47 protein-coding genes and 1 other RNA gene (1 of these 48 cut by a window edge) are annotated in these 57,671 nt (G+C 62.9%); 18 read left to right on the top strand and 30 right to left on the bottom strand.

Going from position 1 to position 57,671, the window contains the following annotated elements; genetic code table 11:
• From AB5Y72_RS15860 to AB5Y72_RS15850, 3 genes are all read right to left on the bottom strand, one after another.
• Window positions 1–621: the beginning of an EAL domain-containing protein gene (locus AB5Y72_RS15860; RefSeq protein ID WP_368199210.1), read on the bottom strand. 954 nt of this gene lie to the left of the window's left edge; 621 of the gene's 1,575 nt are visible here — the first part of the coding sequence; its start codon is at window positions 619–621; the stop codon falls past the left edge of the window.
• A gap of 227 nt (window positions 622–848) precedes the next feature.
• The gene (gene acnB / locus AB5Y72_RS15855) at window positions 849–3,446 is read right to left on the bottom strand and encodes a bifunctional aconitate hydratase 2/2-methylisocitrate dehydratase (RefSeq protein ID WP_325783483.1); all 2,598 of its coding nucleotides are present in this window, start codon (window positions 3,444–3,446) and stop codon (window positions 849–851) included.
• Window positions 3,447–3,675: 229 nt separating this feature from the next.
• The gene (locus AB5Y72_RS15850) at window positions 3,676–5,979 is read right to left on the bottom strand and encodes a patatin-like phospholipase family protein (RefSeq protein ID WP_325783482.1); all 2,304 of its coding nucleotides are present in this window, start codon (window positions 5,977–5,979) and stop codon (window positions 3,676–3,678) included.
• Between the two features lie 271 nt (window positions 5,980–6,250).
• Between AB5Y72_RS15850 and AB5Y72_RS15845 the strand changes: the two genes are divergently transcribed.
• The 3 genes from AB5Y72_RS15845 to AB5Y72_RS15835 all read left to right on the top strand — a co-directional run bounded on the left by AB5Y72_RS15845 (window position 6,251) and on the right by AB5Y72_RS15835 (window position 9,007).
• Window positions 6,251–8,161, top strand: coding sequence for a methyl-accepting chemotaxis protein (locus tag AB5Y72_RS15845; protein ID WP_325783481.1), 1,911 nt, complete (start codon window positions 6,251–6,253; stop codon window positions 8,159–8,161).
• Window positions 8,162–8,302: 141 nt separating this feature from the next.
• Window positions 8,303–8,485 carry a hypothetical protein gene (locus AB5Y72_RS15840; protein ID WP_042077642.1) on the top strand — a complete coding sequence of 61 codons (183 nt, stop codon included), beginning with the start codon at window positions 8,303–8,305 and terminating at the stop codon, window positions 8,483–8,485.
• A 261-nt stretch (window positions 8,486–8,746) separates the two neighbouring features.
• Window positions 8,747–9,007, top strand: coding sequence for a hypothetical protein (locus AB5Y72_RS15835; RefSeq protein ID WP_084202841.1), 261 nt, complete (start codon window positions 8,747–8,749; stop codon window positions 9,005–9,007).
• On the opposite strand, the gene AB5Y72_RS15830 is transcribed toward AB5Y72_RS15835, so the two are convergent.
• From AB5Y72_RS15830 to ampD, 6 genes are all read right to left on the bottom strand, one after another.
• Complete coding sequence (locus AB5Y72_RS15830; RefSeq protein WP_042077698.1) at window positions 9,004–9,960, bottom strand: diguanylate cyclase; 957 nt, start codon at window positions 9,958–9,960, stop codon at window positions 9,004–9,006. The two genes, AB5Y72_RS15835 and AB5Y72_RS15830, sit on opposite strands and share 4 nt — an antisense overlap.
• 126 nt (window positions 9,961–10,086) lie before the next feature.
• Entirely contained in the window at window positions 10,087–11,514 is a 1,428-nt protein-coding gene (lpdA, locus tag AB5Y72_RS15825) for a dihydrolipoyl dehydrogenase (protein ID WP_042077639.1), read from the bottom strand.
• 148 nt (window positions 11,515–11,662) lie between these two features.
• A complete protein-coding gene (gene aceF, locus AB5Y72_RS15820) occupies window positions 11,663–13,558 on the bottom strand; it encodes a pyruvate dehydrogenase complex dihydrolipoyllysine-residue acetyltransferase (RefSeq protein ID WP_368199209.1) in 1,896 nt (631 codons plus the stop codon).
• A gap of 120 nt (window positions 13,559–13,678) precedes the next feature.
• Window positions 13,679–16,339 carry a pyruvate dehydrogenase (acetyl-transferring), homodimeric type gene (aceE, locus tag AB5Y72_RS15815; RefSeq protein ID WP_336582592.1) on the bottom strand — a complete coding sequence of 887 codons (2,661 nt, stop codon included), beginning with the start codon at window positions 16,337–16,339 and terminating at the stop codon, window positions 13,679–13,681.
• Between the two features lie 83 nt (window positions 16,340–16,422).
• Entirely contained in the window at window positions 16,423–17,187 is a 765-nt protein-coding gene (pdhR, locus tag AB5Y72_RS15810; protein WP_010675815.1) for a pyruvate dehydrogenase complex transcriptional repressor PdhR, read from the bottom strand.
• 278 nt (window positions 17,188–17,465) lie between these two features.
• Window positions 17,466–18,035 carry a 1,6-anhydro-N-acetylmuramyl-L-alanine amidase AmpD gene (ampD, locus tag AB5Y72_RS15805; protein ID WP_219143434.1) on the bottom strand — a complete coding sequence of 190 codons (570 nt, stop codon included), beginning with the start codon at window positions 18,033–18,035 and terminating at the stop codon, window positions 17,466–17,468.
• A 112-nt stretch (window positions 18,036–18,147) separates the two neighbouring features.
• On the opposite strand from ampD, the gene AB5Y72_RS15800 reads away from it, so the two are divergent.
• From AB5Y72_RS15800 to yacG, 9 genes are all read left to right on the top strand, one after another.
• On the top strand, window positions 18,148–18,618 hold the full coding sequence (locus AB5Y72_RS15800; RefSeq protein ID WP_042077632.1) for a TIGR02281 family clan AA aspartic protease: 471 nt from the start codon (window positions 18,148–18,150) through the stop codon (window positions 18,616–18,618).
• Between the two features lie 3 nt (window positions 18,619–18,621).
• Window positions 18,622–19,497 (top strand): carboxylating nicotinate-nucleotide diphosphorylase, encoded by an 876-nt coding sequence (gene nadC / locus AB5Y72_RS15795; RefSeq protein WP_368199207.1) that lies wholly within the window; start codon window positions 18,622–18,624, stop codon window positions 19,495–19,497.
• Between the two features lie 309 nt (window positions 19,498–19,806).
• A complete protein-coding gene (locus tag AB5Y72_RS15790) occupies window positions 19,807–20,262 on the top strand; it encodes a prepilin-type N-terminal cleavage/methylation domain-containing protein (protein WP_368199206.1) in 456 nt (151 codons plus the stop codon).
• 3 nt (window positions 20,263–20,265) lie between these two features.
• Window positions 20,266–21,972 (top strand): PilB family type IVa pilus assembly ATPase TapB, encoded by a 1,707-nt coding sequence (gene tapB, locus AB5Y72_RS15785; RefSeq protein ID WP_368199204.1) that lies wholly within the window; start codon window positions 20,266–20,268, stop codon window positions 21,970–21,972.
• Between the two features lie 127 nt (window positions 21,973–22,099).
• Window positions 22,100–23,341: a type II secretion system F family protein gene (locus tag AB5Y72_RS15780; protein ID WP_209794187.1), complete on the top strand. Its 1,242-nt coding sequence runs from the start codon at window positions 22,100–22,102 to the stop codon at window positions 23,339–23,341.
• 67 nt (window positions 23,342–23,408) lie between these two features.
• Window positions 23,409–24,284 carry an A24 family peptidase gene (locus AB5Y72_RS15775; protein WP_368199202.1) on the top strand — a complete coding sequence of 292 codons (876 nt, stop codon included), beginning with the start codon at window positions 23,409–23,411 and terminating at the stop codon, window positions 24,282–24,284.
• Window positions 24,285–24,302: 18 nt separating this feature from the next.
• Window positions 24,303–24,917, top strand: a complete 615-nt coding sequence (gene coaE, locus AB5Y72_RS15770) for a dephospho-CoA kinase (RefSeq protein ID WP_368199201.1) — start codon at window positions 24,303–24,305, stop codon at window positions 24,915–24,917.
• A 37-nt stretch (window positions 24,918–24,954) separates the two neighbouring features.
• Window positions 24,955–25,677: a cell division protein ZapD gene (gene zapD / locus AB5Y72_RS15765; protein ID WP_042077622.1), complete on the top strand. Its 723-nt coding sequence runs from the start codon at window positions 24,955–24,957 to the stop codon at window positions 25,675–25,677.
• Between the two features lie 12 nt (window positions 25,678–25,689).
• Window positions 25,690–25,884 carry a DNA gyrase inhibitor YacG gene (yacG, locus tag AB5Y72_RS15760; protein WP_042077620.1) on the top strand — a complete coding sequence of 65 codons (195 nt, stop codon included), beginning with the start codon at window positions 25,690–25,692 and terminating at the stop codon, window positions 25,882–25,884.
• Between the two features lie 58 nt (window positions 25,885–25,942).
• On the opposite strand, the gene mutT is transcribed toward yacG, so the two are convergent.
• The 21 genes from mutT to rsmI form a co-directional block, all read right to left on the bottom strand.
• Window positions 25,943–26,347 (bottom strand): 8-oxo-dGTP diphosphatase MutT, encoded by a 405-nt coding sequence (mutT, locus tag AB5Y72_RS15755; protein WP_174213873.1) that lies wholly within the window; start codon window positions 26,345–26,347, stop codon window positions 25,943–25,945.
• Between the two features lie 8 nt (window positions 26,348–26,355).
• Window positions 26,356–27,540 carry a tetratricopeptide repeat protein gene (locus AB5Y72_RS15750; protein WP_368199199.1) on the bottom strand — a complete coding sequence of 395 codons (1,185 nt, stop codon included), beginning with the start codon at window positions 27,538–27,540 and terminating at the stop codon, window positions 26,356–26,358.
• A gap of 68 nt (window positions 27,541–27,608) precedes the next feature.
• A complete protein-coding gene (gene secA, locus AB5Y72_RS15745; protein WP_209794192.1) occupies window positions 27,609–30,329 on the bottom strand; it encodes a preprotein translocase subunit SecA in 2,721 nt (906 codons plus the stop codon).
• A gap of 57 nt (window positions 30,330–30,386) precedes the next feature.
• Window positions 30,387–31,292 carry a M23 family metallopeptidase gene (locus tag AB5Y72_RS15740; RefSeq protein WP_209794193.1) on the bottom strand — a complete coding sequence of 302 codons (906 nt, stop codon included), beginning with the start codon at window positions 31,290–31,292 and terminating at the stop codon, window positions 30,387–30,389.
• A gap of 140 nt (window positions 31,293–31,432) precedes the next feature.
• Entirely contained in the window at window positions 31,433–32,356 is a 924-nt protein-coding gene (gene lpxC / locus AB5Y72_RS15735) for a UDP-3-O-acyl-N-acetylglucosamine deacetylase (protein WP_316274202.1), read from the bottom strand.
• A 102-nt stretch (window positions 32,357–32,458) separates the two neighbouring features.
• Complete coding sequence (gene ftsZ / locus AB5Y72_RS15730; protein ID WP_005305686.1) at window positions 32,459–33,610, bottom strand: cell division protein FtsZ; 1,152 nt, start codon at window positions 33,608–33,610, stop codon at window positions 32,459–32,461.
• 39 nt (window positions 33,611–33,649) lie between these two features.
• Window positions 33,650–34,909 (bottom strand): cell division protein FtsA, encoded by a 1,260-nt coding sequence (ftsA, locus tag AB5Y72_RS15725; RefSeq protein ID WP_025328454.1) that lies wholly within the window; start codon window positions 34,907–34,909, stop codon window positions 33,650–33,652.
• On the bottom strand, window positions 34,890–35,642 hold the full coding sequence (locus tag AB5Y72_RS15720) for a cell division protein FtsQ/DivIB (RefSeq protein ID WP_029314839.1): 753 nt from the start codon (window positions 35,640–35,642) through the stop codon (window positions 34,890–34,892). The genes ftsA and AB5Y72_RS15720 overlap by 20 nt, the downstream gene beginning before the upstream one ends.
• A 97-nt stretch (window positions 35,643–35,739) precedes the next feature.
• Complete coding sequence (gene murC / locus AB5Y72_RS15715; RefSeq protein ID WP_325783471.1) at window positions 35,740–37,194, bottom strand: UDP-N-acetylmuramate--L-alanine ligase; 1,455 nt, start codon at window positions 37,192–37,194, stop codon at window positions 35,740–35,742.
• A 111-nt stretch (window positions 37,195–37,305) separates the two neighbouring features.
• Window positions 37,306–38,373 (bottom strand): undecaprenyldiphospho-muramoylpentapeptide beta-N-acetylglucosaminyltransferase, encoded by a 1,068-nt coding sequence (gene murG / locus AB5Y72_RS15710; RefSeq protein WP_161653066.1) that lies wholly within the window; start codon window positions 38,371–38,373, stop codon window positions 37,306–37,308.
• Window positions 38,370–39,554, bottom strand: a complete 1,185-nt coding sequence (gene ftsW, locus AB5Y72_RS15705) for a cell division protein FtsW (protein ID WP_161653065.1) — start codon at window positions 39,552–39,554, stop codon at window positions 38,370–38,372. Before ftsW ends, murG begins: the two co-directional genes overlap by 4 nt.
• Window positions 39,551–40,834, bottom strand: coding sequence for a UDP-N-acetylmuramoyl-L-alanine--D-glutamate ligase (gene murD, locus AB5Y72_RS15700; RefSeq protein WP_042077606.1), 1,284 nt, complete (start codon window positions 40,832–40,834; stop codon window positions 39,551–39,553). Before murD ends, ftsW begins: the two co-directional genes overlap by 4 nt.
• 3 nt (window positions 40,835–40,837) lie before the next feature.
• Window positions 40,838–41,920: a phospho-N-acetylmuramoyl-pentapeptide-transferase gene (gene mraY, locus AB5Y72_RS15695; RefSeq protein ID WP_042077605.1), complete on the bottom strand. Its 1,083-nt coding sequence runs from the start codon at window positions 41,918–41,920 to the stop codon at window positions 40,838–40,840.
• Window positions 41,914–43,269 carry a UDP-N-acetylmuramoyl-tripeptide--D-alanyl-D-alanine ligase gene (gene murF, locus AB5Y72_RS15690; protein WP_324031150.1) on the bottom strand — a complete coding sequence of 452 codons (1,356 nt, stop codon included), beginning with the start codon at window positions 43,267–43,269 and terminating at the stop codon, window positions 41,914–41,916. Before murF ends, mraY begins: the two co-directional genes overlap by 7 nt.
• Window positions 43,266–44,750, bottom strand: coding sequence for a UDP-N-acetylmuramoyl-L-alanyl-D-glutamate--2,6-diaminopimelate ligase (gene murE, locus AB5Y72_RS15685; protein WP_324031149.1), 1,485 nt, complete (start codon window positions 44,748–44,750; stop codon window positions 43,266–43,268). The genes murF and murE overlap by 4 nt, the downstream gene beginning before the upstream one ends.
• Before the next feature lie 95 nt (window positions 44,751–44,845).
• Window positions 44,846–46,612 (bottom strand): penicillin-binding transpeptidase domain-containing protein, encoded by a 1,767-nt coding sequence (locus AB5Y72_RS15680; protein WP_209794196.1) that lies wholly within the window; start codon window positions 46,610–46,612, stop codon window positions 44,846–44,848.
• Window positions 46,609–46,923 (bottom strand): cell division protein FtsL, encoded by a 315-nt coding sequence (ftsL, locus tag AB5Y72_RS15675; protein ID WP_042077599.1) that lies wholly within the window; start codon window positions 46,921–46,923, stop codon window positions 46,609–46,611. Before ftsL ends, AB5Y72_RS15680 begins: the two co-directional genes overlap by 4 nt.
• A gap of 3 nt (window positions 46,924–46,926) precedes the next feature.
• Window positions 46,927–47,865, bottom strand: a complete 939-nt coding sequence (rsmH, locus tag AB5Y72_RS15670) for a 16S rRNA (cytosine(1402)-N(4))-methyltransferase RsmH (protein WP_042077597.1) — start codon at window positions 47,863–47,865, stop codon at window positions 46,927–46,929.
• Entirely contained in the window at window positions 47,866–48,324 is a 459-nt protein-coding gene (gene mraZ / locus AB5Y72_RS15665; protein WP_042077595.1) for a division/cell wall cluster transcriptional repressor MraZ, read from the bottom strand.
• A 450-nt stretch (window positions 48,325–48,774) separates the two neighbouring features.
• Window positions 48,775–49,161: RNase P RNA component class A (gene rnpB / locus AB5Y72_RS15660), an RNA gene on the bottom strand.
• A 62-nt stretch (window positions 49,162–49,223) separates the two neighbouring features.
• On the bottom strand, window positions 49,224–50,057 hold the full coding sequence (rsmI, locus tag AB5Y72_RS15655; protein ID WP_325783466.1) for a 16S rRNA (cytidine(1402)-2'-O)-methyltransferase: 834 nt from the start codon (window positions 50,055–50,057) through the stop codon (window positions 49,224–49,226).
• Window positions 50,058–50,256: 199 nt separating this feature from the next.
• Between rsmI and AB5Y72_RS15650 the strand changes: the two genes are divergently transcribed.
• The 6 genes from AB5Y72_RS15650 to AB5Y72_RS15625 all read left to right on the top strand — a co-directional run bounded on the left by AB5Y72_RS15650 (window position 50,257) and on the right by AB5Y72_RS15625 (window position 57,166).
• Entirely contained in the window at window positions 50,257–52,047 is a 1,791-nt protein-coding gene (locus AB5Y72_RS15650) for a penicillin-binding protein activator (protein ID WP_325783465.1), read from the top strand.
• Entirely contained in the window at window positions 51,965–52,360 is a 396-nt protein-coding gene (locus AB5Y72_RS15645; protein ID WP_325783464.1) for a YraN family protein, read from the top strand. The genes AB5Y72_RS15650 and AB5Y72_RS15645 overlap by 83 nt, the downstream gene beginning before the upstream one ends.
• A gap of 9 nt (window positions 52,361–52,369) precedes the next feature.
• The gene (locus AB5Y72_RS15640; protein ID WP_010675848.1) at window positions 52,370–52,960 is read left to right on the top strand and encodes an SIS domain-containing protein; all 591 of its coding nucleotides are present in this window, start codon (window positions 52,370–52,372) and stop codon (window positions 52,958–52,960) included.
• Between the two features lie 4 nt (window positions 52,961–52,964).
• Window positions 52,965–53,543, top strand: coding sequence for a division/outer membrane stress-associated lipid-binding lipoprotein (gene dolP, locus AB5Y72_RS15635; protein ID WP_216991130.1), 579 nt, complete (start codon window positions 52,965–52,967; stop codon window positions 53,541–53,543).
• 615 nt (window positions 53,544–54,158) lie between these two features.
• Window positions 54,159–55,058 (top strand): LysR family transcriptional regulator ArgP, encoded by a 900-nt coding sequence (locus tag AB5Y72_RS15630; RefSeq protein WP_368199196.1) that lies wholly within the window; start codon window positions 54,159–54,161, stop codon window positions 55,056–55,058.
• A gap of 86 nt (window positions 55,059–55,144) precedes the next feature.
• On the top strand, window positions 55,145–57,166 hold the full coding sequence (locus AB5Y72_RS15625) for an exoribonuclease II (protein WP_325783462.1): 2,022 nt from the start codon (window positions 55,145–55,147) through the stop codon (window positions 57,164–57,166).
• Window positions 57,167–57,671: the final 505 nt, after the last annotated feature.

The raw sequence follows: 57,671 nt of genomic DNA, 5'->3' as shown, positions 1-57,671 counted from the left end.
GAGGGTCAGCGCGAACTTGCTGTTCAACTGCGGTGGGGCGCTCTGGAAGTGGCCTGACTCATCGAGCCAGGCGGACCCGACCTGCAAGAACAGCTCGCTGGGATCGCTGCTCAGGGTGAGCATGAAGCTAAGCTGGCTGCTGTCGATGGCGCTGAGCACCGCATCGCGCCCCCGCTCGTGGCGCACCACCAACAGGGGGTGATTCTTGCGCACCCGATTGCCGCTCATCAGCAGCAGCTTGTGATCCGTGTAGATGGCACCATCATCCACCTCCCGGGCCGGCCCGAACAGCGAGGTACAGTGGATCACCCCGTCACGCACCAGGTTGACCGAGCGCAGGAAGGGCTCGAGCGCCACCCGCTTGCGCAGCAGCAGCAGGTTGTCGGCACAGGGGCGGTCGATCAGCGGCAACATGTCGAGATTGGCCTGCTCGGCCTGATCCAGCATGCGCTCCAGCAGGGCTTTGGCCTTGTCGGCGGAGGCGCTGGCGTCGCGCTTCAACTCCTGCTCGTAGCTGTCTCGCACCAGCCATCCACCCGCCAGCAGCGGCAGGGTCAATACCAGCAGGGCGCAGCCAAGACGCCACTTCGTACGGGCCAGATCAATCCGGAACAGAAACATAGAGAACCACGCCACAATTCGCAGGCCTGCCTCGCAAGCACTGCAGTGAAAACATACCCGCCGGGAGGGAGACATCATGACCAGACAACGAGAGTGAACCGAGCGGGCAAGGCGGATCGACAAGGCCGTCACTGGGCATGGGGCCCCATTATCGCGCAGCCCCCTGAAATGGAAAATGCCGCGTCAAGACGCGGCATTGTTATTTTCAGTGGTCAGACCGGCAGGCCTTATACCGCCTGTTGCAGGATCACCGCATCGGCCTTCCTGGTGTAGGAGGCGATCTCGTTGAAGTTGAGGTAGCGATAGGTGTCGGCCGCAGTGGCGTCCAGGGTCTTGGCGTACTGCAGGTACTCGGCCACGGTCGGGATCTTGCCGATGATGGCGGCAACCGCAGCCAGCTCGGCAGAGGCCAGGTAGACGTTGGCACCCTTGCCCAGACGGTTCGGGAAGTTGCGGGTGGAGGTGGAGACCACGGAGGCCCCTTCCGCTACCCGCGCCTGGTTGCCCATGCAGAGGGAACAGCCGGGTATTTCGATGCGGGCACCGACCCGACCGAAGATGCCGTAATAGCCCTCTTCGGTCAGCTGATCCTTGTCCATCTTGGTGGGCGGGGCTATCCACATGCGGGTCGGCAGCTCGCCCTGATACTTCTCGAGCAGTTTGCCGGCGGCGCGGAAGTGGCCGATGTTGGTCATGCAGGAACCGATGAACACCTCGTCGATCTGATCGCCGGCCACATCGCTCAGCAGACGGGCGTCGTCCGGATCGTTCGGCGCGCACAGGATCGGCTCCTTGATGGTGGCCAGATCGATCTCGATGATCTCGGCGTACTCGGCATCCTTGTCCGCCTCCATCAGCACCGGGTTGGCCAGCCACTCTTCCATCCCCTTGATGCGGCGGGTGATGGTGCGCACGTCGCCGTAGCCTTCGGAGAGCATCCACTTCAGCATCACGATGTTGGACTTCAGATACTCGATGATCGGCTCTTTATCCAGCTTGATGGTGCAACCGGCGGCGGAACGCTCGGCGCTGGCGTCTGCCAGTTCGAACGCCTGCTCCACCTTCAGGGTCGGCAGCCCCTCGATCTCGAGGATGCGGCCGGAGAAGATGTTCTTCTTGCCCGCTTTCTCGACGGTCAGCAGCCCTTTCTGGATGGCGGCGTAGGGGATGGCATGGACCAGGTCACGCAAGGTGATGCCCGGCTGCAGTTCGCCCTTGAAGCGCACCAGCACGGATTCCGGCATGTCCAGCGGCATCACGCCGGTGGCGGCGGCGAAGGCCACGAGGCCGGAGCCCGCCGGGAAGGAGATGCCGATGGGGAAACGGGTGTGGGAGTCACCACCTGTCCCCACGGTATCCGGCAGCAGCATGCGGTTCAGCCAGGAGTGGATGACGCCGTCGCCCGGACGCAAGCTCACACCGCCGCGGTTCATGATGAAGTCCGGCAGGGTGTGGTGGGTCTGTACGTCGATGGGCTTGGGATAGGCCGCTGTGTGGCAGAAGGACTGCATGGTCAGATCGGCGGAGAAGCCGAGGCAGGCGAGATCCTTCAGCTCGTCTCGGGTCATGGGGCCCGTGGTGTCCTGGGAGCCGACCGTGGTCATCCTGGGTTCGCAGTAGGTGCCCGGGCGCACGCCCTTCACGCCGCACGCCTTGCCCACCATCTTCTGGGCCAGGGTGAAGCCCTTGCCGGTGTCGGCGACGGGCTGCGGACGGCGGAACACGGTAGAGAACGGCAGACCCAGGGCCTCGCGGGCCTTGTCGGTCAGGCCGCGGCCGATGATCAGCGGAATGCGGCCACCGGCGCGCACTTCGTCGATCAGCACCTCGGTTTTCAGTTCGAACTGCGCCAGCACTTCGCCCGTGCCGTGGCGGGTGATCTTGCCCTCATAGGGGAAGATGTCGATCACGTCACCCATCGCAAGTGCAGAGACGTCCACCTCGATGGGCAGGGCGCCGGCATCTTCCATGGTGTTGAAGAAGATGGGGGCAATCTTGCCGCCGAGGCAGACGCCGCCGGCGCGCTTGTTCGGTACGAACGGAATGTCGTCGCCCATGAACCAGAGCACGGAGTTGGTGGCGGATTTACGGGAAGAGCCGGTACCGACCACATCACCCACGTAAGCCAGCGGGAAGCCCTGCTCTTTCAGCGCGTCTATGGTCTTGATGGGGCCGATGACGCCGTCCTTGTCCGGTGTGATGCCGGGACGGGCGTTCTTCAGCATCGCCAGGGCGTGCAGCGGAATGTCGGGACGGGACCAGGCGTCCGGGGCCGGCGACAGATCGTCGGTGTTGGTTTCGCCGGGCACCTTGAATACGGTGACGGTGATCTTCTCGGCCAGGGCCGGGCGGGAGAGGAACCACTCGGCATCGGCCCAGGATTGCAGCACCCGCTTGGCATGGGCGTTGCCCGCCTTGGCCTTCTCTTCCACGTCGTGGAAGGAGTCGAACATCAGCAGGGTGTGGGAGAGGCCCTTGGCGGCAAGAGGAGCCAGGGTCGCATCGTCCAGCAGGTCGATGAGCGGCTGGATGTTGTAGCCACCCTGCATGGTGCCGAGCAGTTCGACGGCCTCGGCGGCGGTCAGGATGGGAGAATGGGCCTCGCCCTTGGCGACGGCGGTGAGGAAGCCGGCTTTGACATAGGCCGCTTCATCGACACCCGGGGGAATGCGGGAGGACAACAGTTCTTTCAGAAAGTCCTGTTCGCCGGCGGGCGGATTCTTGATCAGCTCAACCAGGGCGGCGACCTGCTCTGCGTCCAGAGGTTTGGCAACCACGCCTTCGGCGGCACGTTCTGCGACGTGTTTACGGTATGTTTCAAGCACGACTAATTCCTCTTTGGTCTTTTTTTGGGGGTTCGCCCAAGCTCGCGGCGATCGTCCTTGCGGGACACCCGTAGGGTGCCCCCCACTATATAAGTTTTAACGACTAATTAAAATCCAAACCCTGTACAGTTATTCAACAAACCAGCATAACAATATAAAAACATTGATCTTTTTAAAAATGACAAGACTCTCACCAATGACGAATTAACAAAAAGGCATCATTTCATCCTTATTGGAACGTAGTGCCCAATTGCAGATAGAACATGTCATGCCCCCCCTCCGCCACGCCATAGCCGAGGAAGATGGGGCCGAGGAAGCTCTCCACCCCCACGTAGACGGACCCCGAGGTATAGGAAGACTCCAGGCTGATGTCCCTCCCCTTGTCCCAGACGCCCCCCTGCTCCAGGGAGCCCCCGAGGAACAGGGGCGCCTTGATGGCCCCGAAGTCGTTGTCCGCCACCCGGTAGATGTAGCGCAGGCCGCTGAACAGGCTGTAACGGCCGCTCAACTGGTAGTGCTGGAAGCCGGACATGCGGAACAGGCCGCCGAGATCCTGCACGAACAGCGGCACCGTCTCCTCAGAAGTCGAGCCGCCCCCCTCCAGCATCAGGTTGAGACTGTGCCTGTCCCAGGACCAGGGCTTGATCATCACCAGCCGGTAGTTCATCCCCTCGGTCTGCTCGGACGGCCCGTCTGACGGGTCCAGCTCGATGTGGGAATACCCCCCCTTGATGTCCCAGTAGACGCCCTGATAGGGGAAGTAGCGGCTGTCGAGGGTGTCGTGCTCGAAGCGCATATAGGGCCCCCAGGCGGAGGCATCGGCATCCGCATTGGCGAGGTTCTGGATCTCGACATTGCCGACCTTGCCCTCCAACCCCAGGGAGAGTCGGCTCCAGGGCTGGCGGTTCCAGCCAACGGCGAGATCCACGCTGGTGAAGCTGTACTCCGAGTCCAGGTAGCTCACCCCGGACGACGCCGCATCCTCCTCCGGGAAGAAGACACGGCGCTGAGTCTTGTCATAGGCCAGGCTCGCCTCGCCGTAGTAGGTCTGAGACGGCTCCAGCGGCGTGTAGAAGTCGGTCTTGAGATGCTTGGCCGTGCCGAGCGACGCCTCGGTCAGCCACTCGGCCCCCCACTCGTTGACGTTGGTGAGGGTGTAGGACATGCCGACGTTGTAGTTGGAGCTGCTCTCGAAGTCGTCGGAGAAGCCGAGCTGGAAGTTCAGGTAACCAGGCCCCCAGTTCTTCTCGCTGGCATCCACCACCAGCACGTTCTCGCCGCCCCGCTCCTCCACCTCGTAGGTGATGCGATCGAACGACTCCAGAGCGTAGAGGCGGCGGATCCCCGCCTCCAGGCTCTCATAGGTCTGCACCTTGTCCGGCCGCACATTGAGCATGGCGCGCACGGTGTCGTCCGAGAGGCGCGACTTGTTGATGATCTCCACCTTGTCGATGTAGTAGGCCGGCTGGCCGCTGCGCTCGGCACGGCGGCTCAGCTTCTGGTTGCGATACTCGGCGTAGGCATCGGGAGAGAGGGAGAGGGCGTCAAGCTGGATGGCCGCACGGCTGGCTACCGCCTCCCCCTGCTTGATCCCCTCCGGCATCAGGGCGAAGTCGGCGATGCCCATGTTGCCGAATTCCGGCGTCAGCAGTATGTCGTTTGGACCGAGCAGCGCCTTCTGCTTCTCGGTCCCCACCTGGGTCATGTAGGTGGTGAGCTGGTCGATCATGGCCAGCCCCGACTTCAAGGATTCCCGGGTGCGCAGCTTGGCGCCGATGTCCACCGCGATCACCACGTCGGCCCCCATGGCCTTGGCCACGTCCACCGGCATGTTGTTGACGGTGCCGCCGTCGGCCAGGATGCGCCCCTCCCAGTCCACCGGCTTGAGGGCACCCGGGATGGACATGGAGGCCTGCATCGCCTTGGCGAGGCTGCCGTGATCCAGCACGAAGGGGGTGACCGTCTCCATGTCGGTCGCCACGGCGCGATAGGGGATGGGCAGATCGTCGAAACTCTTCTGCGCCGGCAGGTTGGAGGTGGCGTGGCGCAGCAGGCTGGCCATGGACTGCCCCTGGAAGAAGCCGTCAGGCAGCTGGGTCTGATCGCCGTTGACCCCGATGTCGGTGCGCAGCTGGTACTTCTCGCTCTGCTGCTTCTTGCGCAGGGAGAGCTCGTCCCGGCCTACCTTGTCCTGATACCCCTTGTTCCAGTCGATGGCGAGCGTGGTGCGCTCCACCTCCTCGGCACTGAGCCCCATGGCGTACATGCCCGCCACGTAGGAACCCATGCTGGTCCCGACGATGATGTCCACCGGGATCCGCTTCTCCTCCAGCACCTTGAGCACCCCGATGTGGGCAGAGCCCTTGGCACCGCCGCCGCTCAACACCAGGGCAATTCTGGGCCGCTCCCCCTTGGCCGCGCCCTGGACCTGGGTCACAGGCAGGGGATCGTTCGCCTCGGCCGCCGCCATGAAGGGCAGGGTCGCCAGCAGGAGCATAATCAGGTGGGTCCATCCCCGATGAAAGATGCGCATATGAGTGTCCATTGATCCGGTAAGAGTCGAGGCCGGTCTGCCGACCAGGTGCTGCCTACTATAAGTGGAAGCACTTTAACCGCAACCCGGGGTGCTGGCGAGATGCCCCGGGGCGGTGACGGCCAATGCGGGGATAAAACGGCGCCAATCCAGTCCTGGCCTGATGTGAGCGCAAACGTTAATCGGCAATAAACACCCCACCCGCTCAAGAAAGCGCCCGTTCGGCCGCTAATATGAGTTCAAATTCCAGGTCCACACCCGAGTCACGCCCATGTTCGCAAACCTGACACTCAAACAGAAAATTCTGGCCACCGTCATCCTGGCCGTGGCGCTCTCCTGCCTGCTGGTGGGTTATTTCAGCCAGCGCTCGGCCCAGCAGCTGATCGAGACCCGCATGTTCGAGCAGGAGCTGCCGAACCTGACCCAGCGCATCGGCAAGGAGATCGAGAAGGATCTCACCTCGGTCGCCGGCGCCGCCAGACAGCTGGCCAACGATCGCTTCGTGCTGGACTGGGTCGCCCGTGGCATGCCCAAGGAGCAGGAGTCCATCCTCATCGATCAGCTCAAGGACATGACGGCCCAGTACGGCCTGGTCACCGCCTCCTTCGCCGATCGGCAGAGTGCCGCCTACTACAACCAGGACGGCTTCCTGCGCACCCTGAACCACGACCAGGACGGCTGGTTCTACGACTACACCAAGAGCCGCCAGGAGCTGATGCTCAGCATCTTTCGCGAGACCAACGGCGAGGTGAAGCTGTTCGTCAACTTCCAGCAGCTCGACGGCCGCGGCCTCGCCGGCCTCGCCAAGTCCCTCGACAGCATGGTCGGCATGCTGGCCGACTTCCGCATCGGCGACAGCGGCTTCGTCTTCATGACCGATGGCAGCGGCCGGGTGAAGCTGCACCCCGACGCCGCCCGCATCGATCGGGACAACCTGACCCAGCTGGCCAGCGGCAGCAGCACCAACCTGCTCAACAAGCAGCCGTTCGCCGCCACCCGTGCCGAGATCGACGGCCAGCCGGTGATCCTGGCCACCAGCTATATCCCCCTGCTCGACTGGTATCTGGTGGCCCAGGTGCCTGAAGCCGAGATCTATGCGGAACTGGATCGGGCTCGGCTGCACATCCTGCTGGTCAGCCTGGCCATCGCCGTCGGCATGGGGCTGCTCGGCGTGCTGCTGGCCGGTTCGGTCAGCCGCCCGCTCAACGAGCTGGCCCGTCTGTTCCGGGAACTCGGCAGCGGTGACGGCGATCTGACCCAGCGCCTCAGGGTCGATGGCCGTGACGAGCTGGCCCAGGTGGCCACCGGCTTCAACAACTTCGTCACCAAGATCCACGGCTCCATCGAGCAGGTGGCGAACAACTCCCGCCAGCTCGCCGCCACCGCCAACGAGGTGGCCGCCAAGGCCCAGCTCACCCAGCACAACTGCACCGCCCAGCGGGATCGCACCGTCCAGGTCGCCACCGCCATCCACGAGATGGGCGCCACAGTGAGCGAGATCGCCGGCAACGCGTCGCTCGCCGCCGACGTTGCCAAACAGGCCAACGAGCAGGCCGATGCGGGGGCCCAGGTGGTGGCCCAGGCCCGCCACGGCATCGTCGGCCTCTCCGGCGAGATCGAGCAGGTCGCCGGGGTCATCGAGTCCCTGGCCAGCCAGACCGACTCCATCGGCAGCATCCTCGACACCATCCGCAGCATCTCCGAGCAGACCAACCTGCTGGCCCTCAACGCCGCCATCGAGGCCGCCCGCGCCGGCGAGCAGGGCCGCGGCTTCGCCGTGGTGGCCGACGAGGTGCGCAACCTCGCCAGCCGCTCCGCCGCCTCCACCGCCGAGATCCAGGTGATGATCAACAGCCTCCAGGAGCAGAGCGCCCGCGCGGTCAGCGCCATGGCTCAGGGCCGCAACCAGAGCCAGCTGGTGGTGGCCCAGGCCGACGAGGCCAACGGTGCCCTCGACCAGATCACCGGCCACATCACCCAGATCAGCGACATGAACATCCAGGTCGCCACCGCCACCGAGGAGCAGTCCAGCGTGGTGGGCGAGATCAACCGCAATGTGGAGGACATCAACCAGCTCACCATGGAGACGGCCGATATCGCCCACCAGCTCACCGAGTCCAGCCGCAGCCTGCAGCAGCTCTCCGGCGAGCTCGACAAGCTGGTCGGCAACTTCCGGCTATGAGCCACCCCTTCCACCTGCAAACAGGGCGTGCCGTGACGCGCCCTGATTGCACTACGGCAGGCCGTGACGCAGGTCCGCCCGCCCCCTCAAGCTTCCTCATGCCAAGCTGCGCCATAATAGAGGGAAATAACGGGAGGTATCATGAGTAAACTGGTTGTGATCACATTGCTGGCGGGCTTGCTCAGCGCCTGCAGCAGCGGCCCGACGCGGGTGCACAGCGCCGATGTGAGCGTGGGGGATGCCAGGATCCGGGTCAGCGACGGGGATCGAGGGGGTTACGGTACCTTCTGCCCGCCGGGGCAGGCCAAGAAGGGGCGCTGCTAGCGCCCTTTTTTACACCCGGCTGGAACTCGTCAGGCCGCAGAAACGACGCCCTCGTCTCGGACGGCAACTCAGGTGCACGGTGCCACGACCGCGCCAGCACAGGCTGCTTCCCGTGCTGGCAACCCCTCTGCATGCTCCCCCCACCGACAGCCGCCCCATTCGGCCCGTCATGCCAGCGGCAAGTCATGACGCAGCCCCCTCAATGCCTCCCTGTGTTCTTGGCAAAGGGCAGCATAATCAGGGAAACCCTAGGAGGTTGTTATGGACAAGCGGATTCTGATGGTACTGCTTGGCATCTTGCTCAGCGGTTGCGCCAGCGGCCCGGTACGGGTACACGGCGCAGACTTCAGCGTGGATGACGCCCATATCCGGGTCACTGACGGCTACCATCGTCATTACTATCGCCATTACGATGATCATTATTACCGTGATGGGTATTACCGCCGTGACTACTATGACCACCACCATGGCGGCTATCGCACCTTCTGCCCACCCGGGCAGGCCAAGAAGGGGCGCTGCTAACGCCCTCTCTTGTGGTCGTACATCTGCCGGTCGGCCTGCATCAAGAGGAGTTCCAGCTCGGGGGGCATGGCCGGATCATAATGCGCGACCCCGGTGGAACAGGCCAGCCGATAGGGTTTTCCCGCCTCCAGGTTGAATCGCGCCAACGCCTCGTCGAAACGGGCAAGTACCCGTGGCACCAGCCCGGGTCCTATGCCCGGCAGCAACACAACGAACTCATCGCCCCCCAGGCGGGCGAAGATGTCGGCATTGCGAAACACCTTGCACAGCAAGCGCGCCATCTGGCGCAGGGCATCGTCCCCCACCTCGTGGCCAAGGCTGTCGTTGATCTCCTTGAAGCGGTTCAGATCGAGGAACAGCAGGCTCGCCTCCCGTCCCTGCCGATGGGAGAGTTGCAGGCACTTCTGTCCCAGCATGACGAAGCCGCGGCGATTGGTGATGCCGGTCAGCTCGTCCAGGATCGCCAACTGGATGGCGGCCAGCTCGTGCTCCACCATGCCCGCCAGATCCGTCAACAGGGACTGCTGACGTTCATCCAGATGGCGCGGCTTGTGGTCGATGAGGCAGAGGGTACCCACCTTGTAACCCCCGGCGATATGCAGGGGGCAGCCGGCATAGAAACGGATATGGGGAGCCCCCAGCACCAGCGGATTGTCGGCGAAGCGCGGATCCCGGGTCGCATCCTCCACCACGAAGATCCCCTCGCCGAGGATGGCGTGACCGCAGAAGGAGATGTCCCGCGGGGTCTCTTGCGCATCCAGACCGCAGCGTGACTTGAACCACTGCCGCTCCTCATCCACCAGGGAGATGAGGGAGATGGGCACCTCGAACATGTTGCGCGCCATCCGGGTAATGCGGTCGAAGCGCTCCTCCGCCGTGGTATCCAGGATGGCGAGGCGGCGAAGGCCATCGAGGCGCTGCTGTTCGTATTCGGAAATAGGGGGTGCTTGCATGGCAGGAAGGGCGGTGAACAGGATTGTTCCCAGCATAGCAAACAGCCTCGAACAAATCTCTTTCATCGTCAAAAAACAAAAAAAGCCGCTCCTGGGAGCGGCTTTTCATGGGCGGGAAGAAGGGACTTATTTCTTCTTCTTGGCCTTGGCGTTCGGCAGGTCGGTGATGGAGCCTTCGAACACTTCGGCAGCCAGGCCCACGGACTCGTGCAGAGTCGGGTGAGCGTGGATGGTCAGCGCGATGTCTTCGGCGTCTGCACCCATCTCGATGGCCAGACCGATTTCACCCAGCAGCTCACCGCCGTTGGTACCCACGATGGCACCACCGATGACGCGGCCGCTCTCCTTGTCGAAGATCAGCTTGGTCATGCCGTCGGCGCAGTCGGAGGCGATGGCGCGACCGGAAGCTGCCCAGGGGAAGGTGGCGACTTCGAAGTTCAGGCCCTGTTGCTTGGCTTCCTTCTCGGTCAGACCCACCCAGGCCATCTCCGGCTCGGTGTAGGCGATGGACGGGATCACTTTCGGGTCGAAGTAGTGCTTCTTGCCGGCGATGACTTCGGCCGCCACGTGACCTTCGTGCACACCCTTGTGGGCCAGCATGGGCTGACCGACGATGTCGCCGATGGCGTGGATGTGGGCCACGTTGGTACGCAGTTGCTTGTCCACCTCGATGAAACCGCGCTCGTTGACGGCAACGCCCGCCTTCTCGGCATCCAGCATCTTGCCGTTCGGCACACGGCCAACGGCAACCAGCACGTTGTCGTAGCGAACCGGCTCGGCCGGGGCGTGCTTGCCTTCGTAGGAGACGTACAGGCCGTCTTCACGGGCCTCAACGGCGGTGACCTTGGTCTCCAGCATGATGTTGAATTTCTTGGCAACGCGCTTGGTGTAGATCTTGACGATGTCTTTGTCGGCAGCCGGTACCAGCTGGTCGGCAAATTCCACCACGTCGATCTCGGAACCCAGGGAGGAGTACACTGTCCCCATCTCCAGACCGATGATGCCGCCACCGATGACCAGCAGCTTGCCAGGTACGGTCGTCAGTTCCAGCGCATCGGTAGAGTCCCATACGCGGGGGTCGTCATGGGGGATGAACGGCAGCTTCACCGGACGGGAACCGGCGGCGATGATGGCGTTGTCGAAGGTGACTGTGGTCTTGCCGTCGGCGCCTTCCACTTCCAGCGTGTTCGGGCCGGTGAACTTGCCGAAGCCGTTCACGACCTGGACTTTACGCATCTTAGCCATGCCAGCCAGACCGCCGGTCAGCTGGTTGATGACCTTCTCTTTCCACAGGCGCACCTTGTCGATGTCGGTCTGCGGGGCACCGAAGACGATGCCGTGCTCGGCCAGCGCCTTGGCTTCTTCAATGACTTTGGCGACGTGCAGCAGTGCCTTGGACGGGATGCAACCCACATTCAGGCAGACGCCACCCAGGGTGGAGTAACGCTCGACGATAATGGTATCCAGACCCAAGTCGGCCGCACGGAAGGCAGCGGAATAACCGGCAGGGCCAGCACCCAGTACTACGACCTGGGTTTTGATTTCTTTACTCATCATGACCTCTTTGTCGTTCTTATATCCCCGGACAGCACAGTCTTATGCCAAGCAAGGCGGCTGCAGCCGTGAAAAAAACGGGGCAAGTTTACAATCCTGTTAACGAAATGAGAAGCAAAAAGGGCGGGCTCTGGGCCCGCCCTCTCACTTACAGGACCAGTCGACGAATGTCGGACAACACACCACTCAGGGTGGTGATGAAGCGGGCACCGTCGGCGCCATCGATGACGCGGTGGTCGTAGCTCAGAGCCAGCGGCAGCATCAGACGCGGCACGAACTCTTTACCGTTCCACTTCGGCTTCATCTCGGACTTGGAGACGCCCAGGATGGCCACTTCCGGCGCGTTGACGATCGGGGTAAAGCTGGTACCGCCGATGCCACCCAGGCTGGAGATGGTGAAGCAACCGCCCTGCATGTCGGCAGCGGTCAGCTTGCCGGCACGGGCCTTCTTGGAGATCTCGGCCAGATCGCGGGACAGCTCGTGGATGCCCTTCTTGTTGACGTCGCGAACCACCGGAACCACCAGGCCGTTGGGGGTATCCACCGCCACACCGATGTGGATGTACTTCTTCATGATCAGCTTGCTGCCGTCTTCGGACAGGGCGCTGCAGAAGCGCGGATGGGCTTCCAGGGCCTTGGCGGCCGCCTTCAGGATGAACACCAGCGGGGTGATCTTCACGTCCAGCTTCTGCTTCTCGGCCAGGATGTTCTGCTCTTTGCGGAACGCTTCCAGATCCGTGGTATCGGCTTCGTCGAACTGGGTGACGTGGGGGATCATGGCCCAGTTGCGGTGCAGGGCAGGACCGGAGATCTTCTGGATACGGGTCAGCTCCAGCTCTTCGACCGGGCCGAACTTGCTGAAATCAACCTTCGGCCAGGCCACGACGCTCATGCCGTTGCCAGTGCCGGTGCCGGCAGCCGGAGCGGACTCGGCGCGCTTGACCGCATCCTTCACGTAGGCCTGCACGTCTTCTTTGACGATGCGACCCTTGCGGCCGGAGGCTTTCACCTTGGCCAGGTTGACACCGAACTCACGCGCCAGACGGCGTACCGCCGGGGAGGCGTGGACGTAGGCGTCGTTGGCGACGAAGTCGGAGGCAGCAGCAGCCTGGGCAACGGTTGCAGGGGCGGCGGCAGCCGGAGCGGCAGCAACAGGCGCTGCGGCAGGAGCCGGAGCAGCCACGGCAGCCGACGCGGCACCAGCCACTTCGAATACCATGATCAGGGAACCGGTGGAGACCTTGTCACCCGCCTTCACCTTGATCTCCTTGACCACACCGGCGAACGGCGCAGGCACTTCCATGGAGGCCTTGTCGCCTTCCACGGTGATCAGGGACTGGTCGGCTTCAACCTTGTCACCCACGGCGACCATGATCTCGGTCACTTCCACTTCGTCACCGCCGATGTCCGGCACCTTGACGTCTTTGGCACCGGCGGCAACCGGAGCAGCGGCAGCCACAGGGGCGGCAGCAGGAGCCGGCGCGGCGACGGCGGCCGGGGCAGCGCCCGCCACTTCGAACACCATCACCAGGGAGCCGGTGGAAACCTTGGCGCCGGCGGCAACCTTGATCTCGACCACGCGACCGGCGAACGGTGCCGGCACTTCCATGGAGGCCTTGTCACCTTCCACGGCGATGATGGACTGGTCGGCTTCAACCATGTCGCCCACGGCCACCATGATTTCAGTCACTTCGACTTCGTCACCACCGATGTCCGGCACGTTGACGTCCTGGCGAGCGGCGGCAGCAGGAGCTGAGGCCGGCGCGGCAGCAACCGGGGCAGCAGCCTGGGCCTGAGCCGGTGCGGCAGCACCCTCGGCTTCGAAGACCATGATCTGGGAACCGGTGGCAACCTTGTCGCCCACCTTGATCAGGATCTCTTTGACGATACCGGCGGCGGGGGCCGGGACTTCCATGGAGGCCTTGTCACCTTCCACGGCGATCAGGGACTGGTCCAGCTCGACCTTGTCACCCACGGCCACCATGATCTCGGTGACTTCAACTTCATCGGCACCGATATCCGGCACCATAATCTGTTTGGACATTGCGCTTTATCCTCTTGCGTGCATCCGCGTGGCTGCCTGAGCATCACCACGCGCATCCCGCGTTATCCGTTTAAACCCAGGCAAGGTCGCGCCGGATACCCGGCGCGACACTCAATCCTCTTACGCGTACAGCGGGTTGACCTTGTCGGCATCGATGCCGTACTTGGCGATGGCGTCGGCCACCACCTGCTTGTCTACCTCGCCGCGCTTGGCCAGTTCGGTCAGGGCAGCAACCACTACGTAGAACTCGTTCACTTCGAAGTGACGACGCAGGTTGGCACGGCTGTCGGAACGGCCGTAACCGTCGGTACCCAGCACACGGTAGTTCTCGGTCGGAACGAAGGCACGCACCTGATCGGCGAAGGACTTCATGTAGTCGGTCGCGGCTATGGTGGCTTCGGAACCCAGTACCTGAGCGATGTAGGGCACACGCGCTTCGGCGGTCGGGTGCAGCATGTTCCAGCGATCCGCGTCCTGACCGTCACGAGCCAGTTCGTTGAAGGAGGTGACGCTGAACACGTCGGAACCCACGCCGTACTCGCTGGCCAGGATCTGGGCGGCAGTGCGCACGTGACCCAGGATGGAACCACAACCCAGCAGCTGTACCTTGGCCTTGGTGCCGGCCACGGTTTCCAGCTTGTAGATACCCTTGCGGATGCCTTCCTCGGCGCCTTCCGGCATGGCCGGCATGGCGTAGTTCTCGTTCAGGGTGGTGATGTAGTAGAACACGTTCTCCGGGTTCTCACCGTACATGCGGCGCAGGCCGTCCTGTACGATCACCGCCACTTCGTAGGCGTAGGAGGGGTCGTAGGAGATGCAGTTCGGGATGGTGTTGGCCAGGATGTGGCTGTGACCATCTTCGTGTTGCAGACCTTCGCCGTTGAGGGTGGTACGACCGGAGGTCGCGCCCAGCAGGAAGCCACGGGCTTGCTGGTCACCGGCTGCCCACGCCATGTCGCCGATCCGCTGGAAGCCGAACATGGAGTAGTAGATGTAGAACGGGATCATCGGGCAATCGTTGGTGCTGTAAGAGGTGGCAGCAGCCAGCCAGGAGGACATGGCGCCCAGCTCGTTGATACCGTCTTGCAGAACCTGACCCTGCTTGTCTTCCTTGTAGTAGGAGACGATGTCGCGGTCTTGCGGGGTGTACTGCTGGCCGTGCGGGCTGTAGATACCGATCTGGCGGAACAGGCCTTCCATACCGAAGGTGCGGGCTTCGTCAGCCAGGATCGGCACGATGCGCTTGCCGATGGACTTGTCTTTCAGCATCACGTTCAGGGAACGCACGAACGCCATGGTGGTGGAAATTTCGCGCGCCTGTTCGCCCAGCAGCGGACCGAAGGCATCCAGCGCCGGGATTTCCAGCTTGGTGGTGCTCTCGCGCAGACGGGTCGGTACATAGCCCTTCAGCGCGGCACGGCGGGCGTGCAGGTACTTGTGCTCTTCGGTACCCTCTTCGATCTTCAGGTACGGCAGGTTTTCCAGCTGCTCGTCGGTGACCGGCAGGTTGAAACGATCGCGCAGGTGACGCACCGAGCCCAGATCCATCTTCTTGACCTGGTGAGCGATGTTCTTGCCTTCGGCCGCTTCGCCCATGCCATAGCCCTTGATGGTCTTGGCCAGGATCACGGTCGGCTTGCCCTTGGTCTGTGCAGCCTTGGAGAAGGCGGCGAACAGTTTGCGGGGGTCGTGACCACCGCGGTTCAGGGCGAAGATCTCCTCGTCGGTCATGTCTTTGACCAGCGCGGCGGTTTCCGGGTAACGGTTGAAGAAGTGCTCGCGCACGTAGGCACCGTCGCGGGACTTCATGGTCTGGTAGTCGCCGTCCACGGTCTCGTTCATCAGCTGGATCAGCTTGCCGGAAGTGTCTTTCTTCAGCAGCTCATCCCACTTGCGACCCCAGATGACCTTGGTGACATCCCAGCCGGCGCCGGAGAACAGGCCTTCCAGCTCGTTGATGACCTTGCCGTTGCCGACAACCGGGCCGTCCAGACGCTGCAGGTTGCAGTTGACCACGAATACCAGGTTGTCGAGCTTCTCGCGCACGGCAACGGTCAGGGCACCCTTGGCTTCCGGCTCGTCCATCTCGCCGTCACCCAGGAAGGCGTAAACGGTCTGCTCGGAGCAATCCTTGATGCCACGGTCGGTCAGGTACTTCAGGAAGCGGGCCTGATAGATGGCGGCGATGGGGCCCAGACCCATGGAGACGGTCGGGAACTGCCAGAATTCCGGCATCAGTTTCGGGTGCGGGTAGGAAGGAATACCCTTGCCATCCACTTCCTGACGGAAGTTGTCCAGCTGCTCTTCGGTCAGGCGACCTTCGGCGAAGGCGCGGGCGTAGATGCCCGGGGAGATGTGACCCTGGAAGTAGACCAGATCGCCACCGTCCTTCTCGTTGCGGGCACGGAAGAAGTGGTTGTAGCAGACTTCGTAGATGGTCGCGGAAGAAGCGAAGGAAGACATGTGACCACCCAGGTCCAGGTCTTTCTTGGAAGCGCGCAGCACTATCATCATGGCGTTCCAGCGGATGATGGCGCGAATGCGGCGTTCCATCTCCAGGTCGCCCGGGTAAGCCGGCTCGTCGCTGGCAGGGATGGTGTTGATGTAGTCGCGGTTTGCCTTGGCAGCCACGTCCACACCGCTTGCGCGGGCTTTCTCGGCCAACTGTTCAAGGATGAACTGAGCGCGTTGCGGACCCTCTTCACGCAGCAGGGATTCCAGAGAGGCAAGCCACTCCAGCGTTTCTATCGGGTCCACATCGTTCTTCAGGATATCAGACATGGCTGGTTCCTATGTTGTTGTGATTGCACGGCATTGCACGGCGAAGGGCGCAAGCATTCGACAATTAAGAAAGCCTTGTGGGATTAGTTTTCCTGCTGACGGATCCGACGCATGGATCGCTGGATCCGGCTGTCTTCCCTCTGCATATCCAACAAGGTGTCCTCGATAAAGGCCAGGTGCTCATGACAAGCAGCCCTGGCCCGCTCCGGAGCCCCCGACAGGATAGCCTCGATCAGGCTCGCACGATGGCGACGGATCTTGGCGACCACTCCCGGACGGCGATTCAAAATTTCATTGTTTCGTAAAATGTTCTGCTCGAGCATGGGGCCCATGGCCCGCAGCAGATGCAGCAGCACCACGTTGTGGGAGGCCTCGGCCACGGCCAGATAGAACTGGGTCACGGCGGCCGACTCGACCACCAGCGACCCTTGCTGACCGGCTTCCTCGATGGCGGCCTGCGCCAGGCGGATCCGCTCGAAATCAGCCTCTGTGCCCCGCAGCGCCGCGTAGTAGGCACAGATGCCTTCCAGCGCATGACGAAACTCCAGCAGGTCGTACTGGGCTTCCGGGTGAGTGCTGAGCAGTTCGAACAGGGGATCGGCGATCCCCTTGCTCAGGGCATTCTGCACATAGGTGCCGCCGCCCTGACGACGATACAAGAGTCCTCTCGCTTCCAGGCGCTGGATGGCTTCGCGCAGGGAGGGGCGCGACACCTGAAACTGGATGGCGAGTTCCCGCTCGGGCGGCAACTTCTGGCCCGGCTGCAGGCTGCCTTCCAGAATCATGCTTTCCAGCTCGGCGACGATGGCGTCGGCCAGCTTGGGCTGAGTAATCTTGATATAGGGCATGAGGCTACTTTGTTAAATTGGTATTACCAATTTTATGGTTGGGGCGAAAATTAGCAGAGGGCTTGGAAAAAGTCCACCCAAAATATGATCTGAATCAAGAAGCAGGCTTGCCACTTTAGGGGTAAAAAAGCGGAATCATGATGTAGCTCATAGAAAATGGTCTGACCAATATTTGTGAGCTCGCTCACCCGCAACATTTGCTCAACAGCATGAAAAATGGCCTGCCCCATAGGGCAAGCCATTGATTCTAAAAACACTAACTAATTTTGCACTTTTCACTAAAAGTGGAGATTTTCTCGATATCGAAGCCATTCGAAACTGTCTCCCGGATCCGTCTTGCGGCCCGGCGCGATGTCGCAATGACCGACGATCCGCTCCGCCGTGATGGCGGGATAACGGCGAGCAATCGCCCGGCTGAGGTCTGACAGCACCTCGTATTGCACGTCACAGTAGGGAAGCTCGTCGGTCCCTTCCAGTTCGATGCCGATGGAGTAGTCGTTGCACGCCTCCCGCCCCGCCCAGCTCGACACCCCCGCATGCCAGGCTCTGGCACCGAACGGCACGTATTGCACCAGCTCGCCGTCCCGGCGGATCAGGCAGTGGGCCGACACCCTCAGCTGATGGATACCGGCAAAATAGGGGTGCGCCTCGGGATCGAGCCGGCCGAGAAACAGATCGTCGATGAAGGGGCCGCCGAACTCCCCCGGGGGCAGGCTGATGCCGTGTATCACCAGCAGGGAGACATCGTCCGGGCTGGCGCGCTCGTTGTGATGAGGCGACGGCACCTTGCGGGCCTGCTCGCACCAGCCTTCACTATCGATGGAAAACGGGGTTCTGGGTTGTGTCATCGTCTGCTCGACTCACAATGGGAAGGGGGTGATAAACAGGAAACAAGTCCCTGAATCCACGGGTAAAGCTGTGTTAGGCTTGGCCATTCACTCGCGCGATGTGGGACATACTATGCACCCGATGGCACGCCGTCTCTGGCTGCTCGCCTGGCTCTCGCTGCTGGGTCTGCTGACCCTCTACTTTCATGGTCGCGAACAACCGTCGGTGACCGCCAGCGGCGATCTGCTGCTCAAGGCGGATGCCAGCGGTCATTATCGTCTGGAGGGTGCCATCAACGACCAGCCGGTGCAACTGCTGCTGGACACGGGGGCGACCCGGGTGACCATACCGAGCCAGGTGGCCTCCCGGCTCGGCCTCGTCGCCACCGGCCGCAGCCGGGTCAACACGGCGGCCGGGGAGATCCTGGTCGATACCGGCCGGATCGAAAGTCTGGCGATGGGTCCGCTGACCCTGTACGATTTGTCCGTCTTTATCAATCCGGCCGCCGACGGGGAGGAGATCCTGGTGGGCATGAATGCCCTGGGCAGGCTGGAATTGCGCCAGAAAGACAGGCAGTTGCTTCTCAGACCCTTGCAGGAATAAGGCATGTTACAACAGGACATCCGCCGCGCCGTGTGCGCCGCACTTCTCGAAGACTTGGGCGATGCCCTCACCGCACTGGACCAACCGGATGCCAGCGCCGATATCACCGCCCAGCTGATCCCGGCGGATCGCATCTCGACTGCGCGAGTCATCACCCGCGAGGCGGGCGTCTTCTGCGGTCAGCCCTGGGTAGACGAGGTGTTTGCCCAGCTCGGCGGCGACGTCAGGGTGGAGTGGAAGGTGCAGGATGGCGAGCACCTCCTCCCCAATCAGGAGCTGTTCCGCCTGCATGGCCCCGCCCGTGTACTGCTCACCGGCGAGCGCAATGCCCTCAACTTCGTGCAGACTCTCTCCGGCGTCGCCACCCTGACCGCCCGTTATGTGGCCGAGCTGGAGGGAACGGACTGCCGATTGCTCGACACCCGCAAGACCCTGCCCGGTCTTCGCACCGCCCAGAAGTATGCGGTCACCTGTGGCGGCGGCAAGAACCACCGCATCGGTCTCTACGACGCCTATCTCATCAAGGAGAACCATATCCTCGCCTGCGGCGGTATAGCACCGGCGATCGCACAGGCACGCCACCTCAATCCGGGCAAGCCGGTGGAAGTGGAGGTCGAATCCCTGGCCGAGCTGGAGCAGGCGCTGGCGGCCCGGGCCGATATCGTGATGCTGGACAACTTCGACATCCCCATGATGAAGGAGGCCGTCCACCTGAACCAGGGACGCGCCAAGCTGGAGGTCTCTGGCAACGTGACGCTCGACACCCTTGCCAGCTATGCCGCGACCGGCGTCGACTTTATCTCGGTGGGGGCGCTGACCAAACACGTGCGGGCACTGGATCTCTCGATGCGCTTTATGGAAGACGTGGCCGAGGGCTGAGCGAGCCATACCCGCCGTTTGGCCCAAAAATATTACAGGGCTCGAAACTTGCAAAAGGCGCCATCGGCGCCTTTTCTTTATGCAGGATCCCGCGACATAAGGAGTGTGAAGATGGGCCCTCCCCAACCTTGAGCAGTGCCAAAAGAAACCATTTAATCTTTGATTTTTCTACAACTTTCACTAAATGACACAAAAGTGGTTAACAAGGGCTCCGCCTCTGTTGCCAACCCGAAGCGCTCGGATAAGATACCAACGTGGATAGCATTCCACCTGTGCTTATCAGGAACCATGGAAAAAAGGATATTTGACATGAAAAGACAGTCAGGGTTTACGCTAATCGAATTGATGATCGTCGTTGCGATCGTCGCCATCCTCGCCGCCATCGCCTTGCCGGCATATCAGACCTATACAAAAAAGGCAAAATTTTCTGAGGTTATCACCGCGACTGGTGCATTTAAGACTGCCGTAGAGGTGTGTGCACAAAGACAAGGGGGCTTCGTAGTTGGTACGGACAATTGTTTCACGCCAGCAACCAATGGTATTCCCGCTAACGTTACTGGTTCCACATCAGCGGATAGTTTCGTTAGCACAGTTGCAATAACAGGTACTAGTGCTGCGATTCAAATAACAGCCGTAGGGAAAAATCCTCCTTTCACTGATGCAGAGAAAACATATGTTTTGGGGGGTACATATAGCACCAGTGGCCAAGTCATATGGGAGAACGCAGCAACTGGTAGTACATGTTTAACTACTGGCATCTGTTAACGCATGACTTCTAGCCTCAATAGCGGCCTGGCCACCAGCCTGGCCGCTTCCTCCCTCCTCAGTGAGCCGGACTCACAGCGCTATCTGAGCCAGGCCAGGGCGCAGCGCAAGCCCTTTGTCACCTTCCTGATTGAAAACGACATCCTCGACAGCAAGGCCCTCGCCGACTTTTGCGAGCTGGAGTATGGGGTACCTCTGCTGGATCTGGCTGCCTTCGACCTGGCCGAGATCCCGCAGAAATACCTCAATCAAAAGCTGATTGAAAAACACCACGTCCTGCCCATCTATACCCAGGGCCACACCCTCTATATCGCCATGTCGGATCCGACCAATGTGTCGGCCCTGGAGGATTTCGGCTTCAGTTTCGGTCTGCACACGGAAGCCCTGCTGGTCGAGGAGAGCAAGCTGACCGCCGCCATCGGTAAATTGATGGAGGGCGAGCAGGATACCCTCGGCATGGATCACATCGACGAGACCGAGATCTCCGAGCTCGAGGTGTCCGACGAGAACTCCCGCCTCGATGAAAGCGTCAATACGGCCGACGATGACGCCCCCATCGTCAAGTACATCCACAAGATCATGATGGACGCCATCAAGCGCGGCGCATCGGATCTGCATTTCGAACCTTACGAGACCAAGTACCGGATCCGCTTCCGGATCGACGGCATACTGCACGAAATCGCCACCCCGCCGGTGAACCTGGCAAACCGTTTCGCGGCGCGCTTAAAAGTCATGGCGCGGCTCGACATCGCCGAGCGGCGTCTGCCCCAGGATGGCCGGATCAAGCTCAAGATTTCGCGCAACAGATCCATGGACATGCGGGTCAACACCCTGCCCACCATGTGGGGCGAAAAGATCGTCATCCGGCTACTGGATTCATCTGCAGCCAGGCTCAATATCGATCAACTCGGCTTTGACGACCGCCAGAAAGGGCAATACCTGCATGCCCTCTCCAAACCCCAGGGGATGATACTGGTCACCGGCCCCACGGGCTCGGGCAAGACGGTGTCACTCTATACCGGTCTCAACATCCTCAATACCAACGAGGTCAACATCTCCACCGCCGAGGATCCGGTGGAGATCAACCTGCCCGGCGTGAACCAGGTGCAGATCAACCCCAAGGCGGGGCTCACCTTCGCCAGCGCCCTGCGCTCCTTCCTGCGCCAGGATCCCGACATCGTCATGGTGGGGGAGATCCGGGATCTGGAAACCGCCGAGATCGCCATCAAGGCCGCCCAGACCGGCCACCTGGTGCTGTCCACCCTGCACACCAATTCGGCGGCCGAGACGCTCACCCGGATGATGAACATGGGTGTCCCCGCCTTCAACATCGCCTCCTCGGTCACCCTCATCATGGCCCAGCGCCTCGCCCGCAAGCTGTGCGATCACTGCAAGGCGCCCGAGGTGGTGCCGGAAGCCGAGCTGCTGGAGCTGGGCTTTACCCAGCAGCAACTGGCCGCCGGCTTGCGCCTGTTCAAGCCCGTGGGGTGCAAGGAGTGCTCGGGAGGCTACCGAGGACGGGTCGGGATCTATGAGATCATGCTGATGTCAGACAACATCGCCAAGCTCATCATGCAGGGCGCCAACTCGCTGCAAATCGCGGCCATCGCCCAGAAGGAAGGGATGCGTACCCTGCGCACCTCCGGCCTTGAAAAAGCCCGCCTGGGAGTCACCAGCCTGGCCGAAATAAACAGGATCACTACCAACTGAGTACGCTGTGTTCGAGTCATCTCACCGGGTGAAGCCGCTGCCATCACCCCGATGATGTTCTTCAAGCCAAGATGAGCCGGATGGGCAGCAGCACCCGGCTACCGTCGCCCAATTGCAGGATGCAGTGATGGCCACATTAGCTCAAAAACAGAACGCACCAAAAAAGGTCTTCTCCTTCCGCTGGCACGGGTTCAATCGCAAGGGACAGAAGGTGTCCGGCGAGTTGCAGGCCGACAGCATCAATACCGTCAAGGCGGAACTGCGCAAGCAGGGCGTCAATGTCACCAAGGTCAGCAAGCAGGGACAGGGGCTGTTCTCCAAGGGCGGCGCCCGGATCAAGCCGATGGACATCGCCGTCATCTCCCGCCAGATCACCACCATGCTCTCCGCCGGCGTGCCCCTGGTACAGAGCCTGCAGATCATCGCACGCGGCCATGAAAAGGCGGCGGTGCGCGAACTGATCGGCCAGATCGCCGCCGATGTGGAGACAGGTACCCCGCTGTCCGAGGCGTTGCACCGTCACCCCCGTTACTTCGACGATCTCTATTGCGACCTGGTCGAGGCCGGAGAGCAGTCCGGCGCACTGGAAACCATCTACGACCGGATTGCCACCTATCGCGAGAAGAACGAGGCCCTCAAATCCAAGATCAAGAAGGCCATGTTCTATCCGGCCATGGTCATCCTGGTGGCCATCGTCGTCACCTCCATCCTGCTGCTGTTCGTCATCCCCCAGTTCGAGGAGATCTTCCGGAGCTTCGGGGCCGAGCTGCCCGCCTTCACCCGCTTCGTCATCGGCATCTCCCGCTTCATGCAGTCGTGGTGGTATGTCATCTTTGGCGGCCTCGCCCTCGCCATCTTCCTCTACGTGCGCGCCTGGCGAAAGTCCCAGAAGGTCAGGGACAGCACAGACAGGTTCATCCTCACCATTCCCGTAGTGGGCAACATACTGCACAAGGCAGCCATGGCCCGCTTCGCCCGCACCCTCTCCACCACCTTCTCCGCCGGTATCCCCCTGGTGGATGCGCTGGTCTCGGCGGCCGGGGCGTCGGGCAACTATGTCTATCGCACCGCCATCATGGCCATCCGCAACGAGGTGGTGGCCGGCATGCAGATCAACGTCGCCATGCGCACCGTGGATCTCTTCCCCGACATGGTGACCCAGATGGTGATGATCGGCGAGGAGTCCGGCGCCATCGATGACATGCTCTCCAAGGTCGCGGCCATCTTCGAACAGGAGGTGGACGACATGGTCGACGGCCTCACCAGCCTGCTGGAACCCATCATCATGGTGGTGCTCGGGGTGCTGGTCGGCGGCATGGTCGTGGCCATGTACCTCCCCATCTTCAAGCTCGGCTCTGTGATACACTGAGCCCCTTCGGCAAGAGGGCCAGCCAGTTCGGCCTGGCCCCTTCTCTCTCAACGCAAGCGGTTGACTTATGGCGCCCCTGATCGAACTGGCCCAGGCCCTGCCCTGGCTCTATCTCTCCCTGGTGTTTCTCTTCTCCCTGATGGTGGGCAGCTTCCTCAACGTGGTGATCCATCGCCTGCCCATCATGATGGAGCGGGATTGGCACGCCGAATACACCGACTATTTCGGTGAAGATACATCCCCCATCCCGGCCACAGGACGCTACAACCTGATGGTACCCCGCTCCCGCTGCCCCCATTGCGACCACCCCATTGGTGCGCTGGAGAACATCCCCCTGCTGAGCTGGCTCTGGCTCAGGGGGCGCTGCCGCAACTGCCGTGCCCCCATCTCCGCCCGCTATCCCCTGGTCGAGTTGCTCACGGCCCTGCTGTCGGTCGCCGTGGCCGCCACCCTCACTCCCGGCTGGGGAACCCTGGCGGCCCTCGTGCTGACCTGGGTACTGGTGGCGCTCACCTTCATCGATCTGGACAAGATGCTGCTGCCGGACCAGCTCACCCTGCCACTGCTGTGGGGCGGCCTGCTGTTCAACCTGTTGGGAGGCTTCGTTCCCCTGGTGGATGCGGTGATCGGCGCCATGGCAGGCTATCTGGTGCTCTGGGCCCTCTACTGGGCCTTCAAGCTGCTCACCGGCAAAGAGGGCATGGGTTATGGCGATTTCAAGCTGCTGGCAGCCCTCGGCGCCTGGCTCGGCTGGCAGGCGCTGCCCATAGTGCTGCTGCTCTCCTCCCTGGTCGGCGCCACCATAGGTATCGGCCTCATCCTGCTTCGCAACCACCATCAGGGCAAGCCCATCCCCTTCGGCCCCTATCTCGCCATCGCGGGCTGGATAGCGCTGCTGTGGGGGGATAGCATCACCCGCTGGTATCTCCATGTCGTGCTCTAGCAAGAGGATCTCTGACCCATGTATGTAGTCGCCATCACAGGGGGCATCGGCAGCGGCAAGACCACCATCGCCAACCGCTTTGCCGAGCTGGGCATCGAGGTAGTGGATGCCGACATCATCGCCCGCGAGGTCGTGGAGCCCGGCACCCCGGCCCTGGCCGCCATTGCCGACCATTTTGGCCAGGATGTCATCTCGTCCGATGGCCGGCTCGATCGCCGCCGACTGCGCGAGCATATCTTCAGCGAACCGGCGGCCAAGGCCTGGCTCAACGCCCTGCTCCATCCGCTCATCCGCAGCGAAATGCTGCGCCAGTGCGCGGCCGCCGAGTCTCCCTACTGCCTGCTGGTGGTGCCCCTGCTGGTGGAGAACCGGCTCACCTCCCTCGCCGATCGGGTGCTGGTCATCGACGTGGACGAGGAGACCCAGATAGAGCGCACCTGTCGTCGGGATGGCGTGAGCCGCGCACAGGCAGAGGCGATACTGGCGTCCCAGGCGCGCCGCGGGGAACGCCTGGCGATGGCCGATGACGTGCTGGACAACCAGAGTGGCACAAGTGAGACCATCCGAGAGCGAATTTTGGCCCTGCACCAGACATATCTGGCATTTGCCTCTCAACAAGGCCGCCAACAGTGAGTACACTAGGCCGGTTTATGGCTGGCCAGGATTAGGCATGATTTACGATTTCCCCCTCAATGAAAAAAGCCGGACCTATCTTCGTCTGGAGTCCCTGTTTTCCCAGATCCGCGACAATCTGGAGAGTGACCAGTCCTGGGCACACATCGCCTTCTTCAAGGGGTTGTTCGATTTGCAGGAGCTGCTGGAGCGCGGCGACCTGCGTGCCGATCTCATCAAGGATCTGGAGCGCCTCGGCCAGCGGCTGAGCCACTGGGCCAGCCTGCCTGACGTCGACCTCGAGCAGATCCAGCGGATGCAGCAGGAAAGCACTCAGCTCTCCCGCAGCCTGCTCAACTCCCCCCGTCCCGGTGCCCGCCTGAAGGAAGATCGCCTGCTCGGATCCATCCGCCAGCGTTTCTCCATTCCGGGGGGGCTGTGCGCCTTCGACGTACCCCAGCTGCATCACTGGCTGGCCACGCCAGCCGTCGCCCGCCACCAGCAGATGCAGCAATGGCTCAGCGACATCACCCTGCTGATGAACGCCATCTCCCTGCTGCTGCGCCTGTGGCGCGAGTCGGGCAACTTCAGCGATCAGGTGGCCACCAACGGCTTCTTCCAGGACACCGCCGAAGGGGCCGAACTTATCCGTATTCGCTTGCCCAATGGACAAGCCTGCTACCCCACCCTGAGCGGCCACAAGAACCGCTTCGCCCTGCGCTTCCTGCCGACCACGGAACAGCAGATTGGTGACGTTCCCTTCCAGCTCGCCTGCTGCTAAGGAGAGAACGACATGGTCACCAAGGTAAAATGCCCCACCTGTCAGAGTGAGGTTGAATGGACTCCCGAGAGCCCGTTTCGCCCCTTCTGCAGCAAGCGCTGCCAGCTGATCGATCTCGGTGAATGGGCCGACGAAGAGAAGCGCATTCCCGGCGAGATCAACCCGGATCTGCTGCCCGACCCGGAACAGGGCGATCCCTGGCAATAAACACAACACGATCAAGAAAGGGCCTGACCGGCCCTTTTTCAATGGTTGTGCTCTGCCCTCAGGCCAGCGAGGCTTGCAGCCGCGCCACTATGGGGCCGTTGGCATCCGGGAAGTGGTACTCGTGGAGCGAGGCCAGCGGCACCCAGCGGCACTCCTGCCCCTCCTTGCCGAAGGGCTCGCCATGGAAACGGGTTACCTTCCAGATATCCAGCAACACCTGCTTGTCGGGGTAGTCGTGGTGCAGCTCCATGAAGGGAGCGCAGTCCTGCACCCGGATCCCGATCTCTTCCCACAGCTCTCTGTCCAGCGCGGTGAGCAGGTCTTCCCCCGACTCCACCTTGCCCCCCGGAAACTCCCAACGATCCCCCTGATGGCGATCGGCGGAGCGTTTGGCGATGAAGATATCGCCCCGTTCGTTCTCGATGACACCGACCGCCACCCAGATCCGTTTCTTCTGTTCCATCATTGTCCTCAACGTAAACACGACACACGGGCGATCCAGGGGGCCAGCCGAGCGGCCTGCTTTTCCCCCTGGGCCCTGAAGAGATCCTGCCCCACATGTTCATTGCCCGCCGGGGCCGGCTGCGGCCAGGGGACGACGCCTGCCGGAGCAAAGCAGCGATCATGTACCAGCGCGCTCTGGCGCAGATAGCGCCACAGGCAGTCACGCAGGAACCACTGATCGATATTCGGCGTCTCCATGGTCCTGGATTGATAACCCTCCAGCAGCGGCTGCAAGGGCGGAAGCACGCCGGCCACACCGCCCCACATGCCTGCCAGCACCAGATCGGTGTGGCTCCACCAGTCACGCATGATATGGAACCAGCGCCCCGATGCAAGCCAGTCATCGACCGCCAGCCGCTCCCGCAGATTCAGCACGGAGTCCGCATCGCGCACAAGAAAGCGTCCCACTCCGGGATCATTGGTGACCTGGAAGCGCCAGCACAGGCGCTGACGCAGGGACTGACCGTCGGGTTGCATCCTGACCTCGGCGCCATGCTCCCGCAGGCAGGTCAGCAACTCTCCCGGCACACTGGCATCCACGTAGAAGCGCACCCGCCAGCCGGGATAGAGGTAGGCTGCGGCCAGCACATTGTCGAGCGCTCCCCGCAAGTAACGGGCCTGCTTGCCCCAGAGGGAGAAGGCGATGACGGGCTGCCTCTCCCCCTGCCCGGCCAGCCAGGCTGCCGGCCCCTCTGCCGGCAGCACCCACCCCTCGACGGGCTGCGAGACGGCCTCATCCTTGAGGGTCAGGGCCCGGGCCCCCGCCACCGCGGCTTCGGCATAGCGCCCAAGCTTGGCGAGGGAAGAGCAGAGTCCGTCATAGGTCAGATAATCGGCCGGCTCACGGCGGACCAGCTCGGTCAGATGAACCACGGCCCGCTCATGCTGACCCGAGCGGGAGAGACAGACGCAGAGATTGCGCAGCACCTCGTCGTCCTCGGGCGAGCCCTGGTGCGGCAGCATCAGTACCTGGGCGGCCGAGGCGGGATCCCCTGACAAAAAGAGGTAATAGGCCAACTGCAGCTGCAGGGGAACGGGCTTGATCCTTGCCTCGTTCAGCCTCATCAGCACCTGCTGGACAGCCTGCTGGCGATCCCCCCTCGACCAATGGCTATGTGCCTCGTCATCCCACCCCGCCGGCAGCTTGCTCATCGGCGATCTCCTCCTGTCCCGGAAACAAATACACCGCCCGGAGGCGGTGTATTCATCATGGCAGGGTGTCAGGTCAACTGACCGTGACAGTGCTTGTATTTCTTACCGGAGCCGCAGGGGCAGGGATCGTTGCGGCCCACCTTCTGCTCGTCCCGCACGAAGGTGACGTGACCCGGTTCGGGCTGGGCCTCGTCGTCGGCCAACTGGTTCTCGGCGGCGGCGTGGGTATAGGTGCGGGGAGCCGCTTGTGCCTGCTGGCGCTGCTGCTCTTCCATCGCCTCCACGTCGCGCTCCTGCACCTGGACACGGCTCAGGATGCTGACCACGTCGCGCTTGAGGGTCTCCAGCATCTGGGTGAACAGATCGAAGGACTCGCGCTTGTACTCCTGCTTGGGGTTCTTCTGGGCGTAGCCGCGCAGATGGATGCCCTGACGCAGGTGATCCATGGCCGCCAGATGCTCCTTCCACAAGCCATCCAGGGTCTGCAGCATCACCGCCTTCTCGAAGTTGCGCAGCACCTCCTTGCCGACCAGCTCCTCCTTGTGGGCATAGAGTCTGGTGGCCTCTTCCAGGATGCGCTCGCGCAGCTTCTCCTCATACAGCTTGTCGTCTTCCGCCAGCCACTGCTGCAGCGGCAGATCCAGCGCGAAGTCGGACTTCAGGCGCGCCTCCAGACCCGGCACGTCCCACATTTCCTCCAGGGACTGGGGCGGGATGTATTCGTCGATGACGCTGCCATAGACGTCGTCACGGATGACGTGGATGGTCTCGGAGATGTCGCTGGTGTCCAGCAGCTCGTTGCGCTGCTCGTAGACCACCTTGCGCTGATCGTTGGCCACGTCGTCGAACTCCAGCAGGTTCTTGCGGATATCGAAGTTGCGACCCTCCACCTTGCGCTGGGCGTTTTCGATGGCCTTGGTCACCCAGGGGTGTTCGATGGCCTCGCCCTCTTCCATGCCCAGCTTCTTCATCATGCCGGTCACGCGATCGGAGGCGAAGATCCGCATCAGGGTGTCTTCCATGGAGAGGTAGAAGCGGGAGGAGCCCGGGTCACCCTGGCGACCGGAACGGCCGCGCAGCTGGTTGTCGATACGACGGGATTCGTGGCGTTCGGTACCTATGATGTGCAGGCCACCGGCGGCCAGCACGGCATCGTGACGCACCTGCCAGGCGGCTTTCAGCTCGGCGATCTGCTCGCTGGTCGGGTTCTCCAGCTGGGCGATCTCCGCCTGCCAGTTGCCGCCGAGCACGATGTCGGTACCCCGGCCCGCCATGTTGGTGGCGATGGTCACGGCACCGGTCTGGCCCGCCTGGGCGACGATCTCCGCCTCCATGGCGTGGAACTTGGCGTTCAGCACCTTGTGCGGGATGTTTTCCTTGGTCAGGATGCCGGAGAGCAGCTCGGAGTTCTCGATGGAGACGGTACCGACCAGCACCGGCTGGCCGCGCTGCACGCAGTCGCGGATGTCCTGCACGATGGCGGCGTATTTCTCCTGGGCGGTCAGGTAGACCAGATCCCCCATGTCCTTGCGCACCATGGGCTTGTTGGTCGGGATGACCACGGTATCCAGGCCATAAATTTGCTGGAATTCAAAGGCTTCGGTGTCGGCAGTACCCGTCATGCCCGCCAGCTTGTCGTACAGGCGGAAGTAGTTCTGGAAGGTGATGGAGGCCAGGGTCTGGTTCTCGTTCTGGATCTTGACCCCTTCCTTCGCCTCGACAGCCTGGTGCAGGCCGTCGGACCAGCGGCGACCCGGCATGGTACGGCCGGTGTGCTCGTCGACGATGACGATCTCGTCCTTCTGGACGATGTAGTCGACGTTGCGCTCGAACAGGGTGTGGGCACGCAGGCCGGCGTTGACGTGGTGCAGCAGGCTGATGTTGGTGGCGGAGAACAGGGAGTCCTCCTCCGCCAGCAGCCCCTCTTTCTTGAGCAGCTCCTCCACGAAGATCTGGCCGTTCTCGGTCAGCAGCGCCTGGCGGTTCTTCTCGTCCACCGTGTAGTGGCCGTCGCCGGTGTACTCTTCGGAGTCTTCCTTGTCCTGCTTGACCAGCAGGGGGATCAGCTTGTTGATCTGTGTGTACATGGCGGAGCTGTCCTCCGCCGGGCCCGAGATGATGAGCGGGGTACGGGCTTCATCGATGAGCACCGAGTCCACCTCATCCACCAGCGCATAGTTGAGCGGACGCTGCACGCGCTGTTCCGGCGAGAACGCCATGTTGTCGCGCAGGTAGTCGAAGCCGAACTCGTTGTTGGTACCGTAGGTGATGTCGGCGGCGTAGGCGTCGCGCTTCTGGGACGCATCCATGCCGGGCACGTTGCAGTCGACGGTCAGGCCGAGGAAGGCGAACAGCGGACGGTTCGCCTCGGCATCGCGCTTCGCCAGATAGTCGTTCACCGTCACCACGTGGACGCCGCGGCCGGTCAGGGCATTCAGGTAGGCCGGCAGGGTCGCGGTGAGGGTCTTGCCTTCACCCGTCTTCATTTCGGCGATACGGTTGGAGTTCAGCACCATGCCGCCGATCAGCTGGACGTCGAAGTGGCGCATGCCGAACACCCGGCGGGAAGCTTCACGCACGGTGGCGAAGGCCTCCGGCAGCAACTGCTCCAGGGTCTCACCCTGCTCCAGGCGCTGGCGATACTCGGCGGTCTTGGCCTGCAGCTCGCTGTCGGACAGTGCCTCGAACTGAGGCTCCATCGCATTGATCTGTTTTACAATTTTGCGCAAAGCCTTGAGCGTTCTATCGTTCCGGCTGCCGATAATCTTGGTGAGCAGTGTGCTAATCATGGGTACCAACTGTTTTGGTTATATAAGCGTTCCGTCACTGGAACCTGAAGAAAAAACCTAACCCCGTCTGGCATTCAGAAAGCGCGCGGGGTTGACCTGACGACCATCTTTCAACACTTCGTAATGCAAATGAACTCCGGTCGCACGACCGGTTCGTCCCATCAGGGCGATCTTCTGGCCTTCGTCGACCAGGGTGCCCACATCCACCAGCAACTTGGAATTGTGGGCATAGCGGGTGACCAGACCATTGCCATGGTCTATCTCCACCATGTTGCCGAACTCAGGGTGACGCCCCGCCCAGCTGATGATCCCCTTGCCGGTCGCCAGTATGGGGGTGCCGGGCTTGCCGCGGAAATCCACCCCTTTGTGCATCTTGGCGCGACCGTTGAACGGATCGACCCGGCCACCGAAGCCGGAGGAGATCCAGACCCGCTCCTGTTTCACCGGTGAACCCGAGATGAAGCCGGCATCGGTGATATGGTGATTCATGATGAAGGATTCAAGTACCGACAGCTGCTCTTCGCGGCTGCTGAGCTGACGGTTGAGGTGTTCCATGGAGTCTTGCAGCTCGCCCAGGCTGACTTCCAGGTCCGCATCGTAGGAGGGACCGCCCATGGGAGGCAGCTCCTTGAAGTTGAACTCCTCGGGATCGAGGTCCGCCTTCTCGGTCAGGCGTTCGCCGAGGGCGTTGAGACGACCGAGCTGCCCCTGCATGGTGCCCACCTGGGCCGCCAGCATGGCGAGCTGTTCGCGGGCCTCATCGGCCCCTTGCGTGGATTTTTGCTGCTGCGCCAGGGTCAGCGCCACTTCCAGCGCCTCCATCTTCTGGTGCCAGCTCTGCCAGAGCCAGCCACTCCCCAAGGCCAATGCAGTGAAGAGGATACCGCCGACCCAGGCCAGACGTTGTTTGGGTAAGTGCAACCTGCGGCGCTGCTTACCGTGGAGGATCAGGGTAATGCTCATAGGAATCTGTCTTCTCGGTCAGGTGAGGCCAAGGGCCTGCACGGGCAATAAAACCGGGAGATAATCGGTATTAAAGGATGGAATAAACAAATGACAGGACGTCGGTGCGGAGAGATGACCGACGTCCTGTTGCACAGCTATCAGGCCAGAACCAGACCGTTGTCGTAGTAAGCGATGGGCGCTTTGTCGCCCTCACCCTCGAAGGTCACCAGTTCCCAGGCCTCCTGCTGGGCCAGCAAGGCGCGCAGCAGCTTGTTGTTCAGGGCATGGCCCGTCTTGTAGGCACGGAATTCACCGATGATGCTGCGGTTGCACATGTACAGGTCACCGATGGCATCCAGCATCTTGTGCTTCACGAACTCGTCCTCGTAACGCAGACCGTCTTCGTTCAGCACCCGGTAGTCATCCAGCACCACGGCGTTTTCCAGGCTGCCGCCCAGCGCCAGGTTCTGGGAACGCAGGTACTCGATGTCACGCATGAAGCCGAAGGTACGGGCACGGCTGATCTCTTTCACGAAAGAGGCACCGGAGAAGTCCAGCACGCAACGCTGGTTGCGGCCTTCAAACACCGGATGCTGGAAATCGATCTCGAGATCCATCTTGAAGCCGTTGCGATAGGGGTGGAATTCCGCCCACTTGTCGCCGTCTTCAACCCGGATGCTCTGCTTGATCCGCACGAACTGCTTGGCTGCGTTCTGTTCACGGATACCCACTTCCTGCAGCAGGTAGATGAACGGATGCGCACTGCCATCCATCACCGGGATCTCGGGTGCGTCGACCTCTACATAGAGGTTGTCGATCCCCATCCCGGCCAGGGCGGCAGAGAGGTGTTCAATGGTCGACACGCGGACGCCGGCTTCGTTCACCAGAGCGGTACAAAGCACGGTATCACGCACCTGATCGGCGTTGGCTGGCAGCGCGACCACAGGATTCAGATCGGTACGCAAGTAAACGATCCCTGTGTTAACAGGCGCCGGACGGAACGTCATAGTGACTTTCCGGCCCGAATGCAGGCCCACACCGGTGGCCTGGACACTCGTTTTCAAGGTTCTTTGTCTAATCATGGGCGTATCCGCTTTAACAGCTCAAATTCCTGACCAGATGGTCGTTGCCGGGCCATCTTAGCACAATCCTTAAGCAACAAACAAACCAGAGCCATCAGAGGCTTAGTCTGCCTGTTTGCGCAGGAACGCAGGAATATCGAGATAATCCGGTTCGCGACGAGCCTGGGGCTCGGCGTTCACCACCTTGGCCGGCGCCTCTTCCATCACGCGAGACTGCAGCGCTTCGCTGATCAGGGGCTGACGGGCCGGACGTTCCTGGACCATGTTGTTCTTGACGAGGGTGATGTCGGGCTTGCGCTCGGCACCGATACCGGTGGCCACCACGGTGACGCGCAGTTCGTCGTGCATCTCCGGATCGATGACGGTACCCACCACCACGGTGGCGTTCTCGGACGCGAAGGCCTTGACCGCGTTACCCACGGTCTCGAACTCTTCGATGGTCATGTCCATGCCGGCGGTGATGTTGACCAGGATGCCGCGGGCACCGGCCAGATCCACGTCTTCCAGCAGCGGGCTGGAGATGGCCTTCTCGGCCGCTTCTTCGGCACGGTCGTCACCGGAGGCGGAGCCGGTACCCATCATGGCGGTCCCCATCTCGCGCATCACGGTACGCACGTCCGCGAAGTCGACGTTGATCAGGCCCGGACGGGTGATCAGCTCGGCAATGCCCTGTACCGCGCCCAGCAGCACGTCGTTGGCCGCCTTGAAGGCGTCCAGCAGGGAGATGCCACGCCCCAGCACCTTCAGCAACTTGTCGTTGGGGATGGTGATCAGGGAGTCGACGTTCTTGGACAGCTCCTCGATACCGTGGGCGGCGAAGCCCATCCGCTTCTTCCCTTCGAAGGAGAACGGCTTGGTCACGACGGCAACGGTCAGGATACCCATCTCACGGGCCACTTCGGCCACGATCGGCGCGGCGCCCGTCCCGGTACCACCGCCCATGCCGGCGGCGATGAACACCATATCGGAACCGGTCAGCAGCTCGCGCAGCGCTTCCCTGTCTTCCATGGCGGCGTCACGGCCCACTTCCGGGTTGGCCCCGGCACCCAGACCCTTGGTGATGCCACCACCGATCTGCAGCGTGGTGTTGGCACTGGAGTTGCGCAGCGCCTGGGCGTCGGTGTTGACGGTAATGAACTCAACACCCTCGATGTTTTGACGAACCATGTGCTCGACTGCGTTGCCGCCGCCGCCACCCACACCTATCACCTTGATGACGGCTTCGTCAGTGTGGCTATCCATAAATTCAAACATGTTGTCTCTCCGCTTTATTTGCCTGACTCAGCAAAATCTTTAGAACTCGCCACGCAACCAGTTGCTGACCCGTTTGACCAGCCCACCTACGCTTGCCTTGGCGGCATATTCCTTGCTACTGCCGGTGGATTGATTGGTGCGGCCGTACTGCAGCAACCCGACCGCAGTCGAGTACACCGGCGCCTGTACGTAATCGCTCAATCCCCGGATATTCATGGGTTCGCCCACCCGGACCTGGCTCTGGAAGATCTGCTCTGCGCACTCCACTATGCCTTCGATCTGGGCCGCGCCACCGGTCAAGACCACACCGGCGGCCAGCTGATGCTTGACCCCCTGTGCCTTCAATTCGCTCTGCACCCGCACCAGCTCGTCATTCACCATGGAGAGCAACTCGGTGTAACGGGGTTCAATCACTTCCGCCAGTGTCTGCCGCTGCAGGCTGCGCGCCGGACGGCCGCCGACACTGGGGACTTCAATATTGTCTTCCTTGCTGACCAGACGGCCGAGGGCGCAACCGTAACGCACCTTGATCGCCTCCGCGTCCAGGGGCGGCGTGCCGAAGGCGTAGGCGATGTCGCTGGTGACCGTGCTGCCGGCGTAGGGGATCACCTTGGTGTGACGCAGGGCACCGCCGGTAAACAGCGACATGTCCATGGTGCCACCACCTATGTCCACCACGCAGACACCCAGCTCCTTCTCGTCTTCCGTCAGCACCGCATAGCTGGACGCCAGGGCGGAGAAGATCAGCTGATCCACCCGCAGACCCACCTTCTCGACACACTTCTCGATGTTGCGAGCCATGTCGTTGTGGCAGGTGATCAGGTGCACCTTGGCCGCCATCCGCACACCGGAGAGGCCGACCGGGTTCTTGATCCCTTCCTGATAGTCGATGGCAAACTCCTGGGGCAGCACATGCAGCACCCGCAGCTCATCGGACAGGCGCACCGACTTGGCGGTGTGGATGACGTTGTCCACGTCCTCCTGGGTCACCTCCTCATCGGAGATGGGCACCATGCCGGTCTCGTTGCGGCAATCGATGTGCTTGCCGGACAAGCCCAGATAGACGGAGCTTATCTGGCAGTCGGCCATCATCTCGGCCTCTTCCACCGCGCGGCGCAGGGACTTGACCACGGAGTCGAGGTCATTGACCCCGCCCTTCTCCATCCCGCGAGAAGCGTGGCTGCCCATGCCGATGACATTGAGTTCGCCATCGGGCAATACTTCGCCAACCAGTACCGCCACCTTGGTCGTGCCGATATCCAGTCCGACAATCAAATTTCTATCTGCGGTGTTGGTCATTCACTTTCTCTTCGCTTTTCTTCCAGCCAACTGCCATCCCGGTGTCGTATCGAAGATCCACGTAAGCAACCCGCTCACGGGGCTCGATGACCGGAAAGGCATCGATAAACCGCTGCAGACGAAGCGCGATATCAGAGCGCCCCACAAACAGCTGAATGTTGCCATCCAGGGTCAGTTCCCAGGCATGGCGGGGGGTCAGATTCACCCCCAGCAACTTGTATCCCTTGGCCGCCAGCAGCGTCTCGTACTGATGGCTGGCTTCCAGCACCTTGGCGGCCTGATCATCGGGCCCGGACAACTGCATCAGGGGTTTCTTCACCCTGTCCGGAGCACTGAACACCTCACCCTTGGTGTTGACGAAGCGGTTGCCGTTCCAGCGGGCCGCCACGTCCTGTTCGGTGAGATAGACCTTGATCTTGTTCGGCCACTTCTTGCGTACCGAGACCTGGGCCACCCAGGGCAGGGCGTTCAACCGCGCCTGCAATTCGTTCACGTCCAGCTCGAAGAAGTTGCGAAGCTCGGCACCATCCAGCACGGCGGCACGCAACTCATCGGCCTTCAAATATTCGTGTTGCCCCTGCAGCAACAGCTCGCTCATGGGCAACCGACTGGCATCCGTCAGCCAGTCTTTAACATCCAGCGCAGTCTGGTAGAGCCCCCACATGACCAGGATGAAAAATGCCACCCCGGCGATGAAGCCCCCCTTGGTGCGCCCTTGTGCCCTTGCCTCCACCCGATCGATCCCCGTTTAACGCGCCTTGCCGGCCACTTGCAGACCGGTTCGCCATTATATAGGCCCCGGCTTGGCGGTCAAAATACTCATTGGGCCCTCAGGCACCGGATTTCATGCTATCCACGCTCAATTTCATCTCGCCGAGACGGCGGGCCAGCGCCCCGACGTTACCCGCCCCCTGGGTCAGCACCAGATCCCCCTCGCCGATGAGGTCGGCCAGCACGGCCGGCACGTCGTCAGGCGTTGCGACAAAGATGGGCTCCAGGGTGCCGCGGGAGCGGATGGTACGGCACAGGGCGCGGCCATCGGCCCCTGGGATCGGCTCCTCGCCGGCGGCATAGACCTCCAGCATCACCAGCACGTCCACCTTGGAGAGCACGTCGGCGAAATCTTCGTAGAGATCCCGGGTCCGGCTGTAGCGGTGGGGCTGGAACACCATCACCAGCCGCTTGTCGGGCCAGCCGGCGCGGGCGGCGTTGATGGTCACCTTCACCTCGCTCGGGTGGTGGCCGTAGTCATCCACCAGCATGGCCTTGCCACGGCCGGTCTCGAACTCGCCGTATTGCTGGAAGCGACGTCCCACCCCTTCGAACTTTGCGAGCGCCCGGATGATGGCCTCGTCACCTATGCCGTCTTCGGTCGCCACCGCGATGGCGGCGGCGGCATTGAGCGCGTTGTGGATGCCCGGCAGATTCAGGGTCACCTCCAACTCGCCAGCATCCTTGCGACGGACCCTGAATCGGCTGCGGTTGCTGGTCTGCACGAAGTCCAGCACCTGCACATCGGCGTCATCAGACAGGCCATAGGTGATGGTCGGGCGGGCGATCTCCGGCAGCATGCCGCGGATCACGGGGTCATCCACGCAGACCACGGCCAGGCCGTAGAACGGCAGGTTGTGCAGGAAGTCGATGAAGGTGGCCTTCAACTTGGAGAAGTCGCCGCAATAGGTGTCCATGTGATCCGCTTCGATGTTGGTCACGATGGAGACCATGGGCTGCAGATGCAGGAAGGAGGCGTCGCTCTCGTCCGCTTCCGCAATCAGATAACGGCTGCTGCCCAGGCGGGCATTGGTGCCGGCGCTGTTGAGCAGGCCGCCGATGACGAAGGTGGGATCCCTGTCCGCCTCGGCGTAGATGCTCGCCACCAGGCTGGTGGTGGTGGTCTTGCCGTGGGTGCCGGCGATTGCGATGCCGTGGCGGAAGCGCATCAGCTCCGCCAGCATCTCGGCGCGGCGCACCACGGGGATACGCAGCTCGCGGGCGGCCAGCAGCTCGGGGTTGTCCTGCTTGATGGCGGTGGAGACCACCACCACGCTGGCACCGTCCACATGCTCGGCACTGTGCCCCACGAAGATGTGGGCGCCGAGGGACGCCAGGCGCTCGGTCACCCCGTTGCGGGCCAGATCAGAACCGGTGACCTGGTACCCTTCGTTGGCAAGCACCTCGGCAATACCGCCCATACCGGCGCCACCTATGCCGATAAAGTGGATGCGACGCACGCGGCGCATTTCGGGGATAACGGTACGCAGTTTTGCCAGTTCAACCTTGGTCATAGTTCTTTCTCAATTCGCGGCCACAAGCCATTTTCATTCGGCGACACATGTATTCGGAGACAGGGGGCGCGGCCTTGGCCAGCGCCATCCTGTCCATCAATCTCGTTCGGCTCACCCGGTGGCGAGTCGCTTGCACTCATCGGCCACCCGTTCGGCGGCATCGATGATGGCGACCCGGCGCGCAGCCTGGGCCATGTTCAACAGGGTTTCCCTGCGCCCGGCGAGCCAGGAGAGACGGGCGGCCAGAGCGGCCGGCGTCAGCTCGGACTGGGGCAGAAACTCGGCCGCACCGCCGTCGACCAGGGTCAGGGCGTTGCGGGTCTGGTGATCGTCCACCGCGTGGGGCAGCGGCACGAAGATGGCGGCCACCCCGGCGGCGGCCACTTCGGAGACCGTCAGGGCCCCGGCACGGCACACCACCAGGTCCGCCCAGGCGTAGGCATCCGCCATGTCCCTGATAAACTCGCTCACCTCGGCCTCGACCCCCAGCCCGGCATAGGAGGCAGCCACGGCCTCCCCGTTGCCCTTGCCACACTGGTGGCGCACCGCGATGGGCACACCGGCGGCGGCGACCGCGGGTGGCACCTGCTCGTTGAGGACCCGGGCCCCCAGGCTGCCACCGACGATGAGCAGGCGCAGAGGTTCGGCTGCGCTGCGCAGCACGGGGTCCGGCAGGGCCACCACCTCGGGGCGCACCGGGTTGCCCACCACGGCGGTGCGGGCGTTGGGGGCGAAGGCGCCGGGGAAGGCCATCAGCACCCGCTTGGCGAGGCGGGCCAGCAACTTGTTGGTCATGCCGGCCGCCGCGTTCTGCTCGTGCAGCAAGAGCGGGATGCCGGCAAGCCAGGCGGCCACGCCACCCGGGCCCGAGGCGAAGCCCCCCATGCCCAGCACCACGTCGGGCTGGATGGTCTTGAGCACCTGACGGGCCTGCAGCACGGATTTGACGATGCGGTAGGGGGCCGCCAGCAGCCGCTTGATGCCGTTGCCACGCACCCCCTGGATGTCGATGAAGGAGATGGGATAGCCATGGGCAGGCACCAGCTCCGCCTCCATCCGGTCGGCGGTGCCGAGCCAGTGGATGGTCCAGCCTTGGGCCTTGAGGCGATCGGCAACGGCCAGGCCGGGGAACACATGGCCCCCGGTACCACCCGCCATCACCAGTAACGTCTTGCTCACGAAACCTCCCGCACGCGCGCCTGGGCACTGGCCTGGCGCAACTCGAAATCGATACGAATCAACATGCTCACCGCCACCATCATGATGATGAGGCTGGAGCCGCCATAGCTGACCAGCGGCAGGGTCAGCCCCTTGGTGGGCATCATGCCGCTGGCGGCACCGACGTTGACGAAGGTCTGGAAGCTGAACCAGATGCCGACGCCGATGGCCAGATAGCCTTCATAGAGCCGCTCGGCCACCAGCGCCTGATGGCCCAGCTTGAGCGCCTTGACCGCCAGCGCGAAGATGAGGAAGAGCGCGCCCAGCACGCCCACGTAACCCAGCTCCTCGCCGAGGATGGCGAACACGAAGTCGGTATGAGCCTCCGGCAGGTACTCCATCTTCTGGATGGAGTTGCCGAGCCCCTCGCCAAACCAGCTGCCGCGGCCGAACGCCATCAGGGACTGGGTCAGCTGATAGCCGCTGCCGAAGGGGTCGGCCCAGGGGTCGAGGAAGGAGGTCACCCGCCGCATCCGGTAGGGCTCGGCGATGATCAGGGTCACCACGGCGCTCACCCCCACTAGGATCAGGCCGATGAACTGCACCAGCCGGGCGCCGGCCAGGAACAGCATGCCGAGCGAGGTGACGAACATCACCACCACGGACCCGAGGTCGGGCTGGGCCAGCAGCAGTATGGCCACCACGAACAGCACCGCCATGGGCTTCATGAAGCCGATGAAGCGCTCACGCACCTCGCTCTGGCGGCGCACCAGGTAGCCCGCCAGGTAGACGAACAGGGCCAGCTTGCCGAACTCGGCCGGCTGCAGGTTGAAGGGACCGAGCGGCAGCCAGCGCACCGAGCCGTTGACGCTGCGCCCCACCAGCAACACCATCACCAGCAGCACGATGGCGAGCAGCAGCATGGGGCCGTTGTACTGCTGCCAGCGGGCCATGGGCACCTGCAGCACGAACCAGGAGATGCCGAGCGCCATCACCAGGAACATGCCGTGGCGCTTCACGAACATGAAGGGATCATCCCCCAGGGCTATCCCTTCGGGGATGGAGGCGGACGCCACTATCACCAGCCCCACCGACATCAGCGCCAGCGCCAGCACCACCAGTTGCCGATCGTAGAGACCGGCGGGGCGCGCCGGGAGCAACCAGCGCTGCAGGAAGCCTGCGACTGCGCGAAGGGCGTTCATAACTTCTGTACCAGCTCGGTGAAGCGATCACCGCGCGCTTCGAAGGACTTGAACTGATCCAGGCTGGCGCAGGCCGGCGCCAGCAGCACCCAGTCACCGGGTCTGGCATCGGCCGCCGCCTTGGCGACGGCGGCATCGAGATCCGCCACCCGCTCGGTCTGCTCGCCCAGGGCCAGCAGCACTTCGGCGTCCTGGCCGAAGCAGTACATGTGATCGATCTGGTTGCCGAGCAGGGCCTGCACCGGGCCGAAGTCCTGGCCCTTGCCCTGGCCGCCGGCCAGCAGCAGCAGACGCCCCCTGACGGACTCGCGCACCCCGGCCACGGCGGCCAGGGTGGCCCCCACGTTGGTGGCCTTGGAGTCGTTGATCCAGCGCACCCCGTTCACCTCCCGCACGAAGCGGGCGCGATGGGGCAGGCCCTCGAAACGGCGCAGCACGGCGAGCTGGGGCTCGCGGGGAATGCCGACCGCGTCACACAGGGCCATGGCCGCCAGGGCGTTGGCCTGGTTGTGGGCACCGACGATCTTCATCTCGTCCACCGCCAGCAGCGGCTCGCCGTGCAGGGTCAGCCAGTGGCGGCCCGCCAGCTCGCAGCGGCCATAGCCGTTGCAGTCCAGCCCGAAGCTCTGCCATACCTGGCCCACATCGGGCAGGGTCTGGGGATCGTCGCGATTCACCAGGATGTGCTGGGAGTGCTGATGGATCTCCATCTTGGCGGCGCGGTAGTCGGCCATGCCCTCATAGCGATCCATGTGATCTTCGGAGAGGTTCAATACCACGGAGGCGGCGGCTCGCAGGCTGTGGGTGGTCTCCAGCTGGAAGCTGGAGAGCTCCAGCACGCAGAGATCCATGGGCTGCTTGAGCAATTCCAGGGCCGGGGTGCCGATATTGCCACCGACCCCGACCTTGAGGCCGGCCTCGGCGATCATCTCCCCCACCAGGGTAGTGACGGTGCTCTTGCCGTTGGAGCCGGTGATGGCGATGACGGGCACCTGGGTCTCGCGCACGAACAGCTCGATGTCGCCGACTATCCTGATGCCGCGCTCTGCCGCGGCCTTGAGCTCCGGGGTCGAGAGGGCAATGCCCGGGCTCGCCACTATCATGTGCGCCTGCTTGAGCCGTTCTCCGTCCAGCCCGTGGACGAGCTCCACCTCGGGGGGCAGCTGCTCCTTGCCGGGGGGGTTGGCACGGGTGTCCATCACCAGGGGCGTGACGCCGCGGCCGAGGAAGTAGTCGACGCAGGAGAGTCCGGTTTTGCCGAGTCCGATGATGATGACCATGGCTTACCTCACCTTCAGGGTGGCGAGGCCAAGGAGCACCAGCATGAGGGTGATGATCCAGAAGCGCACGATGACGCGCGGCTCCGGCCAGCCCTTCTTCTCATAGTGGTGATGAATGGGCGCCATGCGGAAGATCCGCACGCCGCGCAGCTTGTAGGAGCCCACCTGCAGGATCACCGAGACGGTCTCCATCACGAAGACGCCCCCCATGATCACCAGCAGGAACTCCTGGCGCACCAGCACGGCGATGGTGCCGAGCGCGCCACCCAATGCCAACGATCCTACATCCCCCATAAAGACCTGGGCCGGATAGGTGTTGAACCAGAGGAAACCCAGGCCCGCCCCGACGATGGCGGTACAGACGATCACCAGCTCGGAGGTGTAGGGCACGTAGGGGATGTGCAGGTAGTTCGCGAAGTTGACGTTGCCGGTCGCCCAGGCGATCAGGGCGAAGCCCCCCGCCACCATCACGGTCGGCATGATGGCGAGGCCATCCAGACCATCGGTCAGGTTGACCGCGTTGGAGGTGCCGACGATGACGAAGTAGGTCAGCAGGATGAACATCAGGCCGAGCTGGGGCATCACGTCCTTGAGGAAGGGCACCACCAGCTGGGTTTGGCCGTCGTGGGTAGCGGTGGCATAGAGGAACACGGCCACCCCCAGCGCAACGGCGGATTGCCAGAAGTACTTCCAGCGGGCGATCAGGCCGTCGGTGTTCTTGCGCACCACCTTGAGGTAGTCATCGGCGAAGCCGATGGCACCGTAGGCGCCCAGCACGAACAGCACCAGCCAGACATAGGGATTGTCGAGGCGGCACCAGAGCAGCACCGAGATGAAGATGGCGGCGATGATCATCAGACCGCCCATGGTCGGGGTGCCCTTCTTGCTGAGGTGGGACTCGGGACCGTCGTTGCGGATCACCTGGCCGAACTTCAGGATCTGCAAACGGCGGATGAGGCGCGGCCCCATCCAGAGCGCCACCACCAGGCCGGTGATGATCGACAGGATGGCGCGAAACGTCAGGTAGGAGAAGACGTTGAAGAAGGTGAAGTGCGGGGTGAGCAGTTCCGCCAGCCAGACTAGCATGTGGCTGACTCCTGATGGCCCTTGACCATCTCGACGATATCTTCCATGCGGGAGCCGCGGGCGCCCTTGACCAGAATCGAAATTTCCTGATGTGTCTTTATCATTTGCGCAAGCACTTCAAACAACGACGCCTTGTTATCGAAATGTCGGCCAGCCGCGGCATCTGCGGTGTGGCGACTCTGTTCCCCTACGGTCAGCACGGCGTCAAGGCCGCGCTCGCGGGCGTGGCGACCGACCCGGGCATGCTGCGCGGCGGACTCCTCACCCAACTCCTTCATGTCACCGAACACCAGCACCTTGTAGCCGCCCATGGCGGTCAGGGCGTCGATGCCCGCCAGCACGGACTCCACGCTGGCGTTGTAGGTGTCGTCCACCAGGGTGAGACCACCCCAGCGCTGCACGCAGAAGCGGCCCTTGACCGGCGCCATCTGCTCCAGACCGGCTTTGACCGAGGCCAGAGAAGCGCCGAGCGCCAGGGTCCCGGCGGCGGCGGCCAGGGCGTTCGCCACGTTGTGGCGGCCCGGAATGGCCAGGGTCAACGCCACCTCACCCTGCGGGGTGACCATCACGAATCCGGCGCAGCCCTGCTCGTTGAGCACGATGTCGCGGGCATGGAACGGCTGGCTCTGATCCTCGAGGGAGAAGGCGCAGCGGATGCCCTTCTCACGCCACTTGGGCCAGAATTCGTTGTCGGCATTGACGATGGCGCTGCCGCCCTCGCGCAGGCCTTCGAAGATTTCGCTCTTGGCATGGAAGACCCCCTCCAGGGAGCCGAAGCCCTCCAGATGGGCCGCCGCCACGTTGTTGATGATGGCGGCATCGGGCTTGGCCAGCGACGTGGTCCAGGCGATCTCCCCCGGGTGGTTGGCCCCCAGCTCCATCACCGCAAACTGGTGCTGCGGCTCCAGGCGCAGCAGGGTGAGCGGCACCCCCACCTCGTTGTTGAAGTTGCCGGCGGTGGCCAGCACCTCCCCCTCGCAGCGCAGGATGGCGGTGGCCATCTCCTTCACCGTGGTCTTGCCGCAGCTGCCGGTGATAGCCAGCACTTTCGGGTTGATGCGCTCGCGCACCAGCCGGCCCAGACGCCCCAGCCCCTTGAGGCTGTCGGCCACCACCAGTTGCGGTATGGCCAGGGGCAGCTCGCGTTCCACCAGCAGGGCGCTGGCGCCGGCGGCCACCGCCTGATCGCAGAAATCGTGGGCGTCGAAACGCTCGCCGCGCAGGGCGACAAACAGCGCCCCTTCGCCCAGGGTACGGGTGTCGGTGCTGACCGCCGTAATCTCGTGGTCGCTCCCGATCAGACGGGCATCGAGCACCTGCGCCAGGTCGGCAAGCCTGAGGGTCATCATCTGAATGACTCCATTAATGTGTGCAAGGCGGCCGCGACGGTTTCCCGGTCGCTGTAGTGCCGCTTGTCGGTTCCAATGATCTGATAATCCTCGTGGCCTTTGCCGGCCACCAGGATGATGTCCTCTTTGCTCGCCTGACTCAGCGCCAGCCGGATCGCCTTGACCCTGTCGTGCTCGATCTGCACGGCGCCGGGATCGCGAAGCCCCGCCACCATGTCGGCCATGATCCGGGCCGGCTCCTCGGTACGGGGGTTGTCGTCGGTCAGGATCACGCAGTCCGCATGCAGCTCCGCCATGGCGGCCATCATGGGCCGCTTGCCGCGATCCCGATCGCCGCCGCAGCCCACCAGGCACCAGAGGCGACCGTGGCAGTGCACCCGCAGGGCCTGCAGCGCCTTCTCCAGCGCGTCCGGGGTATGGGCGTAATCGACCACGGCGAGCGGCGCATCGCCACCGCCGAAGCACTCCATGCGACCGGTCACCGGCTGCAGCTGAGGCGCGGTGGCCAGCAGGGCGTCGAAATCGTAGCCGAGCACCAGCATGGCCCCCATGGCGCCCAGCACGTTGCTGACGTTGAAGCGGCCGAGCAAGGGGGCGGATAATACACCATTCCCCCAACTGGAGTTAATGCGCGTGTCAAAACCTCGTTGATGGAAATGGGGATCCTGCGCCGTCAGCTGTCGTCCGGCATGGTTTTCAATCGGGCCATTGACGCCGAAGGCCACCGCACCGGGATAGGCCGCCAGCCACTGCCGCCCCAGGCGGTCGTCCGCATTGATGACGGCGCAGGGTTCGTCCACCAGCTTCAGCAGCTCCTCCTTGGCGGCAGCATAGGCCTCCATGGAACCGTGATAGTCCAGGTGATCCCGGCTCAGGTTGGTGAAGACAGCCGCGGCAAATGGCAGGGCGGCGACGCGGTGCTGCACCAGACCGTGGCTGGAGACTTCCATGGCCACCAGATCGGCCCCCTGTTGCTGCAAGGCGGCCAGATTGGCCTGCACCTGCACGGCGCTGCCGGTGGTGTTCTCTGCTTCCACCAGCTCGCCGAACAGGCCGTTGCCTATGGTGCCCATCACCCCGGCCTTGCCTCCCAGCAGGGTGCGCCAGTTCGCCACCAGCAGGGCCGTGGTGCTCTTCCCGTTGGTGCCCGTGATACCCACCAGTTGCAGTTTCTGCCCCGGATGATCGTAGAAGTGGCCGGCCAGCTCGGAGAGGCGGGCGGGCAGATCCTGCATGCCGATGCAGGGGATCTGGGCCACAGGAGGGACGAATTCCCCATCCTCCTCAAACAGCACGGCGGTCGCTCCCTGAGCCACCGCCTGTTCGATGAAACGCCTGCCATCCACCTGATGGCCTCGGATCGCCACGAAGAGAGAGCCGGGACCGACCCGCCGGCTGTCGAGCTGGAGGTCGGTGAGGGGAAGCGCCGGGGCAGTGATGCCGAAGCGGCTCATCAGTTGATCAAGTGAGATGGACGGCATGGGCAGCCTCCGAAAATGCGGGAATGCGGGCGCACACGGGCGCCATGGAAAATGCCCCGACAGCGGCGGGGCCGATGGAAAAAGCCGGATGCCCGTCAAGTACGCGGTGCGCCATTGGTGGCCTCCGTGCGGGCAAGCTTGGCGGGCACCTCGGGCGGGATCGCGTCGGGACGGATGTTGAAGAGCTGCAGCACGCCCCCCATGGCCTCGGCAAAGGGCGGCGTCGCCACGGCGCCGCCGTAGTAGGCATCCCCCTTGGGCTCGTTGATCACCACCACCATGACGAAGCGGGGATTGCTGGCCGGGGCGAAGCCGGCAAACCAGGCCATGTAATCCTTGCCATAGCCCCCAGCCACGGCGACCTTGGCGGTACCACTCTTGCCGCCGACCCGGTAGCCCGGGATCTGGGCCTTGGGAATGGCGTTGCTGACCACGTACTCCAGCGCCTGCAGCATGGCGGCCGCGTTGTTGTGGTCGATGACCTGCTCGCCCTTGGGCGGCTTGGTCACCTTGATGATGGAGAGCGGCACCCGCTTGCCCTTGTTGGCCAGGGTGGCGTAGGCGGAGGCGAGCTGCAGCGGGGTGACCCGCAGGCCGTAGCCGAACGACAGGGTGGCCCGCTCGATGTCGGACCAGCGGCGACGCTGGGGCAGCATGCCGCTGCTCTCCCCCATCAGGCCGCTGCCGGTGTCCATCCCGAAGCCCACCATGCTGAGGGTGTTGATCATCTCCTGGGCTGGCATCCGCAGCGCGATGCGCGACATGCCGATGTTGGAGGAGTAGCGCAGGATGTCGTACAGGTTGGTCGCCTTGTGGATGCTCACGTCACGGATTTGCTTGGCCCCGATAAAGAGCGGCCCACCCGGGATGAAATCCTTCCAGCTGGTGACGCCGGCCTGCAGGGCGCTCAACAGAATCAAGGGTTTGACCGTGGAACCCGGCTCGTAGGTGTCGGTGACCACCCGGTTGCGCACCCGGAAACTCTGGTACTGGCCGCGGTTGTTCGGGTTGTAGGAGGGGGTGTTGACCATGGCGAGCACCTCGCCGGTCTTCACGTCCAGCATCACCATGGAGCCGGAGGTCGCCTTGTTCTCGTCGGTGGCCCGCTTGAGGGCGCGATAGGCCAGCGCCTGCACCCGCTGATCGATGCTCAGCTGCAGATCGTTGGCGTGCTTGCCCTCTTTCACCAGGCCCAGCCGCTCGATGACGCGGCCCTGGCGGTCCTTGCGCACCCGCATCTCCCCCGGGGTCGCGGTCAGCCACTCGTTGTAGCTGCGCTCGATCCCCTCGATGCCGCTGCCGTCGATGTTGGTCACCCCCACCAGGTGGGCGCTGATCTCGCCGGTCGGATAGAAGCGGCGCGCCTCGGGGCGCAGATAGATGCCCCCCAGTTTCAAGCCCTTGATGTATTCCGCCACCGCCGGCGTCACCTGCCGCTGCAGATAGACGAAGCGCTTGCTCGGGTTGGCGATGCGGTGCTTGAGGGTGTTGATGTCGAGCTTGAGCACGGCGGAGAGCGCCAGCCAGGCGCGCTCGTTGTGGATGGCGCCGGACTCGTGCACCGTCTTGGGATCGGCCCAGACGGCCTCGACCGGCACGGAGACCGCCAGCTGCTCGCCGTTGCGATCCGTGATCATGCCGCGCACCGCCTGGGTGGAGGTGGTGCGCAGGGAGCGCATGTCCCCCTCCTGGCGCAGCCTGTCCGGATCGATCACCTGGATCCAGGCCAGCCGCAGGATCAGCCCCGCAAATGCGATGCCGATGAAGAAAACCAGGGTGCGAAAGCGCCAGGGGTAGAGTGACGGTGCTTTCGCCTTGGCTTTGTCCTTTGCCGGAGCCTTGGTGGCGGCCTTGCGTGTCATGGTTGTGTAATTACCTTCTCGGTGGTCACCAGCGGGCGAGCCATCTGCAACTTGTCCATGGCCAGGCTCGCCACCCGGGAGTGCTCGGCCAGGGTGCCCTGCTCCAGCAAGAGGTGGCGCCACTCGATGTTGAGCCTGTCCTCTTCCGCCATCAGATCGTTCTGCTTGGCCGTCAGCCCCCGGGTCATGTTGGTCACCAGGATCACCGCGAAGGCGGTGACCAGCACGGCGATGGTCAGCACGACCTGCAACTTGTGGCGCCAGAGATCCGCAACGATCTCCCTGGCGAGGTGAACGCGCACTTCGCTCATGGCTTACTCCGCCAGCCGCTCTGCGACCCGCAGCACAGAGCTGCGGGATCGGGTGTTTTCATTGACTTCATGCTCGGAAGGCTTGAGCGCCTTGCCGACCGACTTCAGCTTGCGACCGCCGGCCAGCTGGGCCTCGGTCAGCGGGATGCCGTGAGGTACCTCGGGTCCTTTCTCGTGCTTGCGGATGAAGTGCTTCACCAGCCGATCTTCCAGGGAGTGGAAGCTGATGACGGAGAGACGGCCGTGAGGAGCCAAGACTTCCAGCGCGCCGTTCAACGCGGTTTCGATCTCGTCCAGCTCGCTGTTGATGTAGATGCGGATGGCCTGGAAGCTGCGGGTGGCCGCGTGCTTGCCCTTCTCCTTGCTCGGATTGACCCGGGCGATCATCTCTGCCAGCTGGCGGGTGCGCACATAGGGCTCGGTGACCCTGTCGTGCACTATGGCGCGGGCAATTTTCTTGGCGAAGCGCTCCTCGCCGAAGGTCTTCAGCACCCAGGCGATGTCGTCCACATCGGCGCGGGCCAGCCACTCGGCAGCGCTCTGGCCAGTGGTCGGGTCCATCCGCATGTCGAGGGGGCCGTCCTTCATGAAGCTGAAGCCGCGTTCGGCATCGTCCAGCTGGGGGGAGGAGACCCCGAGATCCAGCAGGAAGCCGTCCACCTTCCCCAGCAGGCCGCGCTCGCTCAGGTAGGAGGTGATGCCGGAGAAGGGGCCGTGCACGATCTCGAAACGGGGATCCTGGATCTTCGCGGCCTCGGCGATGGCTTGGGGATCCCGATCGATGGCGATCAGTCGGCCGTTGGGGCCGAGCTGCTGGAGAATGAGACGAGAGTGACCACCCCGGCCAAAGGTGCCGTCGACGTAGATGCCGTCCGGCTTGATGGCCAGCCCTTCGACGGCTTCGTGCAACAGCACTGTGATGTGTTCAGCGGCTTGGGTCATTTATAAAGAAAAATCCTGTAGTCGTGGTGAGCTTGCCCAGTCGTCCTCGGGCAGGCCCAGGATGTCGTCGTTGATCTGTTGTTGCCAGCGGGCTTCATCCCACAGCTCGAACTTGTTGAGCTGGCCCACCAGCATGACTTTCTTGTCCAGCCCGGCATGGCTGCGCAGCGGCTGGCTCAGCAGCAGACGGCCATTGCCATCCAGTTCGCATTCGGCCGCGTGGCCGAGCAGCAGACGCTGCAGGCGGCGTTCCGCCGGGTTGGTGCTGGAAAGGGTCTTGAGCTTGCGCTCTATCTCTTCCCATTCGTTCAGGGGATACAGCAGCAGACAGGGATGAGCGATGTCGATGGTGCAGACCAGCTGGCCGTCGCACTCGTCGCGCAGCCAATCACGAAATTTGGTCGGAATCGCCAACCGGCCCTTGCTGTCCAGGCTGATGGCGTGAGCGCCACGCAACAAATTGCAGTCCCTGAAAATGAGTTAAGGGGGCAAATCGCCCGATAAAAACCACTTTGATCCACTTTTCTCCACCATGAAGTTTAAGGACGAGCAGGAGGCTTTTCAAGCAAGGATCTCGGGCAGGGGAAACATATTGACGCAGCGTGGGGAGACGACCGATTAAATGAATTGATTTTTCACAAGTTATTGCTGCTCACAAGCAAGAGATAAATTGGGAACAATTAGAAAATGAACAAAGTAGATATATAAGGGCAGGCTTTTACCTCATCCGTCCTGCGAGAAATCCAGTCACTAACATTACGATGAGGTAAATCATAACAGCATGATTTATAAGCATATCACTCTCATCAAAACCAAGTGCTATTATGGCGAGAACGTGGATGATTGTTCCGCTGTTCCTCAAATAATAAAAAGAGCCTTGCGAGAAGGCGCAAGGCTCTTTGGGAAAGAGGTCGGAGTCGGCCTGTAAGCCGGGTTCTGTACCGGGTTGCCCCGGGTAGCAATCATTCCTCTAGGCCAGCAATCGCTCGCTGGCTCAAGCAACCTACCCGCCCCCAACGCGGGCCGCGCCAATAGGGGCCTATTTGGTCTTGCTTCGGGTGGAGTTTACCGTGCCACGAACTGTTGCCAGTCGCGCGGTGCGCTCTTACCGCACCCTTTCACCCTTACCTGATCCCTTGCGGGCCATCGGCGGTCTGCTCTCTGTTGCACTGGTCGTAGGCTCGCGCCCCCCAGGCGTTACCTGGCACCCTGCCCTGTGAAGCCCGGACTTTCCTCCCCTCCGCCCGTCTGTCCCGAGGGACACAACGACGAAGCAGCGATTGCCCAGCCAACTCCGAGGCGCGGATTATAGCCTCGTGAAGCGGACGGGGTAAACCGGCAATTCCCGATTACGACAATTAATGATGCTCGAGACCGTACTTGTAGAGGGCATTCTTCTTCACCCCGTGGATCTCGGCGGTGAGGGCCGCCGCCTTCTTGAGCGGCAGCTCGGCCACCAGCAGCCCCAGGGTGCGGATCGCCTCCGCCGGCAGCTCCTCTTCTTCCTTGCTGGCCCCCGCCACCACCAGCACGATCTCGCCGCGGCAGCGGTTCTCGTCTTCCCCGAGCCAGGCCAGCATCTCGGAGGCGGGCAGCCCGTGAATGGACTCGAAGGTCTTGGTCAGCTCGCGGCACACCACTACCTGGCGCTCCCCCAGGATGCGGGCGATGGCCTCGACCGTCTCCTGCACCCGGCGCGGTGATTCGTAGAACACCAGGGAGCGAGTATCTTCGCTCACCGCCTGCAGACGATCGTCGCGCCCCTTGGCCTTGGCGGGCAGAAAACCCTCGAAGGCGAAGCGGTCGGTGGGCAGGCCGGCCGCCGAGAGCGCCGTGATGGCGGCGCAGGGGCCGGGCAGCGGCACCACCTTGACCCCGGCCTCGCGACAGCGGGTGACCAGGTGATAACCGGGGTCGCTGATGAGGGGGGTGCCGGCGTCCGACACCAGGGCCACGCTCTTGCCCTCCTTGATCCGGGCGATCAGCACGTCCGCCTTCTGCTGCTCGTTGTGATCGTGCAGGGCGAAGGTCGGCACCGAGATCTGGTAGTGGCCGAGCAGGATGCCGGTGTGCCGGGTATCCTCGGCGGCCACCAGATCGACGCGGCGCAGAGTGTCCAATGCTCGCTGGGTGATATCCGCCAGATTGCCGATGGGGGTGGGGACTATATACAGGGTTGGGATGTCACTCATGGGATCTCCGAGCGTCCCGACAATTGTGTCGCCATATTGGCCCGTTTACACTATGGAGAATTTCAACACTGGTCGGGGAATGAACTTGAACCGGGTTACAAAGCAGCTAAGTGTATCACGACTCTTCGGCATCCTACTCGCGGCAGTCCTGCTTGCCGCCTGTGCGTCGGAGCCCAATCAACCTTCCGGACAGCCCGGCATGCCGTCGGCCTTCTCGGATTTGACCAAGAATGCCCAGTGGTATCTGGAGCAGGTGGATCCCGCCAAGCCGGCGGAAGCCTTCGTCTGGCAGGTGATGGCCGCGCGCAGCTACCTGGCCCTCGGCCAGGCCAAGCCGGCTGCCGCCCTGTACCAGCAGTTGCAGAAGCAGGCCCAGAGCCCAGAGCAGCAGGCGCAGCTGCAGCTGCTGCAGGCGCACCTGCTGCTCGCCCAGGGCAACGCCAACCAGGCGCTGATCCTGCTGGAGGGCAAACCTGAGGTGGCGCTGGATGCCGATACCCAGAAGGACTGGTACCGCCAGCGCGTGGTGCTGCAACTGGACATCAACAACAAGTTCGGTGCCGCCAAGTCGCTGATCCTGCTGGAGCCCTACCTGGCCAAGAATGAACTGGCCACCAACCATCAGCAGATCTGGTCTCTGCTCAAGAGCATGACCCCCTCCACCCTGCAGGCTCTGGAAGAGGCGCCGGCCCCCGACGTCACCACCGGCTGGCTGAGACTGGCCGCCCTGGTGAACGAATTCGGCGCCCAGCCGAGCCAGCTTGCCCGCCAGCTCGCCGGCTGGAAACAAGCCTTCCCGAACCATCCGGCCCAGAGCGACATGCCGGCCGGCCTGGGTGATCTCGCCACCACGGATGCCGGCCCCCTGCAGCAGGTCGCCGTCTTCCTGCCTCTCTCCGGCAATCTGGAAGCCCAGGGCGCCGCCATCCGCAACGGCATGCTGATGTCCTACAAGGAGAATCAGGGGCAGTTCACCCTGAACTTCTACGACACCCAGGGCAAGGCGATGGGGGATCTCTACAAGCAGGCGATCCAGGAAGGGGCCAACATGATCATAGGCCCGCTGCTCAAGGATCAGGTCGAGGATCTGCTCAAGTCCAACCCGACCGTGCCCGTGCTGGCGCTAAACGAGCTGGACAAGCCCATCGTCAACGACAACACCTTCTATTTCTCCCTCTCCGCCGCCGCCGATGCGAGCCAGGCCGCGCAGTATCTCTATGGGCAGGGCTATCGCAAGCCGCTGTTGATCGCCGCACAAGGCCGTATTGGTTACAGCAGTATCAAGGCGTTCGAGCAGGCCTGGGCCGGCGTCAGCCAGGAGAAACCCGTGGTTGCCACCTTCGGCGCACGCAACGAGGTGCAGGGCATGGTCAAGAACGCCCTGAGCGGCCGATCCACCGCCCGTGCCGGGGAGATAGTCCAGCTGTCCGATGCGACGCCGCGCAGCATAGACGCCGTTTACGTGGTGGCCAACAGCCTGGAAACCCGGATGATCAAGCCCTATGTGGACATCTCGGTCAATCCCATGGGCAGCCTGCCCATCTACAGCAGCGCGCGCGGCTATGACAGCGGCGCGACCGAGGTCGCCTCCGAGCTCAACGGCATGCACATCTCCGAGATGCCGCTGTTGCTGGGCGGCTACGAGAAGCAACGTGAACAGATTGCCCTGCTCTGGCCGCAAACCCAGGGGGACCTGCTGCGCCTATTCGCCCTAGGCTACGATGCCGTCGGCCTGGCTGGCAACCTGCAGCAGATGCGCAAGCTGAACGCCATGCAGCAACCGGGCATGAGCGGTCAGCTGAGCGTGGATCCTCAGGGCAACATAGTGCGCATGCTGGACTGGGCCACCTACCAGAATGGCCAGCTGGTCAGCGACACCGCCTTGCCCCAGCTGGAGGACGCGACCCATGAAGAGGCTACTGGCACAACTGCACCAGCAGTGGTTGAACCTGTTGCCATCGGCGGCGACGAACAAGGGACAGCACTTTGAGCAAGTAGCGGAACGCTGGTTGCAGGCCCGTGGCCTGCAACCCGTGACCCGCAACTACCGCTGCCGCGGTGGTGAAATCGACCTCGTCATGCGCCAGGGGGATACCCTGGTGTTTGTCGAGGTCAGATATCGTGCTCACGCCAGCCATGGCGGGGCCGCCAGCTCGGTCACCCGGCGCAAGCAGCACAAGATCGTGCTGGCCGCCCGCCACTATTTCAAGCAACATGCCATCAATGAGGCCAGCCAGGCCTGTCGATTCGATGTGATCGCGTTCGAGGGCGACCAGCCGGACTGGATCCAGAACGCGTTTTAAGAGGACCCCATGACAGATCCCATCAAAGAGAATTACACCGAGAGCATCCAGACCAAGATAGCGGCCGCCGAGGCGCTGCCGGACGCCATTCACACCGCGGCCCAGATGTTGACCATCTGTCTGCTCAATGGCCACAAGGTGATGGCCTGCGGCAACGGCCCCTCCTCGGCGCTGGCACAGCTGTTCATCTCCGAGCTGGTCAACTGCTATGAGACGCCCCGCCCCTCCCTGCCTGGCCTGGCCCTGACACCGGACATGGCCACCATCAGCGCCATCGCCACGGATCACGGTTTCGAAGAGGTATATGCCAAGCAGATCCGGGCCCTGGGTCAGCCCGGCGACATCCTGGTAGTCATCACCACCACGGGCAACAGTCGCAGCCTGATCAAGGCGGCCGAGGCGGCCCTCTCCCGCGACATGACCATCATAGTGCTGGGTGGCGGGGACGGAGGAGAGATCGCCGGCCTGCTCGGCCCCAATGACGTGGAGATCCGCGTCCCCTCCGCCCGTCGCCCCCGCATTCTGGAAGTGAATCTGTTGACCCTGCACTGCCTCTGTGATCTCATCGACCAGACTCTTTTCCCGCAACAGGAAGACTGAAACCATGAAGAAGCCCATTCTCGCATTTGTCCTTCTGACCGGCGCCTTGCTGCTGCAAGGCTGCGCAGCCGTGGTGGTCGGCGGTGCAGCCGGTACCGCCAAGGCGACCGGGGATCGTCGCACCCTGGGCGCCCAGTGGGACGATCAGACCATTGAGCTGAAGGCGGCCAATCTGCTGGCCGACAACAAGCCCCTGAGCGCGGCCAGCAAGATCAGCGTCTACAGCAACAATGGCCGCGTTCTGCTGGTCGGCCAGACACCCTCTGACGCTTACAAGCAGGAGGCGGGCAAGATAGTGGCCCGCATCGAAGGGGTACGCCACGTCTATAACGAGCTGCGTCTCGGCAAGCCGGTCAGCATAGGGGTGCGCAGCAACGACACCTGGATCACCTCCAAGGTAAGGGCCGACATGCTGGGGACCAAGAACTTCGACAGCACCAAGGTCAAGGTCGTCACAGAGAACAGCGAGGTGTTCCTGATCGGTCTGGTGACCCGTCAGGAGGGGGAACAGGCCGTGGAGATCGCACGCCACGTCAGCGGGGTCAAGCAGGTGATCAAGGCCTTCGAGTTCGCCCAGAACTGATCCGGCAGAGGCATATAAAATCTCTGGTCACTCTGAACACCGTACGGCCAGATTGATGATGACACTGACAAGGCAGGGTGCTCGAATCTACCCCGACTTCGCTGGGCAGCCCTGCCCCATCCATGATGTGAGTCGCGCCTGAGGGAGCCTTAAAGCCGCACAGCCTCGGAGACTGCCTATGTTTCAGGGTCTCCCTCAGACCGTTGGGCCAGTGGTCGTCATCCCGTTCTGGACACACACAAGCAAGCGGGTTGCTTCATCTTGGCGGGACAAGCAGACACTTCTTTACTCTCCGTTCAAGCTGTCTATGGATGCGACCTTTACCTGCAGCACCGCTCACCCGTGCCAGCTTGTCCGCCAACGCCAGGCCGCCACATTCGCGTACCATCTGCTATCAACGGCGGCTCACACACTTTGCCATGTCGGCACGCACTGCATCATCCCCCTCACACATTGCACCAGTATCCTTCGCAACGACTTGTTCCCTCGTTACCAGACACCAATAGATGACGCTTGCCTGCTGGGGCGGCCACCACCCGATCCGCGGCCGGGTTGTCCTCCCGCCGCCGCTCCAGTAGCATTCTTGCTCAATCCTCTTGTTCATAAGGAATGCTGATGAAGGCGTTGGACTACAAGCTGCTGCTGGCGCTGGATGCGGTCATGGAAGAGCAGAACTTCGAGCGGGCCGCCCAGCGCTTGCACATCACCCAGTCCGCCATCTCCCAGCGCATCAAGCAGCTGGAGCAGCAGTTTGCGGAGCCGCTCATCATCCGCAGCCAGCCGCTGCAGGCCACGGGGCTCGGCCAGAAGCTGCTGGCCCACTATCGCCAGGTGCGCCAGCTGGAGCTGGAGCTGGCCGGCGAGCTCTCCCCCGACGAGCCCAGGGCCCCCATCCGGGTCAGCATCGCCGTCAATGCCGACAGCCTGGCTACCTGGTTCCTGCCCGCCCTGGCGCCGCTGCTGGAGCAATACCCCATCGAGCTGAACCTGCTGGTGGATGACGAGAGCCGCACCCTGGACCGGGTGCGCGAGGGGCAGGCGTTCGGCGCCGTCAGCCTGCAACCCCAGCCGCTGGCGGGCTGCTGCGTCGACGAACTCGGCGAGATGCGCTATCTGCTCACCGCCAGCCCCGCCTTCGTCGCCCGCCACTTCCCGAACGGCCTCACGGCGGCAGCCCTGGCCAAGGCGCCGGCGGTGGCCTTCGATCAGCGCGACGACATGCACATCAGCTACATGGCCCGTCATTTCGCCCTCCCCCCCGGTGGCTACCCCTGCCACACGGTGCGATCCTCCGAGGCCTTCGTCGCCATGGCGGAGCAGGGGCTGGCCTGCTGCCTCATCCCGGAATTGCAGATCCGCCAGCAACTGGAAGAGGGGCGCCTGCTCGATCTCAACCCGGATCATCACCTGGTCGAGCAGCTCTACTGGCACCGCTGGGTGCTGGAGCGGGGGCTGCACAAGCAGATATCCCAGCGCCTGATCCAGCAGGGGCGACGGGCACTGCAACTCCGTTGAGGGGGCCATTCACCTTGGCTTTGGGGGGGTAAAAACGTATAGTGCTGGGCGATTAACCATCAGGTCTCCACTCAGGTTCCCCATTTATGTTCCAAGACAATCCGCTGCTGGCCCAGCTCAAGCAACAAATCCGCGAAAACATCCCCAAGAAAGAGGGTGTGATCCGCGCCTCCGATCGGGGCTTCGGCTTCCTGGAGGTCGATGAGAAGACCAGCTATTTCGTGCCGCCTCCCTACATGAAGAAGGTGATGCACGGTGACCGGGTGAGCGCCCTGATCCGCACTGAAAAAGAGAAAGAGGTGGCCGAGCCGGATGCCCTGCTGGAGCAGGCCGTCACCCGCTTCGTCGGCCGCGTCAAGATGTTCCGCGACCGCCTCAACGTGGTGCCCGACCACCCCCTCATCAAGGACGCCATCAAGGCCCGCGCCAAGAAGGGTCTGGACGAGAAGTCCTTCAAGGAAGGGGACTGGGTGGTTGCCACCCTCAAGCGCCATGCCCTGGTGGACGGCAACTTCTCCGCCGAGATCACCCAGCTCATCGCCACCCAGGAAGATCACAACGTGCCCTGGTGGGTGGTGCTGGCGCGCCACAACCTGGCCCAGATTGAACCGGCGGACCTGCCGGAGTGGAAGGTGATCGAAGAGGAAGAGCTGCCCCGCCGGGATCTGACCCAGGTTCCCTTCTTCACCATCGACGGTGCCAAGACCAAGGACATGGACGATGCCCTGGCCATCACCAAGCTGGAGAACGGCTGGGAGCTGCTGGTGGCCATCGCCGACCCGACCGCCTATGTGGCCGAGGGGAGCGAGCTGGACAAGGAGGCCGCCCAGCGCGCCTTCACCGTCTACATGCCGGGGCGCAACGTGCCGATGATCCCGCGCACCCTCTCCGACGAGCTCTGCTCCCTGAAAGAGGGCGAGGAGCGCAACACCCTGTGTGCCCGTCTGCTCATCGCCGAGGACGGCCTGCTGCTGGAGGAGACCGAGTTCTTCGCCGCCCGCATCAATTCCCATGCCCGTCTCAGCTATGACGACGTCTCCGACTGGGCCGAGCACGGCAAAGCGCTGGATATCGACGCCGGCGTCCTGGCCCAGCTGCCCCTGATGAAGGCGATGACGGAGGCTCGCATCAAGTGGCGCACCGAGCACGCCCTGGTGTTCCCGGACAGACCCGACTACGACTTCGAGCTGGGTGAAGACGGCGAAGTGCTGGCCATCCACGTGGAGCCGCGCCGCATCGCCAACCGCATGGTGGAAGAGTCGATGATCGCCGCCAACATCTGCGCCGGCCGCGTGCTGGGCAAAGAGGTCGGCTACGGCATCTTCAACGTCCACACCGGCTTTGACGAGGAGTCCCTGGACGGCGCCATCGAGCTGCTCAAGACCGCCGAGGCCCCGTTCGAGAAGGAAGATATCGCGAGCCTCTCCGGCTTCTGCGCCCTGCGCCGCTGGATAGACAACCTGGACACCCGCTGGCTGGACGGCAAGATCCGCCGCTTCCAGAGCTATGCCCTGATGTCCGCCGAACCGGGTGCCCACTACGGCCTGGGTCTGGATGCCTACGCCACCTGGACCTCCCCCATCCGCAAATACGGCGACATGGTCAACCATCGCCTGCTCAAGGCGGTCATCGCCGGCAAGACCCCGGGTGAGCGCCCCAGCCTGGAGCTGACCGAGCACCTGACCGCCTGCCGCCGCCTGCACCGCATGGTGGAGCGCGACATCGGCGACTGGCTCTATGTGCGCTACCTCAAGGCCGATGCGGGTACCGACAAGGTGTTCAACGCCGAGATCATCGACGTGATGCGCGCCGGCCTCAAGCTGCGTCTGCAGGAGAACGGCGCCGTGGTCTTCATGCCCGCCCGCCATATCCTGGACAACAAGGATCGGCTGGAGTGCAACTGGGACAACGGCCGCGTCTATCTGGACAAGACCGAGGTGGTCTACGAGCTCGGCCAGATCATCGAGGTGAAGCTGACCGAGGCGGTGGAAGAGACCCGCTCCCTCATCGCCAAGCCGGCGGTGGATCTGGTGCCGGGTCCGGCGCCGGTCGCTCCTGCCAGCGAAGCAGAGGCGGCGCCGACCGCCGAGGCACCCAAGGCGGAATAAACCCGCAGCCAGCCTTGTCCCGAAAAAGCCCGCTTCCCGCGGGCTTTTTCATGAGCGCGCCGCAGAGGCGGACCACACCGGGATGGAAGGCGCAGCCGAACGCCCGCATTTTGCCATGCCGCCAAGAAGGGAATGGCAGCCACGGGAAGCGTCGGGAAGCACAGAGGAAGGAAACAGGAGGAGTCATGCCGGAGGCGATCCCCCCCGGCGGCGAAAACTGAAAGTGGGTTACAGAATCACTGATTCATCGATAAATAATGGGTGATGGAGCCTGATTAATCGTTGCAGCTTGTCAATTGGATGACACAAGCCATGCCTCAATCGAGTACAAATCACCATTATGTGACGAGAATCACATTGACACATGATTTGCGCAAACAACAAAACGAGATTCTCATCACAAAAAATCGGAGAGAAAAGGCGAGGAGATCGAAATGTAACCGAAATACGGCGAGTGATTGTGATCGACATCACTGTGCATGGAGGGGGTAGGCCAGGGTATTTG

Source organism: Aeromonas sp. R7-4 (genome assembly GCF_040908055.1).
Taxonomy (GTDB): domain Bacteria; phylum Pseudomonadota; class Gammaproteobacteria; order Enterobacterales; family Aeromonadaceae; genus Aeromonas; species Aeromonas sanarellii.
Note: the sequence above shows the minus strand (reverse complement) of the source record. Positions and strands in the feature narration are given on the sequence as shown.

Bases quoted from the DNA above. Each gene is read 5' to 3' on its own strand.
- mutT (WP_174213873.1), bottom strand. From the start codon at position 26,347: ATGGAACAGAAGAAACGGATCTGGGTGGCGGTCGGTGTCATCGAGAAC.
- AB5Y72_RS15650 (WP_325783465.1), top strand. From the start codon at position 50,257: ATGCCGTCGGCCTTCTCGGATTTGACCAAGAATGCCCAGTGGTATCTG.
- coaE (WP_368199201.1), top strand. From the start codon at position 24,303: ATGTATGTAGTCGCCATCACAGGGGGCATCGGCAGCGGCAAGACCACC.
- AB5Y72_RS15625 (WP_325783462.1), top strand. From the start codon at position 55,145: ATGTTCCAAGACAATCCGCTGCTGGCCCAGCTCAAGCAACAAATCCGC.
- AB5Y72_RS15800 (WP_042077632.1), top strand. From the start codon at position 18,148: ATGCACCCGATGGCACGCCGTCTCTGGCTGCTCGCCTGGCTCTCGCTG.
- AB5Y72_RS15740 (WP_209794193.1), bottom strand. From the start codon at position 31,292: ATGAGCATTACCCTGATCCTCCACGGTAAGCAGCGCCGCAGGTTGCAC.
- ftsA (WP_025328454.1), bottom strand. From the start codon at position 34,909: ATGACCAACACCGCAGATAGAAATTTGATTGTCGGACTGGATATCGGC.
- AB5Y72_RS15850 (WP_325783482.1), bottom strand. From the start codon at position 5,979: ATGCGCATCTTTCATCGGGGATGGACCCACCTGATTATGCTCCTGCTG.
- tapB (WP_368199204.1), top strand. From the start codon at position 20,266: ATGACTTCTAGCCTCAATAGCGGCCTGGCCACCAGCCTGGCCGCTTCC.
- mraY (WP_042077605.1), bottom strand. From the start codon at position 41,920: ATGCTAGTCTGGCTGGCGGAACTGCTCACCCCGCACTTCACCTTCTTC.
- ampD (WP_219143434.1), bottom strand. From the start codon at position 18,035: ATGACACAACCCAGAACCCCGTTTTCCATCGATAGTGAAGGCTGGTGC.
- nadC (WP_368199207.1), top strand. From the start codon at position 18,622: ATGTTACAACAGGACATCCGCCGCGCCGTGTGCGCCGCACTTCTCGAA.
- rsmH (WP_042077597.1), bottom strand. From the start codon at position 47,865: ATGACCCAAGCCGCTGAACACATCACAGTGCTGTTGCACGAAGCCGTC.
- rsmI (WP_325783466.1), bottom strand. From the start codon at position 50,057: ATGAGTGACATCCCAACCCTGTATATAGTCCCCACCCCCATCGGCAAT.
- aceE (WP_336582592.1), bottom strand. From the start codon at position 16,339: ATGTCTGATATCCTGAAGAACGATGTGGACCCGATAGAAACGCTGGAG.
- yacG (WP_042077620.1), top strand. From the start codon at position 25,690: ATGGTCACCAAGGTAAAATGCCCCACCTGTCAGAGTGAGGTTGAATGG.
- AB5Y72_RS15835 (WP_084202841.1), top strand. From the start codon at position 8,747: ATGGACAAGCGGATTCTGATGGTACTGCTTGGCATCTTGCTCAGCGGT.
- lpxC (WP_316274202.1), bottom strand. From the start codon at position 32,356: ATGATTAGACAAAGAACCTTGAAAACGAGTGTCCAGGCCACCGGTGTG.
- AB5Y72_RS15630 (WP_368199196.1), top strand. From the start codon at position 54,159: ATGAAGGCGTTGGACTACAAGCTGCTGCTGGCGCTGGATGCGGTCATG.
- ftsL (WP_042077599.1), bottom strand. From the start codon at position 46,923: ATGAGCGAAGTGCGCGTTCACCTCGCCAGGGAGATCGTTGCGGATCTC.
- AB5Y72_RS15750 (WP_368199199.1), bottom strand. From the start codon at position 27,540: ATGAGCAAGCTGCCGGCGGGGTGGGATGACGAGGCACATAGCCATTGG.
- AB5Y72_RS15775 (WP_368199202.1), top strand. From the start codon at position 23,409: ATGGCGCCCCTGATCGAACTGGCCCAGGCCCTGCCCTGGCTCTATCTC.
- ftsZ (WP_005305686.1), bottom strand. From the start codon at position 33,610: ATGTTTGAATTTATGGATAGCCACACTGACGAAGCCGTCATCAAGGTG.
- zapD (WP_042077622.1), top strand. From the start codon at position 24,955: ATGATTTACGATTTCCCCCTCAATGAAAAAAGCCGGACCTATCTTCGT.
- AB5Y72_RS15840 (WP_042077642.1), top strand. From the start codon at position 8,303: ATGAGTAAACTGGTTGTGATCACATTGCTGGCGGGCTTGCTCAGCGCC.
- dolP (WP_216991130.1), top strand. From the start codon at position 52,965: ATGAAGAAGCCCATTCTCGCATTTGTCCTTCTGACCGGCGCCTTGCTG.
- AB5Y72_RS15680 (WP_209794196.1), bottom strand. From the start codon at position 46,612: ATGACACGCAAGGCCGCCACCAAGGCTCCGGCAAAGGACAAAGCCAAG.
- murF (WP_324031150.1), bottom strand. From the start codon at position 43,269: ATGATGACCCTCAGGCTTGCCGACCTGGCGCAGGTGCTCGATGCCCGT.
- murC (WP_325783471.1), bottom strand. From the start codon at position 37,194: ATGACCAAGGTTGAACTGGCAAAACTGCGTACCGTTATCCCCGAAATG.
- AB5Y72_RS15645 (WP_325783464.1), top strand. From the start codon at position 51,965: ATGAAGAGGCTACTGGCACAACTGCACCAGCAGTGGTTGAACCTGTTG.
- AB5Y72_RS15780 (WP_209794187.1), top strand. From the start codon at position 22,100: ATGGCCACATTAGCTCAAAAACAGAACGCACCAAAAAAGGTCTTCTCC.
- AB5Y72_RS15790 (WP_368199206.1), top strand. From the start codon at position 19,807: ATGAAAAGACAGTCAGGGTTTACGCTAATCGAATTGATGATCGTCGTT.
- AB5Y72_RS15830 (WP_042077698.1), bottom strand. From the start codon at position 9,960: ATGCAAGCACCCCCTATTTCCGAATACGAACAGCAGCGCCTCGATGGC.
- lpdA (WP_042077639.1), bottom strand. From the start codon at position 11,514: ATGAGTAAAGAAATCAAAACCCAGGTCGTAGTACTGGGTGCTGGCCCT.
- pdhR (WP_010675815.1), bottom strand. From the start codon at position 17,187: ATGCCCTATATCAAGATTACTCAGCCCAAGCTGGCCGACGCCATCGTC.
- AB5Y72_RS15640 (WP_010675848.1), top strand. From the start codon at position 52,370: ATGACAGATCCCATCAAAGAGAATTACACCGAGAGCATCCAGACCAAG.
- murD (WP_042077606.1), bottom strand. From the start codon at position 40,834: ATGGTCATCATCATCGGACTCGGCAAAACCGGACTCTCCTGCGTCGAC.
- ftsW (WP_161653065.1), bottom strand. From the start codon at position 39,554: ATGAACGCCCTTCGCGCAGTCGCAGGCTTCCTGCAGCGCTGGTTGCTC.
- secA (WP_209794192.1), bottom strand. From the start codon at position 30,329: ATGATTAGCACACTGCTCACCAAGATTATCGGCAGCCGGAACGATAGA.
- murE (WP_324031149.1), bottom strand. From the start codon at position 44,750: ATGCCGTCCATCTCACTTGATCAACTGATGAGCCGCTTCGGCATCACT.
- AB5Y72_RS15845 (WP_325783481.1), top strand. From the start codon at position 6,251: ATGTTCGCAAACCTGACACTCAAACAGAAAATTCTGGCCACCGTCATC.
- aceF (WP_368199209.1), bottom strand. From the start codon at position 13,558: ATGTCCAAACAGATTATGGTGCCGGATATCGGTGCCGATGAAGTTGAA.